The sequence below is a fragment of the Staphylococcus sp. GDY8P72P genome (assembly GCF_016890655.1).
GTDB lineage: Bacteria > Bacillota > Bacilli > Staphylococcales > Staphylococcaceae > Staphylococcus > Staphylococcus arlettae.
Genome location: NZ_JAFEQJ010000008.1, coordinates 256,592 through 314,262, shown reverse-complemented (window position 1 = coordinate 314,262; position 57,671 = coordinate 256,592). Strand labels below are relative to the sequence as shown.

55 protein-coding genes and 1 tRNA gene are annotated in these 57,671 nt (G+C 33.7%); 12 read left to right on the top strand and 44 right to left on the bottom strand.

The features are described 5' to 3' along the window. Positions 1-3: 3 nt before the first annotated feature. From secG to JVU85_RS05290, 8 genes are all read right to left on the bottom strand, one after another. Positions 4-237: a preprotein translocase subunit SecG gene (gene secG, locus JVU85_RS05325; RefSeq protein WP_002510527.1), complete on the bottom strand. Its 234-nt coding sequence runs from the start codon at positions 235-237 to the stop codon at positions 4-6. Positions 238-305: 68 nt separating this feature from the next. Continuing rightward, positions 306-767, bottom strand: coding sequence for a hypothetical protein (locus tag JVU85_RS05320; RefSeq protein WP_002510528.1), 462 nt, complete (start codon positions 765-767; stop codon positions 306-308). A 160-nt stretch (positions 768-927) separates the two neighbouring features. Further along, on the bottom strand, positions 928-2,232 hold the full coding sequence (gene eno, locus JVU85_RS05315) for a surface-displayed alpha-enolase (RefSeq protein WP_002510529.1): 1,305 nt from the start codon (positions 2,230-2,232) through the stop codon (positions 928-930). Positions 2,233-2,426: 194 nt separating this feature from the next. Continuing rightward, entirely contained in the window at positions 2,427-3,950 is a 1,524-nt protein-coding gene (gpmI, locus tag JVU85_RS05310) for a 2,3-bisphosphoglycerate-independent phosphoglycerate mutase (RefSeq protein WP_021459125.1), read from the bottom strand. 1 nt (position 3,951) lies between these two features. Beyond that, positions 3,952-4,713, bottom strand: a complete 762-nt coding sequence (gene tpiA / locus JVU85_RS05305) for a triose-phosphate isomerase (protein WP_021459126.1) — start codon at positions 4,711-4,713, stop codon at positions 3,952-3,954. A gap of 71 nt (positions 4,714-4,784) precedes the next feature. After that, on the bottom strand, positions 4,785-5,975 hold the full coding sequence (locus JVU85_RS05300) for a phosphoglycerate kinase (RefSeq protein WP_002510532.1): 1,191 nt from the start codon (positions 5,973-5,975) through the stop codon (positions 4,785-4,787). A gap of 133 nt (positions 5,976-6,108) precedes the next feature. Further along, complete coding sequence (gap, locus tag JVU85_RS05295) at positions 6,109-7,116, bottom strand: type I glyceraldehyde-3-phosphate dehydrogenase (protein WP_002510533.1); 1,008 nt, start codon at positions 7,114-7,116, stop codon at positions 6,109-6,111. A gap of 40 nt (positions 7,117-7,156) precedes the next feature. Continuing rightward, positions 7,157-8,185 carry a sugar-binding transcriptional regulator gene (locus JVU85_RS05290; protein WP_002510534.1) on the bottom strand — a complete coding sequence of 343 codons (1,029 nt, stop codon included), beginning with the start codon at positions 8,183-8,185 and terminating at the stop codon, positions 7,157-7,159. A 331-nt stretch (positions 8,186-8,516) separates the two neighbouring features. Here JVU85_RS05290 and JVU85_RS05285 point away from each other — a divergent pair, with 331 nt between their 5' ends. Beyond that, entirely contained in the window at positions 8,517-8,735 is a 219-nt protein-coding gene (locus JVU85_RS05285; RefSeq protein WP_002510535.1) for a hypothetical protein, read from the top strand. A 41-nt stretch (positions 8,736-8,776) separates the two neighbouring features. Here JVU85_RS05285 and JVU85_RS05280 read toward each other — a convergent pair whose 3' ends face one another. After that, positions 8,777-9,406, bottom strand: coding sequence for a DUF4887 domain-containing protein (locus tag JVU85_RS05280; protein ID WP_031266603.1), 630 nt, complete (start codon positions 9,404-9,406; stop codon positions 8,777-8,779). Positions 9,407-9,721: 315 nt separating this feature from the next. On the opposite strand from JVU85_RS05280, the gene JVU85_RS05275 reads away from it, so the two are divergent. Continuing rightward, entirely contained in the window at positions 9,722-9,910 is a 189-nt protein-coding gene (locus JVU85_RS05275) for a hypothetical protein (RefSeq protein WP_002510692.1), read from the top strand. A 232-nt stretch (positions 9,911-10,142) separates the two neighbouring features. Continuing rightward, positions 10,143-11,036 carry a TIGR01777 family oxidoreductase gene (locus JVU85_RS05270; protein ID WP_002509820.1) on the top strand — a complete coding sequence of 298 codons (894 nt, stop codon included), beginning with the start codon at positions 10,143-10,145 and terminating at the stop codon, positions 11,034-11,036. Positions 11,037-11,100: 64 nt separating this feature from the next. On the opposite strand, the gene clpP is transcribed toward JVU85_RS05270, so the two are convergent. After that, entirely contained in the window at positions 11,101-11,685 is a 585-nt protein-coding gene (clpP, locus tag JVU85_RS05265; RefSeq protein WP_002509821.1) for an ATP-dependent Clp endopeptidase proteolytic subunit ClpP, read from the bottom strand. 149 nt (positions 11,686-11,834) lie between these two features. Here clpP and JVU85_RS05260 point away from each other — a divergent pair. Further along, positions 11,835-11,906 (top strand) — tRNA-Arg (locus JVU85_RS05260). Between the two features lie 502 nt (positions 11,907-12,408). Here JVU85_RS05260 and JVU85_RS05255 read toward each other — a convergent pair. The 26 genes from JVU85_RS05255 to fakB1 form a co-directional block, all read right to left on the bottom strand. Continuing rightward, complete coding sequence (locus tag JVU85_RS05255; protein ID WP_002509822.1) at positions 12,409-12,633, bottom strand: hypothetical protein; 225 nt, start codon at positions 12,631-12,633, stop codon at positions 12,409-12,411. 633 nt (positions 12,634-13,266) lie between these two features. Further along, complete coding sequence (gene whiA / locus JVU85_RS05250) at positions 13,267-14,208, bottom strand: DNA-binding protein WhiA (protein ID WP_002509824.1); 942 nt, start codon at positions 14,206-14,208, stop codon at positions 13,267-13,269. 30 nt (positions 14,209-14,238) lie between these two features. Next, positions 14,239-15,240, bottom strand: a complete 1,002-nt coding sequence (locus JVU85_RS05245; protein ID WP_002509825.1) for a gluconeogenesis factor YvcK family protein — start codon at positions 15,238-15,240, stop codon at positions 14,239-14,241. After that, entirely contained in the window at positions 15,227-16,147 is a 921-nt protein-coding gene (gene rapZ, locus JVU85_RS05240; protein WP_002509826.1) for an RNase adapter RapZ, read from the bottom strand. The genes JVU85_RS05245 and rapZ overlap by 14 nt, the downstream gene beginning before the upstream one ends. A 190-nt stretch (positions 16,148-16,337) precedes the next feature. Next, the gene (trxB, locus tag JVU85_RS05235; RefSeq protein ID WP_002509827.1) at positions 16,338-17,282 is read right to left on the bottom strand and encodes a thioredoxin-disulfide reductase; all 945 of its coding nucleotides are present in this window, start codon (positions 17,280-17,282) and stop codon (positions 16,338-16,340) included. A gap of 62 nt (positions 17,283-17,344) precedes the next feature. Next, a complete protein-coding gene (locus tag JVU85_RS05230; protein WP_021459129.1) occupies positions 17,345-18,781 on the bottom strand; it encodes a tetratricopeptide repeat protein in 1,437 nt (478 codons plus the stop codon). Between the two features lie 29 nt (positions 18,782-18,810). Then, positions 18,811-19,290 carry an acyltransferase gene (locus tag JVU85_RS05225; protein WP_002509829.1) on the bottom strand — a complete coding sequence of 160 codons (480 nt, stop codon included), beginning with the start codon at positions 19,288-19,290 and terminating at the stop codon, positions 18,811-18,813. A gap of 8 nt (positions 19,291-19,298) precedes the next feature. After that, positions 19,299-20,132 carry a prolipoprotein diacylglyceryl transferase gene (gene lgt / locus JVU85_RS05220; RefSeq protein WP_002509830.1) on the bottom strand — a complete coding sequence of 278 codons (834 nt, stop codon included), beginning with the start codon at positions 20,130-20,132 and terminating at the stop codon, positions 19,299-19,301. After that, a complete protein-coding gene (hprK, locus tag JVU85_RS05215) occupies positions 20,129-21,073 on the bottom strand; it encodes an HPr(Ser) kinase/phosphatase (RefSeq protein WP_204172108.1) in 945 nt (314 codons plus the stop codon). The genes lgt and hprK overlap by 4 nt, the downstream gene beginning before the upstream one ends. Positions 21,074-21,363: 290 nt before the next feature. Further along, a complete protein-coding gene (locus JVU85_RS05210; protein ID WP_002509832.1) occupies positions 21,364-22,404 on the bottom strand; it encodes a galactitol-1-phosphate 5-dehydrogenase in 1,041 nt (346 codons plus the stop codon). A 53-nt stretch (positions 22,405-22,457) separates the two neighbouring features. Beyond that, the gene (locus JVU85_RS05205; protein WP_002509833.1) at positions 22,458-22,613 is read right to left on the bottom strand and encodes a hypothetical protein; all 156 of its coding nucleotides are present in this window, start codon (positions 22,611-22,613) and stop codon (positions 22,458-22,460) included. A 23-nt stretch (positions 22,614-22,636) separates the two neighbouring features. Continuing rightward, on the bottom strand, positions 22,637-23,668 hold the full coding sequence (locus JVU85_RS05200; RefSeq protein ID WP_002509834.1) for a zinc-binding dehydrogenase: 1,032 nt from the start codon (positions 23,666-23,668) through the stop codon (positions 22,637-22,639). Positions 23,669-23,685: 17 nt separating this feature from the next. Further along, positions 23,686-24,945 (bottom strand): PTS galactitol transporter subunit IIC, encoded by a 1,260-nt coding sequence (locus tag JVU85_RS05195; protein ID WP_002509835.1) that lies wholly within the window; start codon positions 24,943-24,945, stop codon positions 23,686-23,688. A gap of 119 nt (positions 24,946-25,064) precedes the next feature. After that, entirely contained in the window at positions 25,065-25,343 is a 279-nt protein-coding gene (locus tag JVU85_RS05190) for a PTS sugar transporter subunit IIB (protein WP_002509836.1), read from the bottom strand. 94 nt (positions 25,344-25,437) lie between these two features. Further along, positions 25,438-25,902 carry a PTS sugar transporter subunit IIA gene (locus JVU85_RS05185; RefSeq protein WP_002509837.1) on the bottom strand — a complete coding sequence of 155 codons (465 nt, stop codon included), beginning with the start codon at positions 25,900-25,902 and terminating at the stop codon, positions 25,438-25,440. A 17-nt stretch (positions 25,903-25,919) separates the two neighbouring features. Continuing rightward, positions 25,920-28,043, bottom strand: a complete 2,124-nt coding sequence (locus JVU85_RS05180) for a BglG family transcription antiterminator (protein ID WP_204172107.1) — start codon at positions 28,041-28,043, stop codon at positions 25,920-25,922. A 134-nt stretch (positions 28,044-28,177) separates the two neighbouring features. Beyond that, positions 28,178-31,021: an excinuclease ABC subunit UvrA gene (gene uvrA, locus JVU85_RS05175; protein WP_021459134.1), complete on the bottom strand. Its 2,844-nt coding sequence runs from the start codon at positions 31,019-31,021 to the stop codon at positions 28,178-28,180. Positions 31,022-31,029: 8 nt separating this feature from the next. Then, entirely contained in the window at positions 31,030-33,012 is a 1,983-nt protein-coding gene (gene uvrB / locus JVU85_RS05170) for an excinuclease ABC subunit UvrB (RefSeq protein WP_021459135.1), read from the bottom strand. A gap of 297 nt (positions 33,013-33,309) precedes the next feature. Then, positions 33,310-33,543 carry a CsbA family protein gene (locus JVU85_RS05165; RefSeq protein ID WP_002509841.1) on the bottom strand — a complete coding sequence of 78 codons (234 nt, stop codon included), beginning with the start codon at positions 33,541-33,543 and terminating at the stop codon, positions 33,310-33,312. 5 nt (positions 33,544-33,548) lie between these two features. Continuing rightward, positions 33,549-34,190 (bottom strand): YfbR-like 5'-deoxynucleotidase, encoded by a 642-nt coding sequence (locus tag JVU85_RS05160; RefSeq protein ID WP_002509842.1) that lies wholly within the window; start codon positions 34,188-34,190, stop codon positions 33,549-33,551. Between the two features lie 295 nt (positions 34,191-34,485). Then, positions 34,486-35,602 (bottom strand): peptide chain release factor 2 gene (prfB, locus tag JVU85_RS05155; protein WP_100218104.1). Its coding sequence is split into 2 segments (ribosomal slippage): positions 34,486-35,529 and positions 35,531-35,602, totalling 1,116 coding nucleotides; the frame shifts between segments, so codons are not numbered across the junction. 250 nt (positions 35,603-35,852) lie between these two features. Then, on the bottom strand, positions 35,853-38,384 hold the full coding sequence (secA, locus tag JVU85_RS05150) for a preprotein translocase subunit SecA (RefSeq protein WP_204172106.1): 2,532 nt from the start codon (positions 38,382-38,384) through the stop codon (positions 35,853-35,855). 277 nt (positions 38,385-38,661) lie between these two features. Beyond that, a complete protein-coding gene (gene hpf, locus JVU85_RS05145; protein WP_002509845.1) occupies positions 38,662-39,231 on the bottom strand; it encodes a ribosome hibernation-promoting factor, HPF/YfiA family in 570 nt (189 codons plus the stop codon). 66 nt (positions 39,232-39,297) lie between these two features. Beyond that, positions 39,298-39,969, bottom strand: coding sequence for a ComF family protein (locus JVU85_RS05140; RefSeq protein ID WP_103388069.1), 672 nt, complete (start codon positions 39,967-39,969; stop codon positions 39,298-39,300). Next, complete coding sequence (locus JVU85_RS05135; RefSeq protein ID WP_103388068.1) at positions 39,962-41,044, bottom strand: DEAD/DEAH box helicase family protein; 1,083 nt, start codon at positions 41,042-41,044, stop codon at positions 39,962-39,964. The genes JVU85_RS05140 and JVU85_RS05135 overlap by 8 nt, the downstream gene beginning before the upstream one ends. Positions 41,045-41,342: 298 nt before the next feature. Continuing rightward, complete coding sequence (gene fakB1 / locus JVU85_RS05130) at positions 41,343-42,206, bottom strand: fatty acid kinase binding subunit FakB1 (RefSeq protein WP_002509848.1); 864 nt, start codon at positions 42,204-42,206, stop codon at positions 41,343-41,345. A gap of 211 nt (positions 42,207-42,417) precedes the next feature. Between fakB1 and JVU85_RS05125 the strand changes: the two genes are divergently transcribed. Then, positions 42,418-43,056, top strand: coding sequence for a YigZ family protein (locus JVU85_RS05125; protein ID WP_002509849.1), 639 nt, complete (start codon positions 42,418-42,420; stop codon positions 43,054-43,056). Positions 43,057-43,161: 105 nt separating this feature from the next. Here JVU85_RS05125 and JVU85_RS05120 read toward each other — a convergent pair whose 3' ends face one another. Further along, positions 43,162-44,214 carry a glycosyltransferase family 4 protein gene (locus JVU85_RS05120; RefSeq protein ID WP_002509850.1) on the bottom strand — a complete coding sequence of 351 codons (1,053 nt, stop codon included), beginning with the start codon at positions 44,212-44,214 and terminating at the stop codon, positions 43,162-43,164. 391 nt (positions 44,215-44,605) lie between these two features. Here JVU85_RS05120 and gdpS point away from each other — a divergent pair, with 391 nt between their 5' ends. From gdpS to pepT, 4 genes are all read left to right on the top strand, one after another. Next, positions 44,606-45,676 (top strand): GGDEF domain-containing protein GdpS, encoded by a 1,071-nt coding sequence (gene gdpS, locus JVU85_RS05115; RefSeq protein ID WP_002509851.1) that lies wholly within the window; start codon positions 44,606-44,608, stop codon positions 45,674-45,676. A gap of 165 nt (positions 45,677-45,841) precedes the next feature. Next, a complete protein-coding gene (locus JVU85_RS05110) occupies positions 45,842-46,603 on the top strand; it encodes a threonine/serine exporter family protein (protein WP_002509852.1) in 762 nt (253 codons plus the stop codon). A gap of 18 nt (positions 46,604-46,621) precedes the next feature. Further along, entirely contained in the window at positions 46,622-47,116 is a 495-nt protein-coding gene (locus JVU85_RS05105; RefSeq protein ID WP_103388187.1) for a threonine/serine exporter family protein, read from the top strand. 12 nt (positions 47,117-47,128) lie between these two features. Continuing rightward, complete coding sequence (gene pepT, locus JVU85_RS05100) at positions 47,129-48,364, top strand: peptidase T (RefSeq protein ID WP_107374006.1); 1,236 nt, start codon at positions 47,129-47,131, stop codon at positions 48,362-48,364. Between the two features lie 69 nt (positions 48,365-48,433). Here the strand turns inward: pepT and JVU85_RS05095 are convergent, their stop codons facing one another. The 3 genes from JVU85_RS05095 to JVU85_RS05085 form a co-directional block, all read right to left on the bottom strand. Further along, positions 48,434-49,549, bottom strand: a complete 1,116-nt coding sequence (locus tag JVU85_RS05095) for a glycerate kinase (protein ID WP_103388066.1) — start codon at positions 49,547-49,549, stop codon at positions 48,434-48,436. A 259-nt stretch (positions 49,550-49,808) separates the two neighbouring features. Continuing rightward, a complete protein-coding gene (gene ytxJ, locus JVU85_RS05090; RefSeq protein WP_002509856.1) occupies positions 49,809-50,129 on the bottom strand; it encodes a bacillithiol system redox-active protein YtxJ in 321 nt (106 codons plus the stop codon). Between the two features lie 167 nt (positions 50,130-50,296). Beyond that, the gene (locus tag JVU85_RS05085; RefSeq protein ID WP_204172105.1) at positions 50,297-51,178 is read right to left on the bottom strand and encodes an EMYY motif lipoprotein; all 882 of its coding nucleotides are present in this window, start codon (positions 51,176-51,178) and stop codon (positions 50,297-50,299) included. A gap of 116 nt (positions 51,179-51,294) precedes the next feature. Between JVU85_RS05085 and JVU85_RS05080 the strand changes: the two genes are divergently transcribed. The 3 genes from JVU85_RS05080 (at position 51,295) to JVU85_RS05070 (ending at position 53,189) form a co-directional block, all read left to right on the top strand. Continuing rightward, a complete protein-coding gene (locus JVU85_RS05080; RefSeq protein ID WP_002509858.1) occupies positions 51,295-51,810 on the top strand; it encodes a GrpB family protein in 516 nt (171 codons plus the stop codon). Positions 51,811-51,939: 129 nt separating this feature from the next. Further along, positions 51,940-52,863: a UDP-N-acetylmuramate dehydrogenase gene (gene murB / locus JVU85_RS05075; RefSeq protein ID WP_021459140.1), complete on the top strand. Its 924-nt coding sequence runs from the start codon at positions 51,940-51,942 to the stop codon at positions 52,861-52,863. An 11-nt stretch (positions 52,864-52,874) separates the two neighbouring features. Beyond that, on the top strand, positions 52,875-53,189 hold the full coding sequence (locus JVU85_RS05070) for a CHY zinc finger protein (RefSeq protein ID WP_002509861.1): 315 nt from the start codon (positions 52,875-52,877) through the stop codon (positions 53,187-53,189). A gap of 379 nt (positions 53,190-53,568) precedes the next feature. Here JVU85_RS05070 and JVU85_RS05065 read toward each other — a convergent pair whose 3' ends face one another. The 4 genes from JVU85_RS05065 to JVU85_RS05050 all read right to left on the bottom strand — a co-directional run bounded on the left by JVU85_RS05065 (position 53,569) and on the right by JVU85_RS05050 (position 57,425). Further along, on the bottom strand, positions 53,569-54,612 hold the full coding sequence (locus JVU85_RS05065; RefSeq protein WP_002509862.1) for a ferrated catecholamine ABC transporter substrate-binding lipoprotein SstD: 1,044 nt from the start codon (positions 54,610-54,612) through the stop codon (positions 53,569-53,571). A gap of 104 nt (positions 54,613-54,716) precedes the next feature. Further along, complete coding sequence (locus tag JVU85_RS05060; protein ID WP_103388064.1) at positions 54,717-55,511, bottom strand: iron ABC transporter ATP-binding protein; 795 nt, start codon at positions 55,509-55,511, stop codon at positions 54,717-54,719. Further along, entirely contained in the window at positions 55,508-56,467 is a 960-nt protein-coding gene (locus tag JVU85_RS05055) for an iron chelate uptake ABC transporter family permease subunit (protein ID WP_002509863.1), read from the bottom strand. Before JVU85_RS05055 ends, JVU85_RS05060 begins: the two co-directional genes overlap by 4 nt. Further along, positions 56,457-57,425: an ABC transporter permease gene (locus JVU85_RS05050; protein WP_002509864.1), complete on the bottom strand. Its 969-nt coding sequence runs from the start codon at positions 57,423-57,425 to the stop codon at positions 56,457-56,459. Before JVU85_RS05050 ends, JVU85_RS05055 begins: the two co-directional genes overlap by 11 nt. Positions 57,426-57,671: the final 246 nt, after the last annotated feature.

Below are 57,671 nucleotides of genomic sequence, written 5' to 3'. Positions count from 1 at the left end.
ACCTTATATACCCAAATATGTTATGCCTAACATTAACAAGAAGAAAATGATAGACAATACAATTGTTAATCTATGCAAGAATAAATCGACACCGCGTTGCTTTTGTTTACCAAATAACTGCTCTGCACCACCACTAATTGCGCCAGAAAGTCCATTACTTTTTCCTTCTTGGAGTAATACAACAGTTACTAATGCAATACAATCTATAATTAATAGAACTATTATTAACGAGTGCATAAACATTGTCCTCCATTCATTATATACGAAACGCATTATATCACACGTTCGTCTATTTTATCAAATACCTATCGATTAAACGTACTTTTTCGTTTGATTGATACTACTAACATATATATTGCGATAAGCGTAGAAGCAACTAACACAATAATCAGTGGTAAAGTACTTAATACTGACTTAGCATCACTGATAGCTTGTAAGACTACAGAAACATTAATCAAATTATATAAAACATTAGTCGTGAATGCCGCAAACATAAACCACCATAAATACGTGTGACGATTCCAAATAGCTATAATACCTGCTAAATATGCTAATACATACATAACACCTGTGTATTGAAAACTATTACGGATAGTACCAATTGCATTGTCAGTCGCTTTTTGCCCACTATTTGTCAACAATTGTCGCACTACACTATCATCTAAAACTATGAAATTGTGAATAGCAGAAAGTATTGCCAATATTAGCGAACTATATGCGATAAAGTGTGCTGTCTTTGTTACTCTAGACTTTTGATTTTCATCCATTTCCAAGTACTCCTTAAGATATTTCCATACTTTATTATATCAGTTTCAAAGTTAAAGATGAATAATTCTGATAGAAACTTTCCATATTGATGCAAAAATAAACACGTAAGTCGATTGACCTACGTGTTTATCCGCGTGAACTCATTTAATTTAAGCTATATTATTTAGATAAATTATAGAATGCTTTAAGTCCTTTGAACTTAGCTGTTTCGAATAATTCATCTTCGATACGTAATAATTGGTTGTATTTCGCAATACGGTCTGTTCTTGATAATGAACCAGTTTTGATTTGACCTGCATTTGTAGCAACTGCAATATCAGAAATTGTTGTATCTTCTGTTTCACCAGAGCGGTGAGAAACTACAGCTGTGTATCCAGCTTTTTGAGCCATTTCAATAGCTTCAAATGTTTCAGTCAATGTACCGATTTGGTTAACTTTGATAAGGATTGAGTTACCAATTCCTTTTTCGATACCTTCTTCTAATTTAACAGTATTTGTAACGAATAAATCGTCACCTACTAATTGTACACGGTCACCAATACGATCAGTTAGAACTTTCCAGCCGTCCCAATCGTTTTCATCCATACCGTCTTCAATAGTAATGATTGGATATTTATTAACTAATTCTTCTAAGTAATCAACTTGCTGTTCAGCAGTAAGTTTCGAACCGTTTTCACCTTCGAATTTAGCATAATTATATACGCCATCTTCAAAGAATTCTGATGAAGCACAGTCAAAGCCTAAGAATACATCTTTACCTGGCTCTAAGCCTACTGCTTTAATTGCTTCTAAAATAGTTTCTACTGCATCTTCAGTACCTTCGAATTTAGGTGCAAAGCCACCTTCGTCACCTACTGCAGTTTCTAAACCACGGTTTTTAAGGATTGATTTCAAGTTGTGGAAGATTTCTGCGCCCCAACGTAATGATTCTTTAAATGTAGCAGCGCCTACTGGTAAAATCATAAATTCTTGGAATGCGATTGGTGCGTCTGAGTGAGAACCACCATTTACGATATTCATCATTGGAACTGGTAATTCTGTACCGTTAAATCCACCTAAATATTTATAAAGTGGTTGTCCTAATAAATCAGCAGCTGCACGCGCTACAGCGATAGATACACCTAAAATAGCGTTTGCTCCTAATTTACCTTTGTTTTCAGTACCGTCTAATTGAATCATCATTTTATCAATAGATACTTGATCTAAAGCTGAGAATTCACCTTCAACGATTTCTGGTGCAATAATTTCATTTACATTTTCTACAGCTTTAGTAACACCTTTACCTAAATAACGTGATTTATCTCCATCACGTAATTCAACTGCTTCGTGTTCACCTGTAGAAGCACCTGAAGGTACTAATGCACGTCCGAATGCACCACTTTCAGTTAATACTTCAACTTCAACTGTTGGATTACCACGTGAGTCTAAGACTTCGCGAGCATAAACATCTGTAATAATTGGCATGTTTGTTAATCTCCTTTTTCCTAAGTAGTTTAGAGTTTTTATTTTTGCACTTTCATTATAGCTTGATTCAACGTAAATATAAAATAATTTAATTATTGAAACAAACTGTGATTATGAAAACAAGTCATATGATTACCTTATCTAAGAAGATAGTCATAACTTATTATTCTTAAATCTTGGTTGTTTTCTTACTGTTATTTAGAATGATTGATTAACGTTTCACCAGTCATATCTTCTGGTTGTTGAACATTTAATAAATCTAATAATGTTGGTGCTAAGTCACCTAAGCGACCTGTTTCACGTAATGTGACACCTTCTTTAGTAACAATAACTGGTACTGGGTTAGTTGTATGTGTTGTCATAGGTTCATCGTTGTCAGTTAGTACCATGTCTGAGTTACCATGATCTGCTGTAATAATCGCATGACCACCCATGTCGATAATTTTATCTACGACTTCTCCTAGACATTCATCTACAGCTTCAATTGCTTTGATTGTAGGTTCTAACATTCCACTATGTCCAACCATATCTGGATTCGCAAAGTTCAATAGAATTAAATCTAAATCACCTTGGTTTAACTCTTCGATTAAAGCGTCTTTTACTTCATAAGCACTCATCTCAGGTTTTAAATCATACGTTGCAACTTTAGGTGAATCGATTAAGCGTCGACGTTCCCCTTCAAATTCGTCATTACGTCCACCACTCATAAAGTAAGTCACGTGTGGGAATTTTTCAGTTTCAGCAATACGTAATTGTTTTAAACCGTTATCTTGTGCTACTTCACCGATAGTATTTGTTAAATCTACTTTTTCAAAGACAATTTCTGCCGCAACATTATCATTGTATTTTGTAAAAGTAGCATAGTATAAGTCTTTCACTTGTTCTACTTTAAAACCATCAAATACTTTATTTGTGAATACTTCAGAAAGCTGTGCAGCTCTGTCTGGACGGAAATTGAAGAAAATCACTGAATCTCCATCATTCACACCATTGTTTTGGTCAGCAATAATAAATGGTTCTACGAATTCATCAGTAAGGTCTTTAGCATAGTTTGCTTCGACACCTTCTTTTGCAGTAGCAAATGTTGGTCCATCAATGTTGCGAATCGCATTATATGCTTTTTCTTCACGGTCCCAACGCTTGTCTCTATCCATTGCATAATAACGACCTGAAATAGATGCGAATTGACCGATACCAATTTCTGCAAATTTAGCTTCTGTGTCTTCGATAAATTTTAATGCTGATTTTTGATCAACGTCACGTCCATCTAAAAATGCATGAACATATACTTTATCGAGACCTTGTTTTTTAGCTAATTCCAATATTGCAAATAAGTGTTTGTAATGACTGTGCACACCACCATCTGACAATAATCCAAAGACATGTAGCGCAGTATTATTATCTTGTACGTGTGTTATCGCATTATTTAACACTTCATTGTCAAAAAAGTCACCGTCTTCAATAGACTTGTTAATACGAGTTAAGCTTTGATAGACAATACGTCCAGCACCAATATTCATATGACCAACTTCTGAATTACCCATTTGGCCTTCTGGAAGTCCTACATCCAAACCACTTGCTTCGATTTGTGTCGTTGGATATTGGTCAAAATAACGATCAAAGTTCGGTTTGTTAGCTAGTTTGACAGCATTTCCATGTTCACTTTCACGATTTGCAAAACCATCCAAAATGATTAATGCAGTTGGTTGTTTAGCCATATTATTTAGCACCTTCTAACAATTGTACAAAATCGTCGACTTTAAGAGATGCTCCACCTACTAATGCGCCGTCGATATCTGTTTCAGCCATGTATTCTTTAATGTTGTTAGGTTTCACACTACCACCATATTGAATACGAGTTGCGTCTGCTACGTCTTGGCTTGTAGCATCAGCGATTGTTGTTCTTACAAATGCACACATTTCATTTGCATCTTTAGCTGTAGATGATTTACCTGTTCCAATTGCCCATACTGGTTCATAAGCAATTACAACTTGTTTCAATTGTTCGTCTGATAAACCTTCAATAGCTTTTTTCACTTGATTACCTACAACTTCATTTGCTTTACCACTTTCACGTTCTTCATCTGTTTCACCTACACAAATGATTGGAGTCATGCCGTGGTTAAATACTGCATGTGCTTTTTTGTTAATTTCTTGATCAGTTTCGTGGAAAATGTCACGACGTTCTGAATGTCCAATAACAACAAATTTCACACCTAAATCTGCTAATGCTACTGGTGATGTTTCGCCAGTAAATGCACCATTATCTTCAAAATATGCATTTTGCGCACCGATTTGTAATCCTTGTGCTTTCCCTTCATTTACTAATGATACTAAAGCATCTAATTGAATTGTTGGTGCACAGATTACTGATTCAACTTCATTAGTATCTGGTAATGTTGGTAATTCATTGATAAAATCTTTAGCTTCTTGAACTGTTTTGTTCATTTTCCAGTTACCAGCAATAATTGGTTTTCTCATTACAATACACTCCTATTAATTGATTTATAATTATCCTTTAATATAACTATCAGTCATACTTAGTGCGGAATTTATTTATTGGCAATTGCTACAACGCCAGGTAATTCTTTACCTTCAAGATACTCTAGAGATGCTCCGCCACCTGTTGAAATGTGACTGAAATCATCTGCATAGCCTAATGAAATTGCTGCAGCTGCTGAATCGCCGCCACCAATAATAGTATTTGCATCTTTTAATTCAGCGATTGCTTCACAGACACCAATTGTACCTTTAGCAAAGTTACTCAATTCGAAGACACCCATAGGTCCATTCCATACTACAGTATGAGCACCTTGTAGTTGTTCTTTAAATAAGTCGACAGTTTTAGGACCAACATCCATCGCTTCTTGATCAGCAGGAATGTCATCTGTTGATACTACCGTAATCTCAGCATCATTTGAAAATTCTTTAGCGATTTTACAATCAACTGGTAAAACGATTTGGTCACCAGCACGCTCAAGTAATTCTTTAGCAAAATCGACTTTATCTTCTTCTAATAATGATAAGCCAATTTCTTTACCTTGTGCTTTAAAGAACGTATAAGACATGCCACCACCAATAAGTACTTTATCAGCGATTTTCAATAGGTTAGTAATCACACCTATTTTGTCTGAAACTTTCGCACCACCAAGGATAGCTACTACAGGCTTATCAGGGTTTTCTACAACGCCACCGATATATCTAATTTCTTTTTCCATTAAGAAACCTGCTACTGTTTCTAAATTAGCTGCAATACCTACGTTAGATGCATGTTCACGATGTGCTGTACCAAACGCATCATTTACAAAAACATCGCCTAATGAAGCCCAATATTTACCTAATTCAGCATCATTTTTTGATTCTTTTTTACCATCAACATCTTCAAAACGAGTATTTTCGACTAATAGTACATCGCCTTCATTTAATTCTTGAATAGCTTGTTCTAATTGTTCTCCACGTGTTTCAGGAACAAAAACCACGTTTTTATTTAATTTTGTTGATAATGCTTCGGCTACAGGTTTTAATGTTAATTCTTGTTTATCACTTTCTTCTTTTACTTTTCCTAAGTGTGAGAATAAGACGATTTTACCACCTTGTTCAACAATGTAATTAATTGTCGGTAAGGCTTGAACGATACGGTTATCGTCAGTAATTTCTCCATCTTTCATAGGAACATTAAAGTCAGCACGAACAAGTACAGTTTTACCTTTTAATTCTATATCAGAAACGATTTTTTTAGCCATTTAAACTACCTCCTTTTAATGGGACAATACAGTAAAATAAGCGGAGAAGCGTTTGTGCTCCCCGCTTACTCCTAAGCTTATAGTTAAAATTTAACAGCACAACAAGCTTGCTAAATTAATATTTAAACTAAAATTATTTAGCTTGTGATGCTAATTGTTCTAAAGTACGAACTAATTGTGCAGTGTAAGACATTTCATTGTCATACCAAGCTGCTACTTTAACCATTTGTTGGTTACCAACAGTCATTACACGAGTTTGTGTAGCATCGAATAATGAACCGTAAGTCATACCGATTACGTCAGAAGAAACGATTTCGTCTTCAGTGTAACCAAATGATTCGTTTGAAGCATTTTTCATTGCACTATTAACGTCTTCAACAGTTACTTCTTTGTCTAATACAACTGTTAATTCAGTTAATGAACCAGTAGCTACTGGTACACGTTGAGCGCCACCATCTAATTTACCATCGATTTCAGGAATAACTAAACCGATTGCTTTAGCAGCACCTGTTGAGTTAGGAATAATGTTTTCAGCAGCTGCACGCGCACGACGTTTGTCACCTTTTCTGTGAGGAGCGTCTTGTGTGCTTTGGTCACCAGTGTAAGCATGGATAGTAGTCATTAAACCTTCTACTAAACCGAAGTCATCGTTTAATACTTTAGCAACTGGAGCTAATGAGTTAGTAGTACATGAAGCACCTGATACAACTGTTTCAGAACCATCTAATTCATTGTGGTTAGTGTTGAATACGATTGTTTTTAAATCACCTGATGCTGGAGCAGAGATTAATACTTTTTTCGCACCTGCGTCGATATGAGCTGATGCTTTATCTTTGTCTGCGAATAAACCAGTACATTCTAAAACAACATCGATATCTAAGTCGCCCCATGGTAATTTATTTGGATCTGGTTCTGAGAATGATTTAACTTCTTGACCATTTACACGGAAACCGTCATTTTCTACTTCAACTTCTCCTGTGAAACGTCCTTGCATAGTGTCATATTTTAATAAGTGTGCTAACATTTCATCATCTGTTAAGTCGTTTACTGCTACAACGTCGATTCCATCAACGTTTTGAATTCTTCTAAATGCTAAACGACCGATTCTACCAAAACCATTAATTGCTACTTTAACTGCCATTATAATGGCCTCCTTTAAAAATGATATTTAAAAAGTGAAATCACTTTTTATTACTATAATCTGAAATAACTTCTGCCGCACCTTCATCTGTAATTAATACAGTGTTGGCAGGGGCAATTGATAGGTAAGCTTTAATTGCTTCTCCTTTTGACTTACCCCCAGCGACGGCAAAAATAAACCTTTTTGACTCAAGGTCTTCTAACTGTAGTCCAATTGTTTTAACTCTATGCACTACATCGCCTCGATCATCGAAGTAATAACCAAATGCTTCTCCGACGGCATTATGATGTTGAAGTTTATCCACAATTTCTTGCGGAGACTGGCGTCTTTTAGCCATTTTCAGCGCATCACCAATACCGTGAATTGTAATATTTGATTCTCTAATTTTTTCAAGTGTATGAATTACTGATGGTTCATTTAATAATGTATTATACGTTGTTTCACTTACATTATCCGGTACATAAAGTGTGGTATATTCACCATTTGTTTGCTGAGCCATGCTTGCAGCAATGGTGTTTGCCTGATACACAACATTTTCACCGAGACCACCTCGAGCTGGAACAAAAAAGACATTGTATGGTTGTTGATGCATAGCTTCACTGACATAAGCCATTGTGGAACCACCCGTAACTGATACAACTGAATTTTCATACAGACTATTTTCCAATAATTGACCAGCTTGTCTTGCTAACTCAATTTTAACGGAACGCTCATTATCTGTATCACCAGGTATCACATAAACATCGCGAATACCATATTGCTCTTTAATGCCTTGTGCTAAATGATGACTATCTGAATACACATTAAAATAACTATTTAATTGTTGTATTGTCAGTTCACCTTCAGCTGTAATTTCCATTCCTGTTGGTTTAACTTTGATAAGTTCTTGCTTCTTTAACATATCTGTTTCGGAACGCAATACCCGCTCTGTTAAATCCATATACTCACTTAAACTTCGTCTACCTACAGGTTGATTTTTAGCGATAGTAGTTAATATAGAAAAACGACGATACATTTTTTCAACAATTTCAGGCACTAACTTCTGTTGAATATTTATCAAGTCTTTCACTACTATCCTCCTCCAATTCCAAAATAAAGGGTCATCTTACAACCATAGGTTGACTTTTTCCGTCCCTAGTGGGACAAAAAAATATAACCATTTACAATTGCAATACTACTACTATATCTAGAGAATTGCAAGCATAAGAACTACCCCTTTAAAATGAATGTGCTTACATCATTGCTATAAGGTCTTACGTTATCAATAATACCCTTATTACTTAAATCTAATCATCACTAAACTACAAATTTGCAGTGAAATAAATTGACCCACAGAGACACTGTCCATCATAATTTAAGTATAATTAAATTTTTATTCTTGTGAAGTGGAGGGGCATAATTTGTCCAAAGAAAAACAAAATGAAGTTATTGAACCAGGTGATCAACGATATCGAAATGATGATTATTTTAATAACCAAAACGGTCACTATCAATCAAGAGGTTATATTAAAACTTTTAATTGTGGTTGTGGTCCAATTGGTTGCGGCTGTTTCACACTCATTTTTCTCTTATTCCTAATTTCATCATTAGTAAGTTATATTTTAAATTGGATATTTTAATTCAAAAAAACGCCTAAGCAGATTGCTTAAGGCGTTTATTATTAATCATCTTCTGATGAGCTAGACTGATTACTTTGTTGTGATGAACCTTCGCTGTTTTGGGAACTATTATTTGTTGATGGTTTATCTTGAGTTTTCGGTTCTTCGGTCTTTGGTTCTTCGGTAGACGGTTCTTCAGTAGACGGCTCTTCTGTAGATGGTTCTTCTGTTTCAGGTTCTTCGGTCTTTGGTTCCTCTGTCTTTGGTTCTTCAGTAGACGGCTCTTTGGTCTTTGGCTCTTCTGTCTTTGGTTCCTCTGTAGATGGCTCTTTGGTCTTTGGTTCTTCGGTCTTTGGTTCTTTTGTTTTTGGCTCAGACGTACGTTCTTCTGTTGTCGCTGGCTGTCTCGTCTCTTCTGTAGTTTGAGGAACTTGTTGTGTTTGCTGAGTTTGCTGTGTTTGTTGCGTTTGTTGTGTTTGTTGCGTTTCTTGAGTAGACTCTTCAGTATCTTTTTTCTTTTTTTCTTTATCTTTATCTTTTTTCTTATCTTTGTCTTGTTGTTCTTGTTTTTGATCAGATAAGCGTTCATTAGCTTTATTAGAATGATCTACAAAAGCAAAAATTGCAAAAATCAGGCCACCAAGTAATAACAATACAATTATTCCACTTATAATTTTCGACAAATTACTCATATTTTTTTATGCTTATCATCAAAATTAATTTTTGATGTGCATTTACTTCCCCCTCACTTTTCAGTATTATATTGCGTTTATGCTATGCATTTTATGCGTATTTGATTATTGAAGTACGAAACTATATTTTACACTATTCAGGGATTTTATTAAACTCTTTAATTTAAAATTACCTCCTGGCTTATTTTCAAAACATTTTGTAGTAAAATAAATTAACAAACGAGTTGAAGTACTATTAATAATACAAAGACTACACAACTAAATTTAAATATTTTTCACTATGTCATTCATTAATCTAAATGCGAGGTGCTTATTTTGAAACAAATAGATCCTTTCAATGATTCACAACATACAAATAAAAAACATAATAATGTAAAAACTATGATGCTTGAAAATGAGGCAAATGATAATCACAAATCGTCAACTGTTAAATTCGTCATTACACTTATACTATTTATTTTTATTGTTTTCTTTATAATTGGTATTATTTTAATTTTGACGTAATTTACATAAATCTACAAATATCATATCTTATAAAACAAATCTTTAACTTATCTTTAAAAATATAATGTATACTAAAACAATCAAGTAATTTCACGATGACTTTAATAAAAATCATCGCTTTTACAATATTTATTAATTAAGCAATTTGAAATATACCTAATTTTCATTCAAAATATTATGTGATTCTTGTAATAGTGAAATATTAGCGTCAAACTACATAAGAGGTGATATTATGAAACACTATTTAATCACAGGTGGTACTGGTATGATCGGTACCCAACTCGTGAACGCAATCGTCGAAAGTGATGCACACATAACTATCCTCACTCGCCATGATCAACGTGCAACTCACTCTAACATCCGTTATGTTAATTGGTCTAAATCTAATTGGGAAAATAACGTGCCTGATATTGATATTGTTATCAATTTAGCTGGCGCAACGTTAAATAAACGTTGGACGCCATCATACAAAAGAACGATTATGCTAAGTAGAATTCAATCAACACAAGCATTAGTAAATTTATTTAGTAATAGATCTCATAAACCAGAGATATTCTTCAATGCGAGTGCCGTCGGTTATTACCGCCCTGACGCTTACCAAACTTACACTGAATTATATCAGTCATTACCTTTTGATTTTTTATCAGAAGTAGTATATCAATGGGAACGTATAGCTAAACAGTTTGAGTCGTTTGGTACACGTGTCGTTATTGGTCGTTTTGGAATGGTGTTATCTAATCAAGGTGGTGCATTCCCACTTATGAAATTACCATATGATTTAAATGTTGGTGGTAAGTTAGGTTCCGGCCAACAATGGTATTCATGGATTCATATTAACGACTTAACACGTGCGATTTTATATCTCATTAATAACGAACGAGCAAGCGGACCATTCAATTTAACCGCACCAGTTGTTGAACGTCAAAATCTTTTTGGTTATACGATAGCAAGAATTAGTCATAAGCCACATTGGACTTGGGTGCCATCACCATTAATACGTCTCATGTTAGGTCAAATGTCAACAATCGCTTTAGATACTCAAAAAGTAATTCCAACAAAATTAGAAGCTTTAGGTTTTGAATTTAATTATCCAAATTTAAAATTAGCTGTGGAAGAGTTAATTTAAATAGTTAATTATCATTGAATAAAACATTAAAAAACCAGTCCTATATAGGACTGGTTTTAATTATTTATGCTTCTGGTTCCATAACATGGTCAATTAAACCATATTCTTTTGCTTCGTCAGCAGATAAGAAATTATCACGGTCTGTGTCTTTTTCAATTTTTTCAATTGATTGACCTGTACGTTCAGCTAAAATTTTATTTAATTTAGCTCTTGTTTTTAAGATATGGTTCGCAGCAATTTCTATTTCTGTCGCTTGACCTTGGGCACCACCTAATGGTTGGTGAATCATAACTTCAGCATTAGGTAACGCAAAACGTTTACCTTTAGCACCAGCTGATAATAAGAATGAACCCATTGATGCAGCCATACCAATACAAATTGTTTGTACATCTGGTTTAATATGTTGAATTGTATCATAAATCGCAAAACCAGCTGTTACACTACCACCAGGTGAATTGATATATAAGTAAATATCTTTTTCAGCATCTTGTGCTTGTAAGAATAATAATTGAGAAACAATTGAGTTTGCAACATTGTCATCAATTTGTGAACCTAACATAATTATACGGTCTTTTAATAAACGTGAGTAAATGTCATAAGCACGTTCACCACGATTTGTTGTTTCGATTACTGTAGGAATTAAATTCATTATATTTCCTCCTTATTTATAACTGTTGAATTTATTTTAACCTAAAAGTCAAAAATGGTCAAAAAATAAACTCATGTTTTTTATTCTTTTTAAAAAGTGTATTGACCATTACTTTGAAGATTTGTAAACTTAAAGTATTGTTTATTTTACCCCTCGTAGTGTAATGGATAACACTTAAGATTCCGGTTCTTACAATAGGGGTTCGATTCCCTTCGAGGGGGCTAAGTTAGTGTTCAACGTTACTTCTTGCTACCACAAGCTTTAAGAAGTTTTATTAATCGTCGTTGGGCACTTTATATATTTATACATTTGAGATGCTATCAAAACATTTAATTTCTACCTATTTTTTAGGTAGTTTTTTTATTAATAACATTAACTTAAAAAGTAGTTTAATCCATTTTATTATTTATATAACACAACTACTATACCTTATAAAAGTGATTATAGCATGTAGCTTATAAGTTATATACCAAATTAACTTTCTTTTTACTTTTCAATACGGCATATAATATTTCACTAAAGATAAGCTACAGGTACTAAATTCATAGCTAGAAACCACTCTTCACTCATTCTGACAAATGCTGTAAGTGCGCTAAATAGACATATTTAAAAGTACCGATTGTACTGTTTTTTATAAATACAATATAACTGCGACATATAAATAAAAAACAAACACATAATTGATTACATGTTTGTTTCTGCTTTTTCGTTCTTATATTTTACTTAACCAAAAATGATTAATAAAAAGCCAACTGCAAATAATGCAGTCGAAGCCTTTCGCCCTCTATAAAACTCACTTAATAATATTGTTGCTAAACCTACGATGACAAGTTGTTGATTATAAGCAACAACTCCCATAAAATCACCTATCATCATGATGACGCCGCGTACAACCCAAAAAATGATGAGCACCATCGCGATAAGTCTTAAATAAGCTAAAATTTTCACTACGTTAACGCTCCTTATACAACTAATTCCTTTTATAATAACTTAATATCAATTCTAACATGTATACCTATAATTGATATATTTTATGTTTTACTATGACAATTAATTTTTATACTAAAGGAATAGATGTTTTTATTGCTTTGATTGTTTGTCTCATTGACTTGATGACAAACAATCATTGAATAAGTAATATTTTAGTATTATATTGGCTAACGATTTATGCCAACTCCTGCGGGAAGATCACTTGCCGAAGACTACAGGCTAAGGCAGTGCCCGCGGAAAGCGTGCATAAAAAAAACTGCCAACAAAGTCAGAAATTTTGTCGACAGTCTGAAAGATATCTTCATTTTATGGAAGTATCTTTGTTTATATTTAAACTATTAAACTTTGTGATATTCTATTGGATCGATTTCATGTTTCCTCATATCTGAACCCTTTTGATAGGAAACGACTATGCCAATAATTAATACTATCATTAACATAGTTACGAAAATTTTCCCGGCGGGTGTCATGGTAAAAATCTCACTCAAAACAATAAGTATGATTAATACGAAAAATAACACGAAAGCTAGATACATTAGTAAATTAGCCATATTATTACTCTCTCTGTAGATTTCTCTATTGCACTATTATTTAATCAATCTGTTCGCCACTGCGTATTTTATCAGCCATTTCGTTTAATTTTCTTAAACGATGGTTAACTCCAGATTTTGAAATGGCACCAGTAGACATCATTTCACCTAATTCTTTTAACGACACATCTTGATGCTCAACACGTAATTTAGCTATTTCTCTTAGGCGATCAGGTAAATTATCTAAACCGACTTCCTTGTCTATCAATTGAATACTTTCAACTTGTTTCATTGCAGCACTTACGGTTTTATTTAAGTTCGCAGTTTCACAGTTCACAAGCCTATTTACTGAATTTCTCATATCACGCACAATTCTAACATCTTCAAACTTAAGTAGCGCTTGGTAACCACCAATTAAACTAAGAAAATCAGATATTTTTTCAGCTTCCTTCAGATAAACGATACTTCCTTTTTTACGTTCTAAATGTTTACCATTAAGGTCATATTCATTCATTAATTTCGTTAATCCTTCTGAATGGCTTTCATATAATGAAAATATTTCTAAATGATACGATGATGTTTCAGGATTATTTACCGAACCACCTGCTAAAAATGCTCCTCGCAAATAACTACGACGCATTTCATCATCTGCTATCATAGATTCATCTATTTCGTGGGTAAAGACACCATCTTTCAATATACCTAAGTCTGCCAATATTTTACGTGATTGCATTTTTATTCGACAAATATAAATATTATTTTTCTTTAATTTCATTTTCTTTCTTACAAGGATTTCAACCTCTACTTGGAATACTTTTTTTATTAATGAATATATACGTCTTGCAGTTGTAGCATTCTCAGTTTGCACATTTATTACAAACTGTTGATTTGCTAGACTCAACGCACCATTCATTCGGATCAAAGCACTGAGCTCTGCTTTTGCGTTGTCTATATCAACTTCAATTCTTGTTAATTCATTTTTCATGTCTGATGCAAAGCTCATAGCTATCCATTCCTTTTCTTATATTACATATTACAATTCATCGTCTTCTTTTTTGGGATTAAATTTAATCGTTCTTGTTGTATCTAAGGCAATTTCATAAATCATTTTCGACAATACTTTAGTATTATGCCTAACATAATACTCAGATGAAATTTGCACTAAGTCGGGATGTGTGTAGACTGCAATATTTTCATTCTCTAATACTTCATAATCACATATTACCGGCGTTGCATTCTCTTGGATATATCGTTCTAATACTTCTTTATTGTATGTTTGCGGTCCACAAATCGTACTATCAATAAATGCCTGTCCAACATGATCATGTATAGCTTTAATATGATCATACGCCGTGTAATCATTCGTTTCACCAGCTTGCGTCATCACATTAGTAACATAAAGTTTTGGCGCTTCGCTTTCCACCAATGTTTGCGCAATTCCCTCAACACACAAATTAGATATCACACTGGTGTAAAGTGAACCAGGTCCTAATACAATTAAATCAGCATCTTTTAATGCTTGAGTTGCTTCTGCCATAGGTTTTACATCTTGAGGTTCAAGAAAAACTTGTTTAATTTTCTTATTTTTCTTTGGTATATTAGACTCTCCATGGACAATTTCGCCATCTTCCATCACTGCATTTAAACGCACACTTTCGTTAGTTGATGGGATAACCTGACCTTTAATATTTAAAATTTTACTCAATTCTTTAACCGCATGACCAAAGTCATCCGTTATATTTGTCAAGGCAGCAATAAGTAAATTTCCTAGTGCGTGACCTTCTATTTGATTTTCTTGGAAACGGTATTTAAATAAAGCATCAATCATAGGTTCTGCTTCACTTAACGCTGAAATTACATTTCGGATGTCACCGGGTGCAGGAATATTCATTTCATTACGAATTTTACCAGTGCTTCCCCCATCATCTGCCACAGTTACAATAGTTGTGATATCTATATTGTAATCTCTAAGTCCACGTGCTAAGACAGAAAGTCCTGTACCGCCACCGATGAGTACGAGCTTAATTTTTTCCATTTTGTTCGCCACTTTCAATATGTGCATCTCTATGATGAACATAAACGTTATAGTCAAAACTTTCTCTTAGCGATTCTCCAATACGTTTCGCTAAAGCGACGGAGCGATGCTGTCCGCCTGTACAACCTAAAGCAATCACAAGCTGTGTCTTCCCTTCTTTTTTATATCCTGGAATCATAAATTTTAATAAGTCCATCAATTTCTCATAAAAAATAGTTGTTTCTTTCCATTTCATAACATATTTATAAACTGCCTCATCTTCACCTGTTAGTGGTCTTAAAGATTCTACATAGTACGGATTAGGTAAAAAGCGAACATCAAACACTAAATCAGCATCGATTTGCATACCGTGTTTAAAACCGAAACTCGTTACATTAATACTAAACGTTTCAAAATTATCATTATTAAAATAATCATTCACACGACTTTTAAGTTCTTTAGGTTTAATATTTGATGTATCAATAATGTAATTCGCTAAGCTGCGAATTTCAGTAAGCAGATAGCGTTCTTCCTCAATAGATTCCATAAGTGGGCGTTGACCGTTATCATTAAGTGGATGCGCTCTACGGGTTTCTTTATAACGAGATACTAACTTTTCCGTAGTAGCTTCTAAAAACATTAAATCAACAATAACGTCTCCACGACTTTTAATTTGGTCCATTTCCTGCACTAATGATTTGAACAGTTCTTTTCCTCTTAAATCAATGGCGATGGCAACCTTTTGTAGTGATGGATTACCTTGTTCCATTAATTCTACAAATTTAGGCAATAATATCGGCGGTAAATTATCGACACAAAAATAACCAATATCTTCTAAACTTTGAATTACTAAAGACTTTCCAGCTCCGGATAAGCCAGTAATCACTAATAATTCACTTTTTACGATTTCCTTTTCTTTATGTTGCATTTGTTATACACCATCCATTGTTTAATATGTTATTTGGACACAATCATGCTATCGTAATATATTTTACAACAAATTTCAATTGCACGATAGTAATTTTACTACATGATGGACAGCAAAACATAAAAAAGCTAGTGCAAGTTTACGTTACTTTAACTGTAAGTCCTCACACTAGCTATTTCTTAGTTGCTAATTACGCTTCAATTCGATCTTTTAATTCTTCAATATATGCTTGCGCATTTTGTGCAGCAATACTACCGTCACCAGTCGCAGTTACGATTTGACGTAAACCTTTTTCTCGTACATCGCCAGCCGCGTAAATACCTGGTATAGATGTTTGCATTTCTTCGTCTGTTAAGATATATCCTACATCATTGGTAATACCAAGATTTTGGAAAGGTGCAGTTAGTGGCTTCATGCCGATATAAACAAATACACCGTCAGCATCTAATGTTTGTTCAGTTCCATCTACAGTTGATGCTAACGTAACTGAACCTACTTTGCCATCTTTTTCATTAATTGTTTTTAGCGTATGACTCCAAATGAAATCAATTTTATCATTTTTGAATGCACGATCTTGCAATATTTTTTGTGCACGTAATTCATCTCTTCTGTGTACGATAGTAACACTATCAGCAAATTTAGTTAAGAATGTACCTTCTTCAACTGCTGAATCTCCGCCACCGATAACGAATAGTTTTTTACCTTTAAAGAATGCTCCGTCACATACTGCACAATAGCTGACACCACGACCTCCAAGCTCTTGTTCACCTGGTACTCCAATTTTTTTGTATTCGGCACCAGTAGTGATGATAACTACGTGTGCTGTAATTTGGCTATTGCCTAAATCTACAACTTTATAGTCACCTTTGTCTTCGACTGATTTAATATCACCATATTGGTATTTAGCACCAAACTTTTTCGCATGTTCAAACATTTTAGTAGATAAATCTGGTCCCGTAACCATTTCAAAACCTGGGAAATTTTCTACTTCTTCTGTATTTGCCATTTGACCGCCTGGCATACCTCTTTCTATCATTACTGTACTTAAATTCGCACGTGATGCATATACAGCTGCAGTCATACCAGCTGGTCCTGCACCAATTATAGCAACATCAAAGTCTACTTGTTCAGTCATTTCATTGCCTCCTATTTATATTCATTATGCGCATTATATATTATTTCTTGCATTTCTTAAACTTATATGCTCATGAGATATTGAATGGTTTGATCTAAGCGATAGCGTGTCACTTCGAACCAATCCATAACTTGTTGTTTCGTTAATTTTTTATTTTTATGTTGATAATGTATATATGCAAATGCTGCAAGATACCATTCAACATGTGTTAAATCTTTATTGTCTGCGATTATTGCTTCGGCTTGATCAATCCATACAATAAACAATTCTTCATCTTGTTTCAAGTGTTGTGTTTCATATAGTTTTAACAATCCACGGTGAATAAAATCTAATTTTGTTAATTTCAATCCTTGGATTAAATATGTGAGATACAATTTTTCATAATCATTCATTGTTTCTAAAATCGACCATATTTCTTCCGTGAGCAATACTTCTCTGCCCTTTAATTGATTTAGTAAAAATATGCCATATAATCGATGATGACTATCATCATTCAACAATAAAGGTAGAATTTGATTGTTAAAATAATCTTTACTTTCTTCAATTTTCCACGGGGCATAGCCCATGTCTACTTTTGATATTTCTTGAAGTTTTGACCAAAAGAATTTACTATCCTCTAACTGATCTAAATAATAATGATTAAAACTTAAAGCATTATACATTTGAATCGACAGAAACTTACCTTTTTTATAAAGAGGCAATAAGAGGTTTTGCGAAGCTTGATATTCTTTCAAATAACTTAAGACGATGCCTAATTTAAAAGCTTCATCTTCATTCATTGGCACTACTTTTCCTAGTAACTTTAAATATTGTTGATATTTTTCTTTTTCTTTAGTGTTGTATAGTAACAACGTGTAATGACACAACGCGTGCATATCTGTAGCATCTTCAGATAATAATTGTTCAAACATAGTCTTAGCTATATCATATTCGTTTAAATACAAATAACACATTGCTAATAAATTACGAATAATTTTATGTTGTTGAATCACTGCATTCTGACGTAGAATATATGCTTTCGCTTCTGGTAAACGTCCTTGTGAAAATAAATATTGAAAAATTAGTTGTATTGCAAAGAGTTGACTTTCTTGTTCAATATCGTGCTCTGAACTATACGACACTTCAAACATTTCATCTAGTTGCGTTTGGTATTCGTCATCATTTGAAACTAATACATAATTAATACCAAACAAGAAAGCCTTGTTTGGTTCATTTAACTCAATGTTTAACTGACTTAATTGATAGAAACTTTCGGCAACAAATTCATTTTGTGCAACACTTTCATAAAACAGTCTTTCAGCTCTTTGGCCTTGACCTAATTTCACTAAACACGTGGCATAACTGACTTTAACATCAAAATCTTGAGGTGACATTTCAAGCACTTTTCTAAAAAACGTTGCCGCTTTATTATAATCCTGTTGTTCAAATTTTGATTCGCCTCTGCGTTTATAAAAATCAGCGTCTAACTTCATTGATATAATTTTGTCGTTATGTGCCATCCATGCTCACCTCCTTTAGCAAGTTCTTTTTATTGTTTCACAATATGCAATGGATTTCCATAGGCAAATGCATTGTCAGGTATGTCTTTACTTACAACAGCTCCAGCACCCACCTTAACATTTGAACCTATGACCACACCAGGCAATATCGTACAATTCGCACCAATTAAAGTATCGTTCCCGATAATTACTTTACCTGTTCTAAACTCATCTACTAAAAATTCATGCGTTAAAATTGTAGTATTGTAACCGACAACACAATTTTTTCCAATTGTAATGTATTCTGGGTACAAAATATCCGGTATCACTTTATAAGCAAATGCAGTATTAGCACCTACTTTCATATGCAAGACATGTCGATAAAGAAAATGTTTCAAACGTACACTTGGTACAAAGCGACATAGTTCAATGACTATAGTTTGTTTAAAGATCTTAACTTTTTTAACATATCGATACATGTGCCATAGTGGATTTTTCCCTAATACAGCTATTTTTTTAACATTTCTCATGTTTTATCTCACTTCGCCTTTTTAGTTGGCCAACTTAGTGCTCCCGCTTCACGATAACGCGGTGAGTCGTATTTCACACGTCTGATAATCATGATTGCAATGCCAACAATAATTAATATAACAGACATCAATTGCGCTACACGTATACCTTCTGTCAACATCAGACTATCCGTTCTCATACCTTCTACAAAGAATCGTCCAATTGAATACCAGATAAGGTATAGACAGAATGTATCTCCAACTCTTAAATGTTTGCGTAATACAATTAATACTATGAAACCTAAAATATCCCATACAGATTCATATAAGAATGTAGGATGGTAATATTTACCATCAATATACATGTTGTTGATTATAAAATCCGGTATATGTAAATTTTCTAAAAATGTACGTGACACTGGACCACCGTGTGCTTCATGGTTTACAAAGTTTCCCCATCTACCTATACCTTGACCTAAAATCATACTTGGCGCTATAACATCACCAATTTGAAAAGGATTTAAATTTTTAATTTTACATAAAATAATACCGGTAACAAAACCACCTATTAATCCACCGTGTATTGCAATACCACCATGCCAAATCATCGGTATTTCTATAGGGTTTTGTATATAATACGGCCATTGGAATATAACAAAGTATAAACGTGCTACTATAAATCCAAAAATAGCACTCCAAAAGATTATATCTACAAGTGTATCTTTATCATGGCCAACACGTTGCACACTTGCCTGTGCAATAAAATAGCCTAGTAATATGCCTACAGCAATTATCACACCATACCATCGTACAGCTAATGGCCCTAGTTCAAATGCAATGGGATCTATATAGCTTAACATCATTCTTTTGAGTCCCTCTCATTCTGATTACCATTTCGTAAAATCTCTGCATTTAAACGGTCGTTAAATTCTTCAGCAGTATTAATCCCCATAATATTCAAACGATAGTTCATAGCTGCAACTTCTAAAATAACAGCGACATTTCGGCCCGGTCGAACTGGTATCGTCTTTTTAGTAATTTCGTTATCTAAAATTTGTAATTTTTCTTCATTCAAACCAACACGATCATACAATTTATCTTCATGCCAATTTTCCAAATGAATATTTAAACGAATACGTTTTTCCGTTAAAATGGCACCTGCACCAAACAATGTCATAACATTAATAATACCTAAACCTCGGATTTCTAATAAATGTTCGATTAATTTCGGTGGCTTTCCTATTAATTCATCTTTACTAATTTCTCTAATTTCAACATTATCGTCTGCTACTAAACGGTGACCGCGCTTCACAAGCTCTAATGCAGTTTCACTTTTCCCAATACCAGAATCACCTGTAATTAAAACTCCTACACCATAAACATCAACAAGCACGCCATGTAGTGATGTTGTACGTGCTAATTCATGCTCCAAATAAGTCGTTAGACGGCTCATCAATTGTGTTGTCGCATCTTTTGATGTAATTAACGGCGTATCTAATTCTTTCGCTGCTTCTACTAATTCCCCTGGTGGTTCTAAGTCACGTGTTATAATAATTGCTGGTGTTTCTGGACGGCACAATTTGCGCATTCTGCCTTTACGTTCCTCATCGGGCAATAGATTATAAAATGACAATTCAGTTGTTCCTAATAATTGAATACGATCTGATGCATAGTGAGAGAAATAACCTGCCATTTCTAATCCTGGTCTGGAAATATCAGTGTTTTTAATCTGATTTTCTAAACCCGCTTCCCCTGCAATTAATTCCAAATCAAACCGTTCCACTAAATTTTTAGTCGTTAACATAGGTTCACCTCAATAATGTTTTTCCTATTCTTATCATGTTAATATCATATCAAAAAGATGCGATTATCCATATAAAAAACTATCTTTAAAATTTTCTATTTATTATAAATCAATGTGCATCGTAAATGGTAACGTTATTAGACACTTCATTATACATAAAAAAATATGCTTTATACAAACTAACTTCTAAATTATAAAATTTTTTAAGATTTAGCAATCATCCTCTTTATAACAATAAAAAACAGCGCCACATTTTATAATGATAAAATATAGCACTGGTTTTTTGTTAGTTATGGAATAAACATAATTTTATTGTACTTTTCTTTATGATTTACGAGTTTATCAAATATTTCTGGTCCTTCATCTAAAGCCACTCTTGTGGTAATCATTGGTTTTACATTTAAGTCACCTGTAGCCATATAATGTAATGTGGCTTTCCATTCTTTACCTGGAAACGGACTAGATATACCATTCCAAGAACCTATAACATTTAATTCATTGCGTAATATTTTTTCAAAGTATTGACGTTCAATAACCATATCAGCATAAGGAATACCTATTAAAATTACTTCGCCACCTTTTTGGGGCAACATCAAGGCATCGTTTATCGTTTGTGGCGCCCCCGCAGATTCAACAGCTAAATCAACACCAGAGGGAAACAATTGCTCTTTTTGTTGTGCCAATGATTGTGTGTGTGAATTAATTAAAATATCGGCACCGAATTGTTGTGCAAGCGTCAATTTATTATCATCAATATCTATGGCAATGATTTGTGCTGCACCAAATATTTTTGCCCATTGTACTGCAAGTAAGCCAATGCTACCACAACCTATTATCGCAACTGTATCTCCAGGTTTAATTTGTGACTGATAAAAACCATGTGCCACCACTGCGGACGGCTCTATCATAGCACCTTGCTCAAATCCAATAGCTTCATCCATAGGTAAGACATTACTTTCTGGCAAGCAAATATATTGAGCAAATGATCCTGGTCGATATGAGCCTGTCACAAATAAATTGTTACAGCGTGCATACTCACCTCTTTCACAGTATTCACACTCATAACAAACGATGGCAGGACAACCAACGACTGCATCACCTTTATTCACCGTTGACACATCTGCCCCTACAGCAGCGACAACCCCTGAAAATTCATGACCAAACGTCATACCTTTAATATAAGGTCCTAATTTTTTATATCTTGAACTATCAGAACCGCAAATACCCGTTGCTTTAACCTCTATCAGTATATCATCTGGATTAACAATCGTTGGCATTACTGTCTCTTCGCATCTGATATCCTCAACACCATATAAATTCAAAGCCTTCATATCATCCCTCTTTTCCTAAAAGGTAGCTTAAAACACACCGGTGCTATCTTATTTTAACTATTATCTTGCTTTACCCTTTGTTTTTTCACAAATATAGCTGCAAAATAACTCGCAATCACAGCAGTATTACATATCAATTGATGTTCCATATAGACGTCTGTAAGCTGTCTCATCGGTCCAATCATAAAATCTAACATAGCTTCGACCATAGTATCGTCTCCCTCTTAACGTATTATTCCACTGGTTTGAGTAAAACTTTAATTCCTTCTCCACTTTTTATATGTTGGTATGCGGTATCCCATTCACTAATGTTCAAAATTTTAGTAACTAAAGTCTCAGCGTTGACCGAACCATCGCTAAGTAATTGTAATGATGGCTCCCAATCCGCTGGCTTTTGACTTCGACTACCTACCACCGTAATCTCTTTTTGAATTACTTTATCCATATCAAATTCAATTTTATCGTCTTTAAATATACCTAATTGTACAAAACTACCTTTTTTTCTTAATAAGGATAATCCTTGGTTAGCTGCTGGAACCGCACCTGAACATTCAATAACTATGTCAACACCATAACCTGAAGTTAGATCGTCAGTGTATTGTTGCAAATTGGTATGTTGCAAATTTACAACATGGTCTAGTTGTAACGCAGCTGCTTTATCTAATCGCGCTTGATCATTGTCTAAGCCAGTAATAATAATCTCTGCACCTTTGCTTTTCACAACTTGAGCAACTAATAATCCAATCGGTCCGGGCCCCATAATTACCGCTTTATCACCTTTTTTAACATCAATTTTAGCAACGGCATGATGTGCACAAGCTAGTGGTTCAGTCATTGCAGCAGCTTGATAAGTGACGTTGTCTGGTAATCGATGTACACTTGCCGCTCGTGCAATAACAAACGGAGCAAATGCACCGTCTTGTTGCGTTCCTAGTCCCCTTCTTTTACTGCATAAATTATAGTCACCTGTAGCACAATATTGGCATTGTCCACAAATATAATACGTTGTCTCTGATGTCACACGGTCACCAATGTTAAAGCCTTCTACATTGTTGCCTAATTCCACAATTTCACCAGCAAATTCATGACCTAATGTCACTGGATAATTTACGTTGTAGTGTCCCTCATACGTATGAATATCTGTACCACATACACCCGCATAATGTACTTTTATTTTAATCTCGTCGTCACCTAGAGCAGCAATTGTTTGCTCTTGTAATGCTAAATGTCCAAACCCAGCTTGCGTTTTTACTAAACCTTTCATTATGTCTCACTCCTCCACTAGTTAAATAAATTGAAGAATTTATAAATAATCCAATTTAGTATGTTACCGCCTTGGTCAATACTTGAAATTTGCGAACTACCCTTAGGCATTTCAACATTTGTGCCACTTGCCATTTCTGTAAATATCGGAGCAACATCTGTAGCAATATATAAAGAGATTGCAATCATAATTGCACCTACAATAACTGAATGTATAATATTTCCACGTGCAGCTCCTACGATAAACGCTACAACAAAAGGTATCGTTGCTAAGTCACCAAAAGGTAATACTTGGTTACCAGGTAATATAACTGCTAGTAATACTGTAACTGGCACTAAAATTAATGCTGTAGAAATGACTGCTGGATGACCGAGTGCTACTGCCGCATCTAGTCCGATATAGATTTCACGTTCTCCAAATCGCTTATTCAACCAAGTACGTGCAGATTCCGAGACAGGCATTAAACCTTCCATTAAAATTTTTACCATACGTGGCATTAATACCATTACTGCTGCCATTGACATCCCTAAATTAATAACTTTACCTGGATCATAACCGGCCAAAATACCAATAGCTAGACCTAATACCAGTCCAACAAAAATAGATTCACCAAAAGCACCAAAACGTTTTTGAATTGTATCCGGGTCTGCTTCTAATTTTTTTAAGCCAGGTATTTTTTGAAGCCCTTTAACTAAGAAGATTCCTGGAGCGTATGAAATTGTACTACCAGTAGCTAATGACACTCCCGGTAAATCAAAGAATTCACTCATCATTGGCGCTGTCCAATCTGCTACTTTTAAGCAGACAATTTGGAAAATTACAGCTGCCACTAAGGCTTGCCAAATACTACCCGACACTGCATACACCATGGCACCACAAAATGTATAATGCCAAAAGTTCCAAATATCAACGTTCATTGTTTTAGTTGTTTTCGTAAGTAACATAGCCACATTGATTAAAATACCTAAAGGTATAATAAAAGCTGCAATACTAGATGCCCATGCTATAGATGAAGTGGCAGGCCAACCTACATCAATTACATTTAAGCTAACACCTAAATTCTTAACCATCGCTTGTGCTGCAGGACCTAAATTTTTCACAAGTAAATCAATTACTAAAAAGATACCGACAAATGCTACACCAATCGTCAAACCTGAACGAAATGCTGCGCCAACCTTTTGTCTAAAGAAGAGCCCCAATAAAAATATAACGATAGGCAAAATTACTGTTGCTCCTAAATCTAAAAACCCTTTAATAAAATCTACAAAAGTATCCATATAATCGCTCCATCCCTTTATAAAAAAGGATCATTTTTACTAGGTTGTATCACAATATAATGCGTTATGTTTATCTAGTATGATTTTTGAATGATCCTTTTTACTAATTTATTGAGTTGTTATTGTTTTAACACTTCTAAAATTTCTTTTTTAGTATCTTCAACACCAATACCTGTTAAGAAATTACGTGCATTAATTACTGGGAAATGATATTCTTTTTTCGTCATTGCAGTAGTAACTAATAAATCTGCTGTATCTTCATAAGGTCCAACTTCGGTAATTTTAATTTGCTTCAAATCCACCTTGATATTGTGTTCTTTTGCCATTTCCTCAATTGCATTATTTACCACCGTTGAAGTTGCAATACCTGCACCACATGCTACTAATACTTGTTTCATAAATAACTCCTCCTAATATTAACTATTTATTGATAATTTAATTTCAGAATATTCGAATATTTTTTCTGGTGTTGTATCACCAGAACATAATAAATTATTCTGCTAATTGTTGTTCTATCACTCTGACAATCGTTTCCTTATTTGTTGCTTCGGCTAACGTTGCTAATGTTTCATCATTTTGCAAAAGAGACATGAGTTTTTGTAATAATGTTAGTTGTGCATCACCTTTGTCCATAGCTAACATAAAAATTATTTTTACTGGTGTTGTTGCTTCAGTTTCCCCCATCATTACGAAAGGAACTGCTTCTGCCAATACAGCAATACCGATTGCTTTATCATTTACATGTTGTGGGTCTGTATGTGGAATAGCAACACCACAATAATTCGTTGGCAAACCTGTCGGAAATTCTTGTTCTCGTGCTATTACGGCTGACTCATAACTTGCTTTGACATAACCATTTTGAAAAAGCGTTTGCGATAATTGCTGCAAAGCTTCAGACGCTGATTCTACTTGTACATCTAATAAAACATTAGATGATTCAATACTTATTTTTGTCATCTAAGCGCACCTCATTTTTATTCAATTTTGGAATACTGTTCAATAATTTGAACGATTTCTTGTATTGTTTGTGCTTCTTGAATACAGTTGATATCTTGGTTGCTTTGTGCCAAATCTCTTAGCTGTAACAAAGGTCTCAAGTGTTTTACCTTATCCGTTGCAGCAATCACAACAATAATATGAATTGGATGTTGCTTATTAATAATGAGTGGCTCTTGTAATACGAGCATACTCATAGCTGTACGTTTTACACCACCGTCACTCATGGCATGTGGAATAGCGATGTTATTTTGAATTACCATATAAGTATCATCAAAATGTTGTTGCATTGCTTCTACATATTGAGGTTCTATATATTGTGCGCTTAATAATGGCTCACTTGCTAATGCAATCGCTTCGTCCATCGTTTTAACTTCATTACATTGCTTTATATGTGTTGTAGGTAATAAATCTTTTAAATTCAATTCATTATTTAAAGATAATGTTGCTGAATTAATCGTACTTATTGGTTGGAGATAAGCTAAATGATCTTTAATACGTTCGTATAATCCTTCCTCATCAAACACATTGGCATGTGCTTTAATCGTTTCCATAAAGGCTTCAACATTCATTGTATTTTCCGTAGAATCTCCAAACGTTTTCAACACTTCTTGTCGCAATAATTTTTTCTCTTGCGCATTTAAAAACGATTTTGTAATAAATAATGTTTTTGTAGTCATCACATGCATGGGCGCAAAGACGATATCATAATCTAAAGAATAATTATTAAATGTTGATAATGACAAAGCATCTAAAAAGATAATTTCTGGAAATAGGCCTCTAAGTTCTTGCAACATCATCTGTGATACAGAATGCCCTTGCGTGCACACTACAACTGCTTTTAAGCTTTGTTCAATATCAATATCTTGTCGTCTCAGACTGCCACCGATAAGCATTGTTAAATATGCAATTTCATTATCAGGCAATGTTTGACCTAAATAATGTTCAAGCGGTTGGATCGATTGCTTTACTAAATGAAACAGCTCTCGATATTCTCCATGTAATGGATTTTCTAACTCTTGGATATCAGATAATTGATATTTAATACGATAAAATGCGGGTTTCATATGCCATAGTAATTGTTTCAAAAGTTGATCTTTATTCTCAAATTGAATACAGGTTATTTGTTCAAATCGTTGTAGTGTAGTAATAAGCACTGACTTCAATTGTGGAAAAGCAGTAGTTTCTGGCTGTTCTGACCATTGCATGCTCGTTGATAGTAAGTGCAAAGTAACATATAACCTTTCTTCCATAGGTACATCAGAAAATGGCTCCAATAAAATTTCTGTAGCTTTGTATTCTTGTGTATCTGACAAAGCACTATAATCTATTTTAAAATGGTTAATGATGTAACCTTGTTCAATACGATTAAAAAATATATTCAGTAAATATGGGAACAGATTTAAACTATGATCTACATACTTTTTCCGTAAAAAACTTTCAATCTTGGTCATTTGCTTATTAATTATCGTCATATCATCTTCAGTTACACCTAGAAAATGTCTCATCTCGTGACTAGACAATTGTGTATGTGTACTGTTAATAATAAGTTTGATCGCCAATTTACGTGTTTGTAATTCATCACCCATTAAGGCATATCCTTGTTTTCGAGAATAACGTAACGTTAAATTGTATTGAGCTAACTGTGTTTTCACTTTTTTTATATCATTAAGCACAGTATTTTTACTTACTTTAAGATCTAACGCAAAATGATCTAATGATAAATAAGGTGTAGAGTTAAATAACATTAATAAAATAATGTACTGACGTTGCTCTACATTGTAAAATTCTTTGTCATTTACAGATATATCGACATCATCAATGTTGAGCGCTTCCTTAACAGTAGGATCAACGATAAAATGACCTTGCTTCGTCCGTGTTATTTGTTCATATGAAGCTTTACTAAGCCATTGATTAATTTTGTCAATTCTGTAACTTAATTGCCGACGTGACAAATTAAATTGCGTTTCTAAGGTTTTACTTTTAATTGCGGGGTTCTTGACAATTTGAAGAATAATTTTATAATTTTCTGTTTCTATAATTTTTATCCCCCCTTTATTGGTTAAATTCAACTTACCATAATTCAACCAACGGTGGTACATGGATTAGTCACAAAAAGGCGCTTTCGCGTTGTACATCGTTGTGACCTTGTCTCATAAACCTTGTCCTGACACATAAAAAGAGCAAAGTAGCCATTTGCTATATCAAATGACTACTTTGCTCTAAATTAAAATTCTTATGATTTTTGGTTAGCTTTATCACGTGCTAATACTGTTTTTAAATAATGTCCAGTGTAACTTTCTGATACTTCCGCTATATCTTCAGGTGTACCAGTAGCAATAATTGTACCACCGCCATCGCCACCTTCAGGTCCTAAATCAATCAGGTGATCAGCAGTTTTAATGACATCTAAATTATGTTCAATAATGACAACTGTATCGCCATTTTCAACTAACGTATTAAGTACAGATAAAAGTCGACTAATATCATCTACATGTAATCCAGTCGTAGGTTCATCTAATATATAAATCGAACGACCAGTAGAACGTTTATGCAACTCTGAAGCTAATTTCACACGTTGGGCTTCACCACCAGATAACGTCGTAGCTGGTTGACCCAGAGTCACATACCCTAAACCAACATCTACAAGTGTCTTTAATTTGCGATGAATTTTAGGTACATTTTCAAAGAAATAAGTCGCTTCTTCCGCGGTCATGTTCAATACATCTGCGATATTTTTCCCTTTATATGTTACTTCTAATGTTTCACGATTATATCGTGATCCATCACATACTTCGCACGGAACATATACATCCGGTAAAAAGTGCATCTCAATCTTGATAATACCATCACCTTTACATGCTTCGCAACGTCCACCTTTGACATTAAAACTGAAGCGTCCTTTATTATAACCTCGTATTTTGGCTTCATTAGTTTGTGCAAAAATATCACGGATATTATCAAAAACCCCTGTATAAGTAGCAGGGTTTGAACGTGGTGTACGCCCAATAGGTGATTGGTCAATATCTATAATACGATCTAATTCTTCAATACCAGTCACTGCGTCACAATCACCCGGTTTAACTTTTGACTTATTAATTTCTTTAGCTAAAGATTTATATAAAACTTCATTAACTAATGAACTCTTACCAGAACCAGATACACCTGTAACTACAGTCATTGTTGATAATGGGAATGATACATCTACATTTTTTAAGTTATTACTACGTGCACCAGTAACGTGAATTTGTCGTTGCGTAATTTCTCGACGATGTTCAGGTACATCGATTTGTTTTTTACCACTTAAATATTGACCAGTTAAAGATTGCGCTTCTTGCATAACTTGTTGCGGTGTACCGCTCGCAACAATCTCACCACCATGATTACCAGCACCCGGACCAACATCTACTAAATAATCTGCTGCGCGCATAGTATCATCATCATGTTCAACCACGATTAAAGTATTACCTAAATCACGCATTTCTTTCAATGTCTCAATTAATCGATCATTGTCTCGTTGATGCAAACCGATGGATGGTTCGTCTAATACATACAAGACACCTGATAGTCGTGAACCGATTTGAGTCGCTAATCTAATACGTTGCGCCTCACCACCAGACAAAGTGCCTGAAGAACGATTTAACGTCAAATATTCTAAGCCAACATTAAATAAAAACTTCAATCTTGAAATGATTTCTTTTAATATTTGGTCAGCAATTGTACGATCTTGTGCTGACAATTCAATCGTTTCATAAAAGTGCAATGCATCTTTAATTGATTTATTTATAACTTCACCGATATTTAAATCAGCTACATAGACTGCTAATGCTTCTTTACTTAGACGTTGACCATGACAAGTTTCACATGGTAACTCAGTCATGTATTTACTCATCATTTCTCTCACATATTCTGAAGGTGATTCGTGATAACGACGATTGATGTTGTTAACTACCCCTTCAAACTCCATCGTACGTGTACGCTTTTGACCGTTACGTTGTTCAAAAGTAAATTCAATTTCTTTACCTTTCGAACCATACATTATAATATCTTTTTGTCTATCTGTTAACTTTTTATATGGTTTATCCATATTTATTTTATAAACTTTGCATACACGTTTTAACAATGTTGGGTAATAATCAGAGCTAGTAGACTCCCACGGTAAAATTGCGCCATCATTTAATGTAGCGTTTTTATCTGGCACTACTAAATCTAAATCCACCATTAATTTTTGACCTAAACCATCACAGGTAGGACAAGCACCGAAAGGACTATTAAAACTAAACATACGTGGTTCTAATTCACCGATAGAGAATCCACAAATCGGACAAGCATGGTTTTCAGAAAACTTCAGTTCATCACCATCAATAATATCTACAACTAAATTACCTTCTGCTAAATTTAATGCTGTCTCAATTGAATCGGCAAGACGTGTTTCTATACCAGATTTGACTACTAATCTGTCAATGACCACTTCTATTGTGTGATTTTTATTTTTATCTAATTGAGGAACATCATTTACATCTATAATGTCCCCATCAACACGCACACGTACATAACCTTTTTTACTTATATCTTCAATTAATTTTTCATGTGATCCTTTGCGATGATTGACAATTGGTGCTAATAGTTGAATTTTTGTACGTTCTTCTAATTCTAAAATACGATCCACCATTTGTTGTACGGTTTGCGATTCAATTTCGATATGATGATTTGGACAGTATGCCTTGCCTACACGTGCATAAAGTAAACGAATATAATCATAAATTTCAGTAACAGTTGCAACGATAGATCTAGGATTTTTACTTGTTGTTTTTTGATCGATTGAAATTGCTGGTGACAAACCTTCAATCGTATCTACATCTGGTTTATCCATCTGTCCTAAAAATTGACGTGCATAAGCACTTAATGATTCTACGTAACGTCTTTGTCCCTCTGCATAAATCGTATCAAATGCTAATGATGATTTACCTGAACCTGAAAGGCCTGTCATCACTATTAATTTATTTTTCGGTATCTCGATATCAACATCTTTCAAATTATGGGCTCTCGCCCCTCTTACTACAATTGATGGCTCTTTCATACTTTATGTCACCCTTCTGCTTTTAATTCGAATAACATGTCACGTAATTCTGTTGCTCTTTCAAAGTCTAAGTCTTTAGCTGCTTGCTTCATTTCTTTTTCGATATTTTGAATCGTTTTTTCGCGTTCTTTTTTCGTAAGTTTTTTCGGTACTTCTGTTTGTTGTTGTTCATTTGTTTCATCTGAATCTACCGTAGCACTAATAACATCATGAATTTTCTTATTGATTGTCGTCGGTGTAATATTATGTTTTTCATTGTAAGCCATTTGTATTTGACGTCTACGTTCTGTTTCATCTAAAGCATATTGCATAGAATCCGTTATCTTATCACCGTACATAATAACTTCACCTTTACTGTTACGTGCTGCACGACCTATCGTTTGTACAAGGGAACGTTCAGAACGCAAGAACCCTTCTTTATCAGCATCTAATATAACAACTAAGGATACTTCTGGTATATCTATACCTTCACGTAATAAGTTAATACCTACAACGACATCATACGTACCCATACGTAAATCTCGTATTATTTCAATACGTTCTAATGTTTTAATTTCTGAATGAAGATAGTTTACTTTAATACCCGCTTCTTTCAGATAGGTCGTTAAATCTTCACTCATTTTTTTAGTCAATGTCGTAATAAGTACACGTTCATCATTTTCAATACGTCCTTGGATTTCACCTAATAAATCATCAATTTGATTTTCTGTAGGGCGTACATCAATTTTTGGATCTAATAGACCAGTTGGCCTAATAATTTGTTCGACCATTTCATCGGTATGTTCTAATTCATATGGCCCTGGCGTAGCAGAAACATAAACGAGTTGACGTGTTTTAGACTCAAATTCTTCAAATTGGAGCGGTCTATTATCAAGTGCACTAGGTAGTCTAAATCCATGATCCACCAATACTTGCTTACGTGCACGGTCACCATTATACATACCTCTTATTTGAGGCAAAGTAACATGAGACTCATCAATCATAACTAACCAGTCGTCTCCAAAATAATCTAATAATGTGTATGGTGTGGAGCCTAACGGTCTCAATGTTAAGTGCACCGAATAGTTTTCAATACCAGAACAAAAGCCCATTTCTCGCATCATTTCTAAATCATAATTGGTACGTTGTTCTAAACGCTGTGCTTCTAATAATTTATTTTCACTGCGTAATTTTTCTAATTGTTCAGCTAATTCATTTTCGATACGTTGTATTGCTGATTTCATTTTTTCTTCACGTGTAACGAAGTGAGAAGCTGGGAAAATCGCAAAATGATCTCGTTCTCTCAATACTTCACCTGTTAAATAATTCACTTCACGAATGCGATCTATTTCATCTCCAAAAAACTCAACGCGGATACACATTTCTTCACGTGAGGCTGGGAAAATTTCTACAACATCGCCTCTCACTCTAAATGTTCCACGTCTAAAATCAATATCATTTCTCGTATATTGTACATCTACTAATTTGCGCAATAGTTCACTACGATCCATTTCCATACCAACACGTACACTCACAACTAAATCACGATATTCATCTGGATTACCTAAACCATAAATACAACTAACACTGGCAATAATTATAACGTCATCACGTTCAAATAAGGCACTTGTTGCAGAATGTCGCAATTGGTCTATTTCATCATTGATTGAAGCATCTTTTTCAATAAATGTATCGGTAGAAGGTACATATGCTTCTGGTTGATAATAATCGTAATAACTTACAAAATACTCTACTCTATTTTCTGGAAAAAATTCTTTAAATTCACTGTATAATTGTCCTGCTAAGGTTTTATTATGGGCAATAATCAAGGTCGGTTTGCCCACTTCCTTAATTACATTACTCATCGTAAATGTTTTTCCTGTACCTGTAGCACCTAGTAAGGTTTGATGTCGTTCTCCTGCATTCACACCATTGACAATTTTTCGAATTGCTTCCGGTTGGTCACCTTCTGGTTCAAAGTCGGAAACTAATTTGAATGGATAATGTTCCATAGTGACACATTCCTCCTATATATTACGTTTAACGTTAGTTAATTCATTGCTCATACTGTAGATTATTAATTATATCAATTGTTTAAAATCTATTTCACTTGCATACTATTTTAACAGATTCTGTTCGAAATATACAAACATTTGTTCGTTTAAAATGATTACTCTCACTCACACATAGAAAAAAACAAACACAGTTCACACTATGTTTGTTTTTTCATGTTTGTTATTGAGTTATATAAGTATACTTATTAAACAGCATTTATTGCAATCGAACTGTTTATACATTGTATATACCCGTTAATCTTCATCTTCTTTTTTATGCAATTGTAATTGGTCAATAATCACGTACCCTGCAAGTATGGATACTACATCAATAAAGATAATCCACTCATTATGAAAAAAACCTTTTTGAATCGATGCACCGATTAAGACGAGTACTAAAATTGTACCAACCCATTTACTTCTAGTCACCACACTAAATAAAATGACAAGTATACACGGGAAGAATGATGCGAGTATATACCAAATCATATATGTCACTCATTTCTTTTATTTAAAATTGCCATTGTTGTTTCACGCAATTCAGATTTTGGAATAAATTTCTCAGTTAACATTTCAGGAATTACGTTGTCTATGAAATCTTGTACCGAACTTAAATGGTCAAATTGCATAATTGTTTCTAAAGACATTTCATAAATTTCAAAGAAGAGCTGTTCCGGGTTACGTTTTTGAATTTCTCCGAAAGTTTCATATAATAAGTCAATTTTATCAGCAACTGATAATATTTGTCCTTCTAATGAATCATCCTTACCTTCCTGTAATCGTTCTCGATAAACATCTTGATAAGGTGTAGGTATTTCTTCACTAATAAAAGTATCTACCATTTCTTCTTCAACTTGAGAAAACAATTTTTTCAATTCGCCACTAGCGTATTTCACCGGAGTTTTAATATCTCCTGTGAAAATTTCAGCAAAGTCATGGTTTAATGCTTTTTCATATAAGCTTTTCCAATCCACTTCGTTGCCGTTATACTCTTCCACAGTTGCTAAATATTGCGCGATTTTTGTAACTTTAAATGAATGCGCAGCTACATTATGCTCAAAATATTTAAATTTTCCTGGTAGTCTGATTAACTTTTCCAAATCGGATAAGCGTTTAAAATATTGATGTACACCCATGACATACGCCTCCTTGTTTAAACAATGATTATACTTGCTTTTATTATAACAAACAAGAAAATCAATTTTCATACCAACTTAATTATTAAAGTTACTTAAATTATGCCTTCTATTCATTGATATTTCAAAAATTTAAAAGTGGAAAAGTCATAGCAAGCAATATATTGCTTGCTTAATTATTAAATCCATCATCACGTATGTCATCGCAAAGTATTGCACTTACATAGTCGTTTATCGCTATAAGGTAAATTGTTAATCCTATATTTCAAAGTCTACTGTTGGAACTATTAATGTATTACTCTTCAGCTTGATCCATTTGACTTCTTAGGTATGCTTCGATAAATGGCCCTATGTCACCATCCATCACAGCATCTACTTTACCTGTTTCTTTATTTGTACGATGGTCTTTAACCATAGAATATGGATGGAAAACATAAGAACGAATTTGACTGCCCCAGCCTATTTCTTTTTGTTCTCCTCGAATTGCTGCCATTTCTTGCTCTTGTTCTTCTAATTTAAGTTGATATAATTTAGATTTTAACATCTTCATAGCAGCTTCACGGTTTTTAATTTGTGAACGTTCATTTTGGTTATTTACTACTATACCTGTAGGGTGATGAGTAATACGTATCGCTGATTCAGTTTTGTTAATGTGCTGACCACCAGCTCCTGATGCACGGAACGTATCTACGGTAATATCATCTGGATTAATATCAATTTCAATTTCTGTATTATTAAATTCTGGAATTACATCACACGATGCAAATGACGTATGACGTCTACCTGAAGAATCAAACGGTGATATACGAACGAGTCGGTGAACGCCTTTTTCTGCTTTCAAATAGCCGTAAGCATTATGACCTTTAACGACTATTGTTACACTTTTCACGCCCGCTTCATCACCGGGTAAATAATCGGCAGTTTCAACTTTAAAGCCTTTTTGTTCACAATAACGTTGGTACATTCTTAATAGCATACTCGTCCAATCTTGTGATTCAGTACCACCAGCACCTGGATGTAATTCTAAGATTGCATTATTTGCGTCATAAGGTCCATCTAATAATAATTGTAATTCAAATTGATCTAAATCACCTTTAAATGCTTGAACTTGCGTTACTAGGTCTGCTTGCATATCTTCATCTTGTTCTTCTGCAAGTAATTCGCGTGTAGCATCCATATCCTCTAGCTGTGATTCTAACTTTCTAAATTCGGTTACTACAGATTTTAGAGCATTATTTTTATCAATGACGCTCTGCGCCGTATTTTGGTCATCCCAAAAGTTAGGGTCAGTCATCATTTCTTCATATTCTTGAATATTTGTCTCTTTTTCTTCTAAGTCAAAGAGACCCCCTAAGTTGTTCTAACTTGTCAGCATTGTGCTCTATATTACGTTTTATTTCTGATAATTCCATAGTCATCGCTCCTAAATAACGTTTTATTAATATTTTAACATAAATTGTCACTTCTAATTATAGTCTACATTGTGTAAGTTTATTCTCCTAGTCCCTCAGTCAATAAATTATTACTGTAATTAGCATTGATGATGCCTCTAACGTTGCTTGTGCATGACACTCTGTGTCATCAATTTCTTGTTTAGTGATAACTTTCAACGATACAAAAGAACCTAGAACAATAATATGCTCCAGGCTCTACACGACAGCATTAAGCACCGTGACAATTTTTATATTTTTTACCACTACCACATGGACAAGGGTCATTACGACCAATATGTTCATCTTTCACAAATGGTTGTGCTTTAGCTTTTTCTTTACCATCTTCTGCCGAAACATGCTCCGCTTTACCGAAGTCTGTTGTTTTATCTCTTTCAATATCATCTTCAACCGATACTACAGATTTCAAGATGTATTTACTTACATCTTCTTCAATATTTTCCATCATGCTATCAAACAATTGATGACCTTCGTTTTGATAGTCACGTAATGGGTTTTGTTGACCATAGGAACGTAAGTGAATACCTTGTCTTAATTGATCCATAGTATCTATATGATCAGTCCAGTGCGTATCAATTGAACGTAATAAAATCATACGTTCAAACTCAGGGAATTGATCGCCAATCTCTGTTTTTTGTTCTGCCAATGCAGCTTCAACTTTTTGCCAAACAAGATTATAAATATCTTCACTGTCTTTTCCTTTAACATCAGATACTTTAAGTTCACCTTCATTAAGGAACACATCATCAATGTAGTTGATAAATGGTTCATAATCTGGTTCTTCCTCATCATCATTAATATAATATGTCACGCTACGTTGTAATGTTGATTGCAACATGGCATTGACTAACTCTGAACTATTCTCGTTATCAATGATATTATTACGTTCGCCATAAATAATTTCACGTTGTTTACGTAGTACATCATCATATTCAAGAATACGTTTACGAGTATCAAAGTTATTACCTTCTACTCGTTTTTGTGCAGATTCTACAGCACGTGATACCATTTTGGATTCAATAGGAGTAGAGTCATCCATACCTAAGCGATTCATCATTTTTTGCAATCTTTCTGAACCGAAGCGGACCATCAATTCATCTTGTAGCGATAAATAAAATCGACTATCACCTTTGTCACCTTGACGACCAGAACGACCACGTAATTGATCATCAATACGACGTGATTCATGTCGTTCCGTACCAATGACTGCTAAACCACCTAATTCTTCTACGCCATCACCAAGCTTGATATCTGTACCACGTCCAGCCATATTTGTCGCAATAGTAATTGCACCTTTTTGACCAGCACCTGCAACTATATCGGCTTCGCGTTCATGGTTTTTGGCGTTTAACACATCATGACGAATACCATGTTTTTTTAGTAAGTTAGAAATATATTCACTTGTTTCAACTGCAACTGTACCTAGCAATACAGGTTGTCCTTGTTTATGTTTGTCAATGACATCATCTACAACTGCATCAAACTTACCTTTTTGACTAATGTAAATTAAGTCAGGTTTATCGACACGTTGTACAGGTTTATTCGTTGGAATTTGTGTCACTGTCATATTGTAAATGTTACGAAATTCTTCTTCTTCCGTTTTAGCTGTTCCGGTCATACCAGCTAATTTATTATACATACGGAAGTAGTTTTGGAAAGTAATTGACGCCATAGTTTTAGATTCATTTTGAATTTTAACGCCTTCTTTAGCTTCAATCGCTTGATGTAAGCCTTCAGAGAATCTACGTCCAGGCATCGTACGACCAGTAAATTGGTCGACAATTAATACTTCTCCATTATTGACCATATAATCAACATCGCGTTGAAGTGTCACGTGTGCACGTAAAGCAGTATTAATGTGACTAATAATATCAACATTCTTAACGTCATAAAGGTTATCGATTTTAAACATACGTTCTGCTTTATCAATACCTTGTTCTGTTAATTGCACTGCTTTAGTTTTTTCATCATAATTAAAGTCATCTTCACTTTTTAACATCTTCGCAAAGACGTTTGTTTGTGTATATAATGACGTTGATTTTTCAGCTTCTCCTGAAATAATCAATGGTGTACGTGCTTCATCAATTAAAATAGAATCGACTTCGTCAATAATAGCGTAATGTAGTGGACGCATAACGCGTTCTTCAGCATAATTCACCATATTATCACGCAAATAGTCAAATCCTAATTCATTATTCGTACTATAAGTGATATCACATGCGTATGCTTCTCGTTTTTCAGCTGTTGTTTTGCTGTTTAAATTTACGCCTACTGACAACCCTAAGAAATTATATAGTTCTGCCATTTCTTCACTTTGACTGCTCGCTAAGTATTCATTGACTGTAATAACATGAACACCACGACCTGCTAAGGCATTTAAATATGTCGGCATTGTAGCGGTTAACGTTTTACCTTCACCTGTACGCATTTCAGCAATATCACCTTTATGGATTGCTAAACCACCCATAATTTGAACACGGTACGGTATCATATTATAGACACGTTTTGAACCTTCTCTTACTAAGGCAAAAGCTTCTGGTAAAATCTCGTCTAATATTTTATTTTGCTTCTGTACATCTTCTTCTGCCTGTACTTTATCTTGAAACGATTTTGTTTTTTCTTTTATTTCTTCATCAGTTAATATAGACATGTCCTTTTCTAACTTGAGAACTTTGTCTGCTAATTTACCAAGGCGCTTTACTTCTTTATTATTACCATCAGCTATCTTTGATAAAAAACCCATTCTGTTCGCTCCTTTAGCTTAATAACTCTATTACTTACAACAATTTATAATACCATTAATTAGCTTAAAATTACACTTATAGGATTATTGTTATAAATATATTTACATTTCCTTTGCTGTTGTTAATATACTTTACATTTCATACTGTTCTATATAATAACTCGCTTATCCTAGCACAACTTAGTCTTTGTGCTATCAAATTATTTCATACTAACATAACATAAAAGAAGCGTCCACGATTTAACTTAATCATGAACGCTTCAACACTTATAGTTAGTTATTGTTCTGTTGTTTCTATTAAACCATATTTTCCATCTTTACGTTTATAAACAATACTTGTTCCGTCAGTTTCACGATCTGTAAAAATAAAGAAATCATGACCCAATAAATCCATCTGCAACACCGCTTCTTCAGAATCCATTGGCTTTAAGCTAAATTGTTTAGAACGAATAATTTCGAAGTCATTTTCCTGACTTGTATCATCTAAAGCATCTGCTTTATTATCTTCTACAATTTCAGCAAAAACTTCTTGATCCCCTTTGTCTCTACTTTTACGATTCACACGAGTTTTATATTTTCTTACTTGACGTTCAAGTTTATTATTAATTAAATCTATACCCGCATATAAGTCGTCATGTCTTTCTTCAGCTCTTAATGTTACATTTTTTAATGGAATTGTTACTTCAATTTTAGTAGCTGAGTTTTGATACGTTTTGACTTTAACATGTGCGATAGCGTTTGGAACATTGTTAAAGTAACGTTCGAGTTTACCAATTTTATCCTCAATATAGTTACGGATTGCATCTGTAATAGTGAGGTTCTCTCCGTGAATTTCAAATCTAAACATAGTAATCGACTCCTTTAAAACCTCTATATTGGTAATGTTGCTTACTCTCATAATACCACGTTTACGTTAGCGTGCAAATGTAAAGACATCGAATTTTCTGATTTTTCTTACAAAAAATTTACATGCTGCTTGATGAACAGTAATTCCAGTAGTATAGATGTCATCTACTAACAAAATATTTTTATTAGTAAAGTCCAAATCTGCTGTAATTATAAATGGATTAGGCTGACTTAAACGTTGACGTTTGGTTAAAGATGATTGTTTACGATCATACTGCATTGTTAAACAGTTAGTATATTTAACATGCATACATGCTAACACTGCAGTCACTGGATTAAATGTCCGCCAACGATCTCTAGAGCTATGAGAAGGAATCGGGATAATATAGTCATAATGCATACGCGGTAACTGTATATATCGTGCTATCAATGTACAAAGTACGTAATCTCTGTTGAATTTGTATTGTTGTAACACTGCTTTCATCATTCCTTTGTACTGAAAATTACAATATAGTTGATTGATGCGTTGATAGCGCTTAGCCAACATAGCACAATCCATACATTGGCTTTGATTATCTGATATTGGTTTTAAACAAGTAGTACAACACGCTTTTGTCTGAATTTTACATTGTTGCAAAGCATCGTCACACGCCTCACATATTAGTACAGGACGGGCGTAAAAGTTTGTAATCGTTAACGCCTCATTAATTTGCGCATCACACCATAGACAATTAACCATCAATCCATCCCCGTTGTTGTGCTATGCGATTCATTCGTTTTAGCGCGTGCTTTGCTTTTAACATCTGTGTAGATATTCCTTGATGATAAAACCAAACATTACCTGTAGGAGCTTCAGTTTTACGTCCTACACGTCCTGACATTTGAATTAATACATGCTGTGTAAAAGTGTGGCTATTTAATACAACAACGTCTAACTTAGCTAGTGTAAACCCTCTTTCTAAGATAGTAGTAGTAAACACGCTAACATATTTCCCTGCTCTCAATTCTTGTACTTTGGTCATGCGTAGTGCATCGTCACTCGACACAAATGCTGACTGTACTAGCACCTTTTGATACGTATGCTCTAACTGTCTTAATAGCTTAATACTATGAACAAATACAAGTGTTATTCTCCCCGCTGCTTGTTGTCGACATAGTAGTCGTACAAGGTTGGTTTGCGGTCGTTGTGGTGTCAATTTAAAATATTGAAATTGTGGTATCGGTAATGGTTGTCGATGAAAACGTGCAGGTAATGTAATTATATTCGAAGCTTTAAATTGTCTTAAAAGTGATTTGGGAGGCGTTGCAGTCATATAAATATGACATCGGTCGTGTGTCGATGCTAACGTTATTGAATGTTGCAATACTCTATCCATTGCTAGTGGAAACGCATCTACCTCATCTACAATAACTAGTTGAAAATGCTGTTTAAAACGTAGCAATTGATGCACAGTAGCAATAACAAAATGACCATTAAATCGTTGAGGTTGCCCTCGATACAGTACATCTATGCATTCTTGTTGAAATGCTGCTCGTAACCTCAGAGTAAGCTCTATAACTACGTCAGTGCGTGGTGATACTACTGCAACATTTAGTCCTTGTTGCCTTGCATATTGCAATGCTGGAAACATCATTTCTGTTTTACCCGCTCCAGTCACAGCGTGTAACAGTTGATCTTGCCTTGACTTAACAGCTTCTAATAACGCTGTTGCACCATAATGTTGTTGTGGAGATAACTTAAAAGGTATATTAAATTCTGCAGATGTAGCTACATTATATGTTTGTGTTATATAAACATCCGACAGACTATCCATACGTCCTAATTGGAGGCAATAGCGACAATATAATATATCACGTTGTAATAGTGGTGAGTAATAACTGTGAATGTGACGTCTATAGATAGAACCGCACTGCAAACAAGTCGTTACACTTCGTTCTTGCGTAATGCCTGGCCCACAATAAATCACCTTTTCAGTTGTCAGCAAAGCATGATTGGTAACTAACCTACCATATAGTTTGATTGTTCATCACCTCAAAAAAGACTAGAGCCATATTAAATGTTAACTACTGTAACACCCTCATATTGTTCTAGTCTCTAATAACGTCTTATATTTATTTTTCTGTAATTGTACGGCAAGTATATCCTAAACCTATACCGCCAGAACCTAAATGCGCTGCGATTACCGGCCCAAATTCAGAAAAAATAATATTATAATCTGGATGCGCCGCTTTTAAATCTTCGTAAAGCCATTTTGAATCTTCTTTTTTATCTCCACCAATAATAAATAGTGTAAATTCTTCAAGTCCATTAACTTGGTCCAATACTTTTTGTTCTAACGCCTTTAAAGCACGCTTTTTGGTACGTACTTTCTCTTCTGGTAAAATTTTACCATCTTCGAATTTTAGTACAGGCTTCATTTTTAACATTGTACCAATCCATGCTTGAGCACCCGTGATACGTCCACTTTTTTGTAAATTTTTTAAATCATCTACCATTAAAACTGCTCCAGTTTGCTCACGCATATTTTCTAAATCAGCAATAATAGCTTCAGGTTTATAATCTAGCTTAATTAATTCTATTGCTCTTAATACATAAGCACCTTCAACCATTGCAGCTAATTTGGAATCAAACGTATGCACCTTAATACCTTCAACCATTTCAGCGGCTTGTGTTGCAGTTTGATAACTACCACTAATTCCTGATGACATCATTACAGCAACAACATCAGTATACCCTTCTTCACGCAAGGCTTCATACAATTCTAAATAGACACCTATCGCAGGTTGACTCGTTGTTGGTATCGTTTTAGATGTTTTCATTCGTTCATAAAATTCAGGTGCAAAAATAGTTTCGTTTTCAATAAAATTATCACCATTATCAAAAGTTACACTTAACGGAGCTACTTTAATATTATATTTATCAATCATTGATTGAGATAGATAGCTTGTGGAATCTGTCAAGACAGCAATCTTCATCATAATCCTCCTCAATTATACTCACATTTATCATACCGTAATTTCTAACAAAAGAAAATTCCTTTATGTAATTATAACTGTTGTTTGTATTATAGTATAATAGAAAGTAACACATTTAGCTTTTGTAATTCTACTACCTTTATAGCATTCTAGTGGTATAAAGATTAGAATTTCCAAATTTAGAGCGTCAAAAATAGAGGTGGAATCATACATGGAAGAACCAATTATTACGATAAAAGCTGAACATCAAATCGAAAATGTTATAAATAAATCTAGATTTATAGCCCATATTAAACCAGTAGCGGATGAAGACGAAGCAAAGTCATTCATAGCTGAGGTTAAACAAGAACATAAAGAGGCAACTCATAATTGTTCAGCTTATACGATAGGTAATCAAATGAATATCCAAAAAGCAAATGATGATGGTGAACCAAGTGGTACGGCTGGTGTTCCTATGTTGGATATACTTAAAAAATTAGAGACTCATAATGTCTGTGTCGTAGTAACACGTTATTTTGGAGGTATCAAATTAGGTGGAGGCGGACTGATTCGTGCATATAGTGGCGCAGTACGAGATGTAATTTATGATATCGGCCGCGTAGCGCTAAAAGAGGCAGTCCCTGTTACAGTTGCGATTAATTATGATTTAACTGGTAAATTTGAATATGAACTAGCTTCTACTTCATTTCTGTTACGTGATACGCAATATACTGATAAAGTAAGTTATAGCATTGACGTTGTTGCCACAGAATATGACGCATTTTTAGCATTCTTAAATCGCACGACTGCTGGCAAATTCGATTTAATCGAAGGTGAGGTTAAACACCTACCATTTGATATAACCACATAACTAAAAAATTCTGAGATTAAATCATTAACTTGGGCTACGTAATCTAAACTAAGTAAGAATACATAGGTCGAGCAATCATTTAGTCTCAGAACTCTTTTTATTATGCTATTTTTCGTTGTGATCTTTCTTTTCAATCAGTTTCAATATCGGTCTATAGTCATCATCAATTAAGCCAGTAAATTCCACAATTAGTTCAATCGTAACAACTATTAAGATTAACATCATTACAACGCCCCATGGTTGTGATAAATACAAAATAATACTGGATAAACTAAATAATAGTGCGATGGAATAAATTAAGGTTACAGTTTGTCTATGTGAATAACCTAGTTCTAGCAGTTTGTGATGTAGGTGCGACTTATCTGCTTGCATAATATGTTGACCTTTTTTCACACGACGTATCATTGCAAATAGCGTATCGATAAACGGTACCGCTAAAATAACAATTGGGAAGAATAACGAAACGAATGTAATATTTTTAAACCCAAGTAATGATAAAAAGCCAACAATAAAGCCAATTAAAAGTGCACCACTGTCACCTAAAAATATTTTAGCAGGGTGAAAATTAAAGCATAAAAAGCCTAATAAAGCACCTATCAGGACGCTACATATCATAATAATTAACACATTCGCTTGAAGTATAGCTATAAAACCGATTGTTGCTAATGCTATGGCAGATACGCCTGATGCTAAACCGTCCAAACCATCTATTAAATTAATTGCATTTGTAATAGCTACAATCCAAATTACAGTAATAGGAATACCTAAAACACCAAAATGAATTGTAGGACCTATGGGTAGCGATATAAAATCAATAGTTATACCATAATAAACAACGACTAATGCTGCAATAATTTGACCAAGTAATTTAATTACGGGTTTCAAGTCATAAATATCATCGACTAATCCAACAAGATACATTATTACAGCGCCAATCACTAGAGGCTTAACTTCAGTTTCAATTGGGTGACCCAACCATATGCCAAGTAAAAACGAAAACAATATGACAGTACCACCTAACACAGAAACAGGTTTCGTGTGCACTTTTCTGAAGTTTGGTTTATCAACAATCCCCATTTTATGTGAAATTTTGATTATTATTGGTGTAAGTATTAAACTGACTATCATTGAAAAAATGATTAATAATAATGTATACATCAGTTCACCTTCATTAATTTAATTCTAAATGTTGTAATTTCACTCTGAATCCAACATCTGTATGTCCTATTTATAACAGTTGTATAATGCTTATTACTGTATAATAATTTAATATACATAACAAGTGTATACATTTAATTTACGTTTAATATTTACTTTAGTAATCATACCTTAAAACTATTTAAGATTACAAATCGAAATAAGTATAATATTAACAAAACCTTTTTATCAGATTTCTCGAATGTTTATTCATTTTATTATAATATCATTCGCTAGTTCATTTTAACATTAAAAAACGGGTTTTTTGTGAATTTGTATAGAAATGATGATGACAAATTGTAAGTTTTCACTTACAATGACAAAGTGTTATTTTAAAGGAGCGTTTAATAAAATGTTTGAAGCAATAATATATAATATTTCTGTTACTGTAGCCGGTATCTATTTATTTCACCGTTTACAATACTCAGAAAATAGAATCATGATATTTTCCAAAGCTTACGTTACAGTATTAATGACAATTGTTGCTTTATTACTGTCTGCCTACCCTATCCCATTATTTGATGCATATATCATTGAATTAACGTTTATACCGTTACTCTTCATAGGTAGGTATACCAACTTAATATATACTGTACTAGCTGCAATTATTGTTTCCTTAGTAAGCATTTTTATATTTGACCACTCTATTATAAATGGGGTTATCTTACTTGTAATTGCAATTATTGTCAGTATGATCGGCCCATTTTTAAAACAAAGCGACATTGTTTCTATCCAGATATTAAACACAATTAGTCTAATCATTTATGCAATGTTAGCACTTATAAGCCCATATGTCGATTGGATGGAAGTCTTATTCTTAATTCCTATATCCTTTGTATTAACTATTACTTCATCAGTTACCTTTGTTGATATTTGGCATTTCTTTTCGTTAGTTAACCGCTATGAAAATGAAGACAGTATCGATTATCTAACCGGACTTGGAAACGTAAAAGAATTTGATCGTCATCTGAATAAAGTTTCACGTGAAGCGGAGCAACATCAAGAAAGCTTGGGACTGTTACTTATTGATATTGATGGGTTTAAAGATGTGAATGACCAATACTCTCATCAAGCTGGCGATGCAGTGTTAAGACAAATGTCACAGTTACTTATTAATTACGTTCCAACACATTTCAATATTTACCGCAATGGTGGCGAAGAATTTTCAATCGTACTGAGAGATTATAGTTTAGATCAATGCGTTAAGTTAAGTGAAGCTATACGCAATGGTGTAGAGCAATCATCATTCCACTTGCCAAATAAAGAAGTAATAAAATTATCTGTATCTATTGGTGTTGGTTTCTTAACACAAGATGATTATAAGTCACAACGTAAAGTCTTTAAAGATGCAGATGATATGTTGCATGTAGCTAAACAAGAAGGCCGAAATCAAGTTATGTTCAACCCAATCATTAAACTTTAATTATTTAATGTATAAACAATCCGTAATTATAAAATTTACGGATTGTTTTTATATATTGTCAAATATAATATTAAATCTATATGACTAACCACATTAACTATTGAAAGTTGTACAAAGAGACTGTAAACTTTCAATTGTTCAACACATTATTTGGAGGTGGCGACAATGTCTGACTCAATCACAATTATTGATGAAAATAAAGTGATTGATTTAGTACTCATTGCAGGTAGAATTTTACTTGAAAGTGGTGCTGAAACATATCGTGTTGAAGATACAATGAATCGTATGGCAGCAAGTTATGGCCTAGATGATACATATAGTTTTGTAACTTCAACAGCAATTATCTTTTCTTTAAACGATCGTACCAATACTCGCTTAATACGTATTCGAGAACGTACGACAGATTTAGAAAAAATTGCTTTAACTAATAGTTTATCTCGAAAAATTTCGAATAATGAACTTACAATAGATGAAGCCAAAGAGGAATTGTTTCAACTACACCACGCCTCGTTACAATACTCATTTGTAACACAATTTATTGCTGCGATGGTTGCCTGTGGTTTTTTCTTATTCATGTTCGGTGGCGTTGCACATGACTTTATCTTTGCAGTTTTAGCAGGAGCCGGCGCCTTTTTAACTTTTGATTTTGTCCAACGTTTTATACAAATCAAGTTCTTTTCAGAATTTATTAGTGCTGCAGTGGTAATAAGTATTGCAGCTATTAGTACTAAACTCGGATTAGCAATCAATCAGGATACTATAACTATTGCCGGTGTTATGCCTTTAGTACCTGGTATATTAATCACCAACGCAATACGTGATTTACTTGCTGGTGAATTGCTTGCAGGTATGTCACGTGGTGTCGAAGCAGCAATTACAGCTTTCGCCATCGGAGCTGGTGTTGCTATAGTCTTACTTTTATTTTAGGAGGTGACAGTCATGATATTGCTATATTACTTAGCACAATTTGCTATTAGTTTTATTGCTACCACACTATTTTCTATTATTTTCAATGCACCTCGACGTCTCCTATTTGCCTGTGGTTTTGTAGGTGCGATGGGCTGGACAATTTATAAATTTACAGTAGATATGGATTTAGGTAAAGTTATGGCTGCATTTCTTGGTAGCCTCATCTTAGGTATTATGAGTCACACTATGAGTCGTCACTATAAACGACCGGTTATTATCTTTATCGTTCCAGGTATTATCCCTTTGGTCCCCGGAGGTCTTGCGTATGAAGCAACACGCCTACTCGTTACCAATCAATATACACATGCTGTAAATACCTTTTTAGAAGTTACTTTAATATCAGGAGCTATCGCTTTTGGAATTTTATGTGCTGAAATATTGTATTTTCTCTATACGCGTATTAAACAATATTATGGTAAAATGAAAGGCAAAACATATAAGAAATCTTATGATATAAACAACAGAGCTTAAGGGGTGTTTTACATGAAATCACAAATTATTGAACGATTAACGCGATATGTCACAATAGACACACAGTCAGACCCAGAGTCCACAACAACACCGTCAACAGCAAAACAATGGGACTTATTGCGCGTGCTGGAAAGCGAATTACAAGCGTTTGGCTTAACTACAGATGTAGATGACAATGGTTACTTATTTGCAACACTCGACAGCAATGTTTCATATGAGTTACCTACTGTCGGTTTCTTAGCACATGTCGATACGTCACCAGATTTCAATGCCACAAATGTTAATCCTCAAATTATCCAAGAATATGATGGTACACCGATTAAATTGGGAGATACAAATCGGGTATTAAGCCAAGAAACCTTCCCTGCTATGAAAAATGTTGAAGGTCATACATTAATGATTACTGACGGTACATCGTTATTAGGTGCAGATGACAAAGCTGGCGTAGTAGAAATTATGGAAGCACTCAAGTATTTAATTGACCATCCAGAGATTAAACATGGCCCTATTCGTGTAGGATTTACGCCGGACGAAGAAATTGGCCGTGGCCCACATAAATTTGATGTCGATCGTTTTAATGCGGCATTTGCTTTTACTATGGACGGTAGCGAATTAGGAGAATTACAATATGAAAGCTTTAATGCAGCTGAAGCGATTGTCACTGCATACGGCGTTAATGTCCACCCTGGTTCAGCTAAAAATGCGATGATTAATGCACTGTCTCTTGGACACCAATATCATTCGCTATTACCGCAAAATGAAGTGCCAGAACGCACAGAGGGTTATGAAGGCTTTTATCATTTAATGCAATTTAATGGTGATGTTGAAAAAGCATCTTTACATTATATTATTCGTGACCATGATAGTAAAAATTTCGATGTGCGAAAAAAACATATGATTGAACTTAAAGAGACGATTAATGACCATTATGAAGATGATCCGATTACGGTCACTATTAATGATCAATATTATAATATGGGCGAGCAAATAAACCAAAATCCACATGTAATAGAGATCGCTAAACGTGCTTTTAACAACTTAGACATAGTACCAAATACAGACCCTATTCGAGGCGGCACAGACGGATCTCAACTATCCTTCAAAGGTTTACCTACGCCAAATATTTTTACAGGTTGTGCAAATTTCCATGGACCTTTCGAATACGCTTCAATTGATGTTATGGAACAAGCTGTACATGTAGTCGTTAATATCGCTCAAGAAGTCGTTCACTATTATGAAGAAAATTAATAACTAACATAAAAATCGCCAATGCCGAGGTTCTTAGAACACTGACATTGGCGATTGCTTTATATAAATTTAATCAAATGCTCGCTGTAATAGTTTAAGCGCTTGGACAGTATAATGTCTAATTTGAATGCCCATTTTAAAGTCAGTAAAGCTTTCTGGCATTTCAATAAATGTGTTAAACATAGCGGTAACACCTAAGGATTCAAATTGGTCAAATTTATCACTTGTAGCACAAATAGCAATTGCTGGTTTATCATATTTTGTGCTTAATTCAGCTATACGTATCGTAGTTGTTTCTAAAATTTGATCCTCTTCATTTACCCCTTCACCAAAGATGATTAAATCTGCTTGTTGAATTAATGATTCCAAATGGGTTATTTGATCGACAAGTTCATGACTAGTTAAAATTTCTGCTTGATATAATTGATGTAGGACTGCGGCTATGCCACCCCCAGCACCTCCACGTTCAATGAGTCCTAAAGATTGTTGAACTTCATTTTTCACAATTTCACTAAAATACCAAATGAGGTTATCAATCTCCACCGCTTCTGTATATGTCACTTGTTTATTTTTATAAATTTGCATAATTTCACTATGCTTACCATAAAGTTTACTATCAAAATCTGACATCAATTGTAATCGCACTTCTTGTAAACGCGGATGCAAGCCTTTAAAATCAACAGTTCGTATAAATTTTAATACACGACTTCCTTGTCTTGTATCAACTTCTTCACCTTCATCATCATAAAACTTAGCTCCTAAAGCTTGTAGCATACCTGCACCGCCGTCGAAACTATCAATACCACCTAATGATATGACTAGATGTTTTGCTTGATTTTCTAATGCATCGTACATTACTTCTCCCAAACCATAACTTGAGCAATGCGTGATATCACCTTCACCTTTTAAAAACAAATTTCCTTCGATGACGGTCATATTACTTTCTGTAATACCATATATTGCTTCAACTGGATTCATTACCGCATCATGTGCCATCACTTTATATTTAGTACCTGACTGCCATAAAAATACCGAATCCATCAACTCATGGCGACCATTAAATAACGGCACTTGAACTATGTCTGCGGATTGTATTTTACTTGCGACAGCTTCTTCAACATATCTATTAGCTTGATAACTAGAGATTATTCCATTAAATTCATCCATAGCAACTAATACTTTCATTTCTTGTCACCTCATAAATTAATACTCATTTAAATATGCAGTATGATTATTATTACCTTCAAACATTCCCAAAACATCTTACATTCCACAATCATACATGTATCGCAATATTTAAGCGTTTAGATTTTATGTAGCATTCTACATTAACATTCATTGTTACATTATACATGCCTTACAGAAATATTTCACATTAAAAGGGCGCTTGTTATCGACAAATCTTTTTGTGTACATAACCAGCGCCCTGTTATCTATTTAATTGTTATTCTTCTGCTGTCGCTAATGATGAAACATTAATATCATTATGACTTGCATTCCATATTGCTTTACCGTCCACAAAATAAAATGCTTGTGGTGATTCATGTTTTATATTAGTTTTGTCTTCAATATAATCGGATAGTTTGCGTTCTTGTTGAACTACTAAATAATAACCATCCATGTCCCTCTCATATAAAAATTTGTTGAATTGATCATATGCATTTGCCGAAATTGGACATGTTTCACTATGTTTAAATACAAATACATATTTATTTTCATTTAAAACTTGTTCAAACTGGTCAATCGAACTCAGCTTTATAGCCATTCTATTCACCTCTAAAAGTATTTAACACACACCCTAGTTAATTTCTAGGTGTAAGCGACTCGATAATATTCTTATCAATGGTTCCCATTATACACAAATAACTTTTTATTGTTAACCACTTATTCGAAAATCGTTTTATTAATCTTGGGGAATTATTTAATTGCACCCTACTCAACTTCTTTAAGCTCTTGCTCAAATGGTTTTTCGTATTGTTCTAAATCCTTCCCATTTTTAGGTAATTTGTTATAGTCAATTTTATCGAGTTTCTCACCTATAGTAATCGTTTCTTTTCGTGTTTCATAATAATTTTGCAAACTAAAATACATTTCTATAGTATTTTTACGTGCTGCATTCACATTACTATCGCTAATTGTTGTTTGATTTAAATCTTTAATTTGACTTTCTATCAAAGGCATAATGTCATTTTCAATTTGTGCTTTAGCTTCTTTATCATTATTTGTATCAACATTTTTTTGAGCTGTTGCTTTCAGCTCACGACTATTTGATTCCAATTTTTTAGTGAGAATATGTACCTCAGTAGTACTTCCAGCAGCGGAGGCATTATCCATATTTTTTTCTACTTTAGAACGATTTTTTTCAAATAACCTTGTATAATCTAAAATATCTTCATTTGCTTTAATAGATTGATTACATAGACTAACAAAAGTTTGTAACTCTTTTAACGCATTTATTTGTTGTTCAACCGTTTTACGATATGATTTTTTTAATGATTTTGCCTGTTCAGATGAAGCTTTGATATTTTTAATAGAATCTTCATAAGCAGTCATTTTCGGCACAAGTTTATTATTAATATCATTTTGTAGTTGATTAATTTCACGTTTATTTTTATCAGTTGTTTCTTTATTACTTAACTCATCTAATTGTTCAATGTTCAGTTCATCAACCGTTGTTTTTAATGCATGGCCTTTATTTTGTGATAGCTTTAAGGTTGATTCAAAATCTTTAATGCTTGAATCTTCTTTATTGCCACATGCCGCTAAGGAAAAAACAATGCAGCATAACAATACAAGATATAATATTTTTTTCATTTCTGCACTCCTTATCATAACGTATTATACATAAAGATATTTATATTGAAAATGATATATGATATATTAATTCAGACTTTTTAAATCACAATTATTTTAAGGAGCATAGATGTAGTATGTACAGTACAGTCCAACCCTTTATTATTTCCGATAGTGAAGCAACTTATCACCAATGTTATAATCATATTGCACGTACACTGAAACAACTATTAGACACCCCAGTAAAAACGACTTATCACATTGGTGGTACACGTCATTTCAACTATCAAACAGAACCAATATTAGATATTCTCGTAGGTGTTAATAATTTGCATGATATTACTGCTTTAGATGAAAAACGTTTAAATTATGAAAATTTTTATCGCCTTCATCATCATTATAAGAAAAAAGTAGTCATGGCCCAATTCAATAATTTAATTGATTTAAAACAACAGACTAGACTACACATTATCCAAAGAGATAGCGACCTATACAATCAATACTTAGCTATGGATGATGCACTCGAACATAATCAATATATTATCCAACAGTTTGAGCAACAGAAATTAGAATTAACTCAAACAACTCATACCATTCGAGATTATGAAAATGGTAAACAACAAATATTTGCACACTTATATCAACAATTATAAATATACCTATACTAATACAATGCTATGCGCTATTATAAATCATTGTATATTTGTATTAGACTATTTAGCAAATTATGGAAATACTTGATATAATAAAAAATGAATTCAAGAAGAAAGGATGTACTACACTTGCATAAAGAAGACATCTTAAAAGCGTTAGAAGCAATTGTTCCATCAAATATTATCAAAGTGGATGAACCTCTTAAACGTTATACTTACACTGAAACTGGCGGACAAGCTGACTATTATCTATCACCGACAAAATATGAACACGTTCAAGCTATTGTAAAATTTGCCAATCACCATGAAATTCCGATTACTTATTTAGGCAATGGCTCTAATATAATTATCCGTGAAGGTGGTATTAGAGGTATCGTCATTAGTTTATTATCACTCGATCATATTGAAGTTTCCGACAACGTCATTATTACTGGTAGCGGTGCTGCAATCATCGATGTCTCACGTAAAGCTAGAGATTATGCCTTGACTGGCTTAGAATTTGCTTGTGGCATTCCCGGCTCAATTGGTGGCGCTGTTTTTATGAACGCTGGCGCTTATGGTGGCGAAGTCAAAGATTGTATCGACTATGCCCTATGTGTTAACGAACAAGGTGACTTAATCCAATTAACTAACCAAGAATTAGAATTAGATTACCGAAATAGTATTGTTCAGAAACAACATTTAGTAGTTCTCGAAGCTTCATTTTCATTAACGCCTGGTAATCAGCACGAAATCCAAACTAAAATGGATGATTTAACAGAACGTCGTGAAACTAAGCAACCTTTAGAGTACCCTTCTTGTGGTAGTGTTTTCCAAAGACCACCAGGTCACTTTGCTGGTAAATTAATCCAAGATAGTGAGTTACAAGGCCATCGTATTGGCGGTGTAGAAGTCTCTACAAAGCATGCTGGTTTTATGGTAAATGTTGATAACGGAACAGCAACAGATTATGAAGATCTAATACACTATGTCCAACAAGTAGTAAAAGACAAATTTGAAATTGATTTACATCCTGAAGTTCGCATTATCGGAGAGTATCCTTCAAAACAATAGGAGTATTTAATATGACTAAACTATACGGTTCACTCGTTGACGACGAATCACGTTGTACGCATTACCAAACACCATTAGACATTATTGCCATCAAGTTTAAATGTTGCAATAAATACTATCCGTGCTTCAAATGTCACAATGAACATGAATCTCATAATATTCAACGATGGTCAACAGATCAGTTTAATGAGCGGGCTATACTTTGTGGTGTCTGTCACCACGAGTTGACTATTAACGAATATATGATGACCGAAACTTGTCCTTCTTGTGATGCACATTTTAATAATAGATGTAAATTTCATTATCATCACTATTTTTCAGTTTAATTAATTTAACGAATTGAGATATAAATAACTTTAGTTAAATAAAAGCGTCAATTTCTATTTTATTCAAATAGAAATTGACGTTTTCTTTGTTTATATAGACCTTTGTAGTTTATTTGAATCATTGATAACATTTTAGTCACGTGCTAGCCAACTGGGAGTAGTATATGAATGAACGTTTATAATATTGAACCATAACTATAAAATTCATTTAGTCTCTATTAAACAACGGCTTATTCACTTTTCCACTTTTAGTTCTATCAGTCAATGGCACTTTACCTTCAATCGAAATTAAAAAACCGAATGCCTTATGAACGTTTCAACGCCATAAGTCATTCGGTTTAGTTTAATCATTAATTATTGAACCCCCACGGTAGAGTAATTAATTTTTATCTATAGCTTTTTCTACTTCTTCAATTTGTTTTACAGAAGTTGTTGTTGAACCACTAGCAAAATACCACAATTTAGGGTCTAATTCATAAACTTTGTCATTTTTAACTGCATCGACATCTTTAATGACATCATTACCTAGTGCTTTTTTCGCTGTTGATTTACCACCAATAGCTTGTCCTCTATCCATGGCAAAAATCATATCAGGGTTTTTCTCTACAAGATATTCATTTGTAATGTTTTGACCATGTTGACTATTTTTAATACTTTCATCGACTGGTTTAAAGCCCATAGTATTAAAGATCATTGAACCGAAACGTTCATTAGCACCAAAAGTTGATAATTCTCCTTCATTCACTAACAAGAATGCTGCTGTTTGATCTTTGAATTCTTTTGTTTTATCTTTAATGCTTGCAACTTTATCATCGAATTCTTTGTTCAATTCTTTGGCTTTATCTTCTTTTTCGTATATTTTACCTAAGATTTCAGTGTTTTTCTTCATTGATTTTGCTGAATTTTCTTCATCAGCACCTATGTAAACTACTTTTGCATCTGGAGCTGCTTTTTCAAGTTCATCTAGAATTTTTTGATTAGCTGTTCTACCAGAAATAAAGACTACTTCAGGTTTTGCTGCTGCAACTTTATCAAAATTAACTTCTTTCAAACTTCCAGTATTAAGATATTTTTTATCTTTAAAATCACTTAAGAAATCAGGTAATGATTCTCCATCTTCACCTTTTGGTACAGCTTTAACTTTATCTTTTAGTCCTAGTTCTTTCATAGTATCTAATGCACCGTAATCAAAGACTACAGCATTTTTCGGATTTACTGGCACTTTCACTGTATCATTTACTTTTTCTGCATCACTACCATCGCGTTCTTCACCACTTGCTTCATAACTATTTTTAACAGTTACTGTTTTATCTGATGATTTATCATCAGACTTACTGTCCGAACTCTTTTGATCTTCTGAATTACTACAAGCTACTAATAAAAACATTAAACCTACTAAGATTACTAAAGCGATTTTTTTCATGTTACTTAAATCCTCCTATTAAATAATTATTCCTTCCTTTTATACACCAAAAAAACTTTGTTGCTTTAATGGTTACATCACTCCCTTCAAAGAATTAAAAACTGTTACAAGGCCATTTCATATTCTTTCACTGTTGTCAGTTCATCGAAATAGATACAAATACGTTGACCTCTAATATTTTCTATACTCAAGTCCATATCATATAGTGTGCTTAACACTTCTTCTTGAATAACTTCATCTTTTGTGCCAGCTTTGACTAACTCACCATCTTTTAAGGCAATAATATCGTCGGAATAACATGAAGCAAAGTTAATATCATGAATGACAACTACTATCGTTTTATTTAAATCACGTGTTAAACGACGTAACGTCTGCATAATTTGAACAGAGTGATTCATATCTAAATTGTTTAATGGTTCATCTAATAAAATATATTCTGTATCTTGTGCAATGGTCATAGCAACATATGCGCGTTGACGTTGACCTCCAGAAAGTGTTTTTATTGATTGATATCGTATATCTTGTAATTTCAATAAATCTAAGGCATATTCTACTTGATCTTTATCTTCTTGTTTTAAATGCCCTTTCGAATAAGGAAAACGCCCAAAATTAACAAGTTGTTCTACCGTTATATTCAATTCTGTATGATTCGTTTGTTTTAAAATGGACAGTTTTTTTGCTAAATCGTTACTTTTATAACTATGAATATCACGACCTTCAATAGCAATATCGCCACCATCATGTTCAATCATACGTGTTATTGCCGATAACAATGTACTTTTCCCTGCCCCATTGGGTCCAATCATAGTTGTTAAACGTCCTGGTTGTATATCTACAGAAATATCGCTTAGTATTTGTTTATCTTGAATTGTTTTATTAACGTTATGTACACTAATCAATTTGCATTTCTCCTTTTAATTAGTAAGTAAATAAAGTAACTTCCACCTACTAAATCAATGATAATACTCACTTGCGTCGTTGCTTCAAATAAATTTTCGACTATGCCTTGTGCTAAAAATAAACTAATCCAACTTAAACAAATCGTTGCCGGTAAAATATACTTGTGTTCATAAGTTTTCATAATCTCATGTGCTAAGTTCACAGTTAATAACCCTAAGAATGTTATCGGACCAACTAATGCTGTAGACACGGATACTAATACAGCTACTAAAATCATAAGGATACGTGTCATCGTTTCATAAGAAACACCTAAATTAATGGCTTGGGATCTACCTAACAGTAAAACATCTAAATACGGTATCAACATCACAACAATAATAATTAAAATGATTAATAAAATACCACTTACTGTTACTAGTTTTTCATTAGAAGCATCAAAGTTAGCAAACATTGAACTTTGGACTGCTAAAAAGTCTTCTGGATTAATAATCAATTCTAAAAAGCTAGTAATACTTCTAAAGAAAGTTCCTAATATTACACCAATGAGCAAAATAAAATATACCGAAACATTGCCAATTCGAAATACACCTTGAAATAGCAATAATGAAAATATAATCATAACAATTAATGTAATAAAGAAGTTCACATATAAATTTGTCACTAAGAAAGATTGCACACCAAATGCAAAAACTAGCAATACTTTGATAAATAGATAAACTGCATCTAACCCCATAATTGATGGTGTTAATAATCTATTAGTAGTCACTGCTTGAAAGACTACGACTGACGCGCCAATGGCAGCACCTACAATCAACATTAAAACTAATTTTCGTAATTTACTCGACAATTGATATCGAAATATTTCGAAATCAATGCCTGCAACTAGATATAATGCACCAATTAGTACTGTCACACCAAGCATAATCATTATTTTTTTATTCGCACTAATTTGCATAATGATGTCTTCCTTTCATAAGTAGAGTTAAAAAGATAATTGTGCCAAAGACCCCTATCGTTAAACCAATATTAATTTCATAAGGATACACAATTAATCTACCAATGATATCTGAAAACATGACAAATATAGCGCCTAACATTGCTGTGTGTGGTAAAGCATTTTTTAAATGATCACCACGAAAGATAGAGATAATATTAGGTACGATTAAACCTAAGAACGGTAATGTGCCTACAGTTACAACTACTAAAGCTGTAATTGTAGCTGAAATGAATAGTCCTAGATTGATAATTCTGTCATAATTGACACCTAGATTATTGCTAAAATCTTTGCCCATGCCTGCAATAGTAAAATGGTTAGCAAATATATATGTAAGTATTAACAAAGGTATACTTAAGTATAAAATTTCATAGCGTCCACTTGTAATAATGGCAAAATTGCCTGTTAACCAGTTGCCTATGCTCTGTACGGTGTTCGTTTTCAAGGCAATAAATGTAGCAAAACTGGATACAATTCCACCTAACATAATCCCTAATAACGGAATAAAAATTACATCTTTAAAGCGAATCAGTTGGACTAATTTAACAAATAAAAATGTACCTCCTACACTTAGAAGCACTGCAAATGCCAATTTAATCATAATATTTTCTTGTGGGAACCAAATAAGTGAGATTAAGATACCTAATTTGGCCCAGTCCATTGTTCCCGCTGTTGTGGGACTTACAAACTTATTTTGCATCATTTGTTGCATAATAAGTCCAGATAATGCCAGTGTACTTCCTGAGATGATAATGCTGACTGTCCTAGGTATTCTACTAGAGATGATGATATTACGTTGTTCTTGCGTTAAATGAAAAATATCAGTAATGGAAACTTTACTAACACCAACAAACAATGACAATATTGTTAGTAATATCAACATAATCGCTAAGCTCATACCATTTAGTAAAAATTTCATATCATGGTACCTCTTCCCCCAAAATCTAATGATAATTGCAATCAATGATGTTGATAATCATTATCATATGTATATTTAAAATTTTATCATCTTTATCAATAATTTCAATAGCTTATAACATAATTTTAGAGTAGATGTATTTTTTACAGTATTTACAAAGTACCTGTATCTGGAAATTGTCACTAATTTTTTTAAATAATTTCTTTATATCGCTCAATAATATCGATAAAGGGAGTGGGACAGAAA

Bases quoted from the DNA above. Each gene is read 5' to 3' on its own strand.
- JVU85_RS05125 (WP_002509849.1), top strand. From the start codon at position 42,418: ATGGAAGAACCAATTATTACGATAAAAGCTGAACATCAAATCGAAAAT.
- gap (WP_002510533.1), bottom strand. From the start codon at position 7,116: ATGGCAGTTAAAGTAGCAATTAATGGTTTTGGTAGAATCGGTCGTTTA.
- JVU85_RS05050 (WP_002509864.1), bottom strand. From the start codon at position 57,425: ATGAAATTTTTACTAAATGGTATGAGCTTAGCGATTATGTTGATATTA.
- JVU85_RS05160 (WP_002509842.1), bottom strand. From the start codon at position 34,190: ATGGGTGTACATCAATATTTTAAACGCTTATCCGATTTGGAAAAGTTA.
- JVU85_RS05270 (WP_002509820.1), top strand. From the start codon at position 10,143: ATGAAACACTATTTAATCACAGGTGGTACTGGTATGATCGGTACCCAA.
- JVU85_RS05110 (WP_002509852.1), top strand. From the start codon at position 45,842: ATGTCTGACTCAATCACAATTATTGATGAAAATAAAGTGATTGATTTA.
- JVU85_RS05085 (WP_204172105.1), bottom strand. From the start codon at position 51,178: ATGAAAAAAATATTATATCTTGTATTGTTATGCTGCATTGTTTTTTCC.
- JVU85_RS05190 (WP_002509836.1), bottom strand. From the start codon at position 25,343: ATGAAACAAGTATTAGTAGCATGTGGTGCAGGTATTGCAACTTCAACG.
- JVU85_RS05165 (WP_002509841.1), bottom strand. From the start codon at position 33,543: ATGATTTGGTATATACTCGCATCATTCTTCCCGTGTATACTTGTCATT.
- lgt (WP_002509830.1), bottom strand. From the start codon at position 20,132: ATGATGTTAAGCTATATAGATCCCATTGCATTTGAACTAGGGCCATTA.
- JVU85_RS05070 (WP_002509861.1), top strand. From the start codon at position 52,875: ATGACTAAACTATACGGTTCACTCGTTGACGACGAATCACGTTGTACG.
- JVU85_RS05320 (WP_002510528.1), bottom strand. From the start codon at position 767: ATGGATGAAAATCAAAAGTCTAGAGTAACAAAGACAGCACACTTTATC.
- JVU85_RS05185 (WP_002509837.1), bottom strand. From the start codon at position 25,902: ATGACAAAAATAAGTATTGAATCATCTAATGTTTTATTAGATGTACAA.
- JVU85_RS05205 (WP_002509833.1), bottom strand. From the start codon at position 22,613: ATGGTCGAAGCTATGTTAGATTTTATGATTGGACCGATGAGACAGCTT.
- JVU85_RS05135 (WP_103388068.1), bottom strand. From the start codon at position 41,044: ATGGATAGTCTGTCGGATGTTTATATAACACAAACATATAATGTAGCT.
- JVU85_RS05230 (WP_021459129.1), bottom strand. From the start codon at position 18,781: ATGGCACATAACGACAAAATTATATCAATGAAGTTAGACGCTGATTTT.
- JVU85_RS05180 (WP_204172107.1), bottom strand. From the start codon at position 28,043: ATGTACCACCGTTGGTTGAATTATGGTAAGTTGAATTTAACCAATAAA.
- clpP (WP_002509821.1), bottom strand. From the start codon at position 11,685: ATGAATTTAATTCCTACAGTAATCGAAACAACAAATCGTGGTGAACGT.
- JVU85_RS05095 (WP_103388066.1), bottom strand. From the start codon at position 49,549: ATGAAAGTATTAGTTGCTATGGATGAATTTAATGGAATAATCTCTAGT.
- secG (WP_002510527.1), bottom strand. From the start codon at position 237: ATGCACTCGTTAATAATAGTTCTATTAATTATAGATTGTATTGCATTA.
- JVU85_RS05210 (WP_002509832.1), bottom strand. From the start codon at position 22,404: ATGAAGGCTTTGAATTTATATGGTGTTGAGGATATCAGATGCGAAGAG.
- uvrB (WP_021459135.1), bottom strand. From the start codon at position 33,012: ATGGAACATTATCCATTCAAATTAGTTTCCGACTTTGAACCAGAAGGT.
- JVU85_RS05245 (WP_002509825.1), bottom strand. From the start codon at position 15,240: ATGGAAAAAATTAAGCTCGTACTCATCGGTGGCGGTACAGGACTTTCT.
- secA (WP_204172106.1), bottom strand. From the start codon at position 38,384: ATGGGTTTTTTATCAAAGATAGCTGATGGTAATAATAAAGAAGTAAAG.
- JVU85_RS05120 (WP_002509850.1), bottom strand. From the start codon at position 44,214: ATGTATACATTATTATTAATCATTTTTTCAATGATAGTCAGTTTAATA.
- tpiA (WP_021459126.1), bottom strand. From the start codon at position 4,713: ATGAGAAAACCAATTATTGCTGGTAACTGGAAAATGAACAAAACAGTT.
- rapZ (WP_002509826.1), bottom strand. From the start codon at position 16,147: ATGCAACATAAAGAAAAGGAAATCGTAAAAAGTGAATTATTAGTGATT.
- JVU85_RS05080 (WP_002509858.1), top strand. From the start codon at position 51,295: ATGTACAGTACAGTCCAACCCTTTATTATTTCCGATAGTGAAGCAACT.
- JVU85_RS05280 (WP_031266603.1), bottom strand. From the start codon at position 9,406: ATGAGTAATTTGTCGAAAATTATAAGTGGAATAATTGTATTGTTATTA.
- JVU85_RS05225 (WP_002509829.1), bottom strand. From the start codon at position 19,290: ATGAGAAATGTTAAAAAAATAGCTGTATTAGGGAAAAATCCACTATGG.
- JVU85_RS05195 (WP_002509835.1), bottom strand. From the start codon at position 24,945: ATGGATACTTTTGTAGATTTTATTAAAGGGTTTTTAGATTTAGGAGCA.
- trxB (WP_002509827.1), bottom strand. From the start codon at position 17,282: ATGACTGAACAAGTAGACTTTGATGTTGCTATAATTGGTGCAGGACCA.
- gdpS (WP_002509851.1), top strand. From the start codon at position 44,606: ATGTTTGAAGCAATAATATATAATATTTCTGTTACTGTAGCCGGTATC.
- JVU85_RS05065 (WP_002509862.1), bottom strand. From the start codon at position 54,612: ATGAAAAAAATCGCTTTAGTAATCTTAGTAGGTTTAATGTTTTTATTA.
- hpf (WP_002509845.1), bottom strand. From the start codon at position 39,231: ATGTTTAGATTTGAAATTCACGGAGAGAACCTCACTATTACAGATGCA.
- JVU85_RS05200 (WP_002509834.1), bottom strand. From the start codon at position 23,668: ATGAAAGGTTTAGTAAAAACGCAAGCTGGGTTTGGACATTTAGCATTA.
- gpmI (WP_021459125.1), bottom strand. From the start codon at position 3,950: ATGGCTAAACAACCAACTGCATTAATCATTTTGGATGGTTTTGCAAAT.
- JVU85_RS05140 (WP_103388069.1), bottom strand. From the start codon at position 39,969: ATGGTTAATTGTCTATGGTGTGATGCGCAAATTAATGAGGCGTTAACG.
- whiA (WP_002509824.1), bottom strand. From the start codon at position 14,208: ATGAGCTTTGCATCAGACATGAAAAATGAATTAACAAGAATTGAAGTT.
- uvrA (WP_021459134.1), bottom strand. From the start codon at position 31,021: ATGAAAGAGCCATCAATTGTAGTAAGAGGGGCGAGAGCCCATAATTTG.
- ytxJ (WP_002509856.1), bottom strand. From the start codon at position 50,129: ATGGCTATAAAGCTGAGTTCGATTGACCAGTTTGAACAAGTTTTAAAT.
- eno (WP_002510529.1), bottom strand. From the start codon at position 2,232: ATGCCAATTATTACAGATGTTTATGCTCGCGAAGTCTTAGACTCACGT.
- JVU85_RS05055 (WP_002509863.1), bottom strand. From the start codon at position 56,467: ATGCAAATTAGTGCGAATAAAAAAATAATGATTATGCTTGGTGTGACA.
- pepT (WP_107374006.1), top strand. From the start codon at position 47,129: ATGAAATCACAAATTATTGAACGATTAACGCGATATGTCACAATAGAC.
- fakB1 (WP_002509848.1), bottom strand. From the start codon at position 42,206: ATGAAGATTGCTGTCTTGACAGATTCCACAAGCTATCTATCTCAATCA.
- JVU85_RS05300 (WP_002510532.1), bottom strand. From the start codon at position 5,975: ATGGCTAAAAAAATCGTTTCTGATATAGAATTAAAAGGTAAAACTGTA.
- hprK (WP_204172108.1), bottom strand. From the start codon at position 21,073: ATGTTAACGACTAAAAATTTAGTGGAACGGTTTGATTTGGAATTAATT.